This is a genomic window from Acidocella sp., from assembly GCF_050253495.1.
GTDB lineage: Bacteria > Pseudomonadota > Alphaproteobacteria > Acetobacterales > Acetobacteraceae > Acidocella.
Window position 1 is genome coordinate 1 of the sequence record NZ_JBFWIX010000006.1, and the last position, 46272, is coordinate 46272.

At 60.4% G+C, this 46272-nt stretch carries 34 protein-coding genes and 1 pseudogene; 9 read left to right on the top strand and 26 right to left on the bottom strand.

Annotated features, from left to right (window positions below):
• Positions 1-115 precede the first annotated feature (115 nt).
• Positions 116-589 (bottom strand): hypothetical protein, encoded by a 474-nt coding sequence (locus AB7D48_RS06415; protein WP_427976686.1) that lies wholly within the window; start codon positions 587-589, stop codon positions 116-118.
• A 197-nt stretch (positions 590-786) separates the two neighbouring features.
• Here AB7D48_RS06415 and AB7D48_RS06420 point away from each other — a divergent pair, with 197 nt between their 5' ends.
• From AB7D48_RS06420 to AB7D48_RS06435, 4 genes and pseudogenes are all read left to right on the top strand, one after another.
• A complete protein-coding gene (locus AB7D48_RS06420; RefSeq protein ID WP_427976688.1) occupies positions 787-1692 on the top strand; it encodes a DMT family transporter in 906 nt (301 codons plus the stop codon).
• Positions 1693-1799: 107 nt separating this feature from the next.
• Positions 1800-1886, top strand: a pseudogene (locus AB7D48_RS06425) (PAAR domain-containing protein); the annotation flags it as partial.
• 106 nt (positions 1887-1992) lie between these two features.
• On the top strand, positions 1993-2625 hold the full coding sequence (locus tag AB7D48_RS06430) for a hypothetical protein (RefSeq protein ID WP_427977098.1): 633 nt from the start codon (positions 1993-1995) through the stop codon (positions 2623-2625).
• 5 nt (positions 2626-2630) lie between these two features.
• The gene (locus AB7D48_RS06435; RefSeq protein WP_427976691.1) at positions 2631-3614 is read left to right on the top strand and encodes a hypothetical protein; all 984 of its coding nucleotides are present in this window, start codon (positions 2631-2633) and stop codon (positions 3612-3614) included.
• A 223-nt stretch (positions 3615-3837) separates the two neighbouring features.
• Here the strand turns inward: AB7D48_RS06435 and AB7D48_RS06440 are convergent, their stop codons facing one another.
• The 10 genes from AB7D48_RS06440 to tssA all read right to left on the bottom strand — a co-directional run bounded on the left by AB7D48_RS06440 (position 3838) and on the right by tssA (position 14834).
• On the bottom strand, positions 3838-4878 hold the full coding sequence (locus AB7D48_RS06440) for a hypothetical protein (protein WP_427976693.1): 1041 nt from the start codon (positions 4876-4878) through the stop codon (positions 3838-3840).
• 9 nt (positions 4879-4887) lie between these two features.
• Positions 4888-5502: an OmpA family protein gene (locus AB7D48_RS06445; protein WP_427976696.1), complete on the bottom strand. Its 615-nt coding sequence runs from the start codon at positions 5500-5502 to the stop codon at positions 4888-4890.
• A gap of 176 nt (positions 5503-5678) precedes the next feature.
• Positions 5679-6737: a type VI secretion system baseplate subunit TssG gene (tssG, locus tag AB7D48_RS06450; RefSeq protein ID WP_427976698.1), complete on the bottom strand. Its 1059-nt coding sequence runs from the start codon at positions 6735-6737 to the stop codon at positions 5679-5681.
• 3 nt (positions 6738-6740) lie between these two features.
• Entirely contained in the window at positions 6741-8564 is a 1824-nt protein-coding gene (gene tssF, locus AB7D48_RS06455) for a type VI secretion system baseplate subunit TssF (RefSeq protein ID WP_427976701.1), read from the bottom strand.
• Positions 8557-9102 carry a type VI secretion system baseplate subunit TssE gene (gene tssE, locus AB7D48_RS06460; RefSeq protein WP_427976703.1) on the bottom strand — a complete coding sequence of 182 codons (546 nt, stop codon included), beginning with the start codon at positions 9100-9102 and terminating at the stop codon, positions 8557-8559. Before tssE ends, tssF begins: the two co-directional genes overlap by 8 nt.
• Complete coding sequence (locus tag AB7D48_RS06465; RefSeq protein WP_427976706.1) at positions 9099-9905, bottom strand: type VI secretion system accessory protein TagJ; 807 nt, start codon at positions 9903-9905, stop codon at positions 9099-9101. Before AB7D48_RS06465 ends, tssE begins: the two co-directional genes overlap by 4 nt.
• Before the next feature lie 31 nt (positions 9906-9936).
• Positions 9937-11586 (bottom strand): type VI secretion system contractile sheath large subunit, encoded by a 1650-nt coding sequence (tssC, locus tag AB7D48_RS06470; RefSeq protein ID WP_427976709.1) that lies wholly within the window; start codon positions 11584-11586, stop codon positions 9937-9939.
• 52 nt (positions 11587-11638) lie between these two features.
• Positions 11639-13129, bottom strand: a complete 1491-nt coding sequence (gene tssC / locus AB7D48_RS06475; RefSeq protein ID WP_427976712.1) for a type VI secretion system contractile sheath large subunit — start codon at positions 13127-13129, stop codon at positions 11639-11641.
• 3 nt (positions 13130-13132) lie between these two features.
• Positions 13133-13642: a type VI secretion system contractile sheath small subunit gene (gene tssB / locus AB7D48_RS06480; RefSeq protein ID WP_427976715.1), complete on the bottom strand. Its 510-nt coding sequence runs from the start codon at positions 13640-13642 to the stop codon at positions 13133-13135.
• Between the two features lie 97 nt (positions 13643-13739).
• Entirely contained in the window at positions 13740-14834 is a 1095-nt protein-coding gene (gene tssA / locus AB7D48_RS06485; RefSeq protein ID WP_427976718.1) for a type VI secretion system protein TssA, read from the bottom strand.
• Between the two features lie 281 nt (positions 14835-15115).
• Between tssA and tssH the strand changes: the two genes are divergently transcribed.
• The 3 genes from tssH (at position 15116) to AB7D48_RS06500 (ending at position 19218) form a co-directional block, all read left to right on the top strand.
• A complete protein-coding gene (gene tssH, locus AB7D48_RS06490) occupies positions 15116-17752 on the top strand; it encodes a type VI secretion system ATPase TssH (RefSeq protein WP_427976720.1) in 2637 nt (878 codons plus the stop codon).
• A 31-nt stretch (positions 17753-17783) separates the two neighbouring features.
• Entirely contained in the window at positions 17784-18269 is a 486-nt protein-coding gene (locus AB7D48_RS06495) for an Hcp family type VI secretion system effector (protein ID WP_427976723.1), read from the top strand.
• Between the two features lie 85 nt (positions 18270-18354).
• The gene (locus tag AB7D48_RS06500) at positions 18355-19218 is read left to right on the top strand and encodes a hypothetical protein (RefSeq protein ID WP_427976725.1); all 864 of its coding nucleotides are present in this window, start codon (positions 18355-18357) and stop codon (positions 19216-19218) included.
• Between the two features lie 106 nt (positions 19219-19324).
• On the opposite strand, the gene AB7D48_RS06505 is transcribed toward AB7D48_RS06500, so the two are convergent.
• The 9 genes from AB7D48_RS06505 to AB7D48_RS06545 all read right to left on the bottom strand — a co-directional run bounded on the left by AB7D48_RS06505 (position 19325) and on the right by AB7D48_RS06545 (position 31352).
• On the bottom strand, positions 19325-20035 hold the full coding sequence (locus AB7D48_RS06505; RefSeq protein WP_427976728.1) for a PP2C family protein-serine/threonine phosphatase: 711 nt from the start codon (positions 20033-20035) through the stop codon (positions 19325-19327).
• Positions 20035-20607, bottom strand: coding sequence for a type VI secretion system-associated protein TagF (tagF, locus tag AB7D48_RS06510; protein WP_427976731.1), 573 nt, complete (start codon positions 20605-20607; stop codon positions 20035-20037). The genes AB7D48_RS06505 and tagF overlap by 1 nt, the downstream gene beginning before the upstream one ends.
• Complete coding sequence (gene tssM / locus AB7D48_RS06515; protein WP_427976733.1) at positions 20604-24122, bottom strand: type VI secretion system membrane subunit TssM; 3519 nt, start codon at positions 24120-24122, stop codon at positions 20604-20606. Before tssM ends, tagF begins: the two co-directional genes overlap by 4 nt.
• A gap of 7 nt (positions 24123-24129) precedes the next feature.
• On the bottom strand, positions 24130-25503 hold the full coding sequence (tssL, locus tag AB7D48_RS06520) for a type VI secretion system protein TssL, long form (protein ID WP_427976735.1): 1374 nt from the start codon (positions 25501-25503) through the stop codon (positions 24130-24132).
• Between the two features lie 27 nt (positions 25504-25530).
• A complete protein-coding gene (tssK, locus tag AB7D48_RS06525) occupies positions 25531-26862 on the bottom strand; it encodes a type VI secretion system baseplate subunit TssK (RefSeq protein WP_427976737.1) in 1332 nt (443 codons plus the stop codon).
• A 75-nt stretch (positions 26863-26937) separates the two neighbouring features.
• The gene (tssJ, locus tag AB7D48_RS06530; RefSeq protein WP_427976739.1) at positions 26938-27384 is read right to left on the bottom strand and encodes a type VI secretion system lipoprotein TssJ; all 447 of its coding nucleotides are present in this window, start codon (positions 27382-27384) and stop codon (positions 26938-26940) included.
• On the bottom strand, positions 27381-28805 hold the full coding sequence (gene tagH / locus AB7D48_RS06535) for a type VI secretion system-associated FHA domain protein TagH (RefSeq protein ID WP_427976742.1): 1425 nt from the start codon (positions 28803-28805) through the stop codon (positions 27381-27383). Before tagH ends, tssJ begins: the two co-directional genes overlap by 4 nt.
• The gene (locus AB7D48_RS06540; protein WP_427976744.1) at positions 28802-29395 is read right to left on the bottom strand and encodes a DUF6931 family protein; all 594 of its coding nucleotides are present in this window, start codon (positions 29393-29395) and stop codon (positions 28802-28804) included. Before AB7D48_RS06540 ends, tagH begins: the two co-directional genes overlap by 4 nt.
• A 19-nt stretch (positions 29396-29414) precedes the next feature.
• The gene (locus tag AB7D48_RS06545; protein WP_427976746.1) at positions 29415-31352 is read right to left on the bottom strand and encodes a type VI secretion system Vgr family protein; all 1938 of its coding nucleotides are present in this window, start codon (positions 31350-31352) and stop codon (positions 29415-29417) included.
• A gap of 378 nt (positions 31353-31730) precedes the next feature.
• Here AB7D48_RS06545 and hisD point away from each other — a divergent pair, with 378 nt between their 5' ends.
• Together hisD and AB7D48_RS06555 are read left to right on the top strand one after the other, a co-directional pair.
• A complete protein-coding gene (gene hisD / locus AB7D48_RS06550) occupies positions 31731-33041 on the top strand; it encodes a histidinol dehydrogenase (RefSeq protein ID WP_427976749.1) in 1311 nt (436 codons plus the stop codon).
• A 71-nt stretch (positions 33042-33112) separates the two neighbouring features.
• Positions 33113-34399 (top strand): MFS transporter, encoded by a 1287-nt coding sequence (locus AB7D48_RS06555; RefSeq protein WP_427976752.1) that lies wholly within the window; start codon positions 33113-33115, stop codon positions 34397-34399.
• A gap of 57 nt (positions 34400-34456) precedes the next feature.
• Here the strand turns inward: AB7D48_RS06555 and AB7D48_RS06560 are convergent, their stop codons facing one another.
• From AB7D48_RS06560 to AB7D48_RS06585, 6 genes are all read right to left on the bottom strand, one after another.
• Positions 34457-35221 (bottom strand): SDR family NAD(P)-dependent oxidoreductase, encoded by a 765-nt coding sequence (locus tag AB7D48_RS06560; RefSeq protein WP_427976754.1) that lies wholly within the window; start codon positions 35219-35221, stop codon positions 34457-34459.
• A gap of 12 nt (positions 35222-35233) precedes the next feature.
• On the bottom strand, positions 35234-36217 hold the full coding sequence (locus AB7D48_RS06565; RefSeq protein WP_427976756.1) for a 3-hydroxyacyl-CoA dehydrogenase: 984 nt from the start codon (positions 36215-36217) through the stop codon (positions 35234-35236).
• Positions 36218-36325: 108 nt separating this feature from the next.
• A complete protein-coding gene (locus AB7D48_RS06570) occupies positions 36326-37357 on the bottom strand; it encodes a LacI family DNA-binding transcriptional regulator (protein ID WP_427976759.1) in 1032 nt (343 codons plus the stop codon).
• A gap of 146 nt (positions 37358-37503) precedes the next feature.
• Positions 37504-39336 (bottom strand): protein kinase domain-containing protein, encoded by a 1833-nt coding sequence (locus tag AB7D48_RS06575; RefSeq protein WP_427976762.1) that lies wholly within the window; start codon positions 39334-39336, stop codon positions 37504-37506.
• A 16-nt stretch (positions 39337-39352) separates the two neighbouring features.
• Positions 39353-42409, bottom strand: a complete 3057-nt coding sequence (locus tag AB7D48_RS06580; protein WP_427976764.1) for a CHAT domain-containing protein — start codon at positions 42407-42409, stop codon at positions 39353-39355.
• 12 nt (positions 42410-42421) lie between these two features.
• Positions 42422-46272, bottom strand: a 3851-nt coding sequence (locus tag AB7D48_RS06585; protein WP_427976766.1) for a beta strand repeat-containing protein, incomplete at its 5' end; no start/stop codon positions are given.

Genomic DNA, 46272 nt, shown 5'->3' on the forward strand with positions numbered 1-46272 from the left:
AGAGCCGTCAGGGCAGCTTGCTCAGCATCATCCAACATGACAGCAACCGCACGACCCTTCGACATCCTAGCCTCCCCAAGTTTAAGGTTTAGCCAGAATGTAGACTACTTTCCGATCAGAACACTAGTAAGGTTTGCGCGCCGTGGCTTATCACCATGCGTTCGGCGGGTTCGTCCCAATCCAGCGGTAGCATGATCTGGCGCATCACCCCCTCCAACGCTGGGTCCTGGAAATAGGGTGTTTCACGGAGGAAGACATGGGCGGGGTCCGCGCCGGTGATTTCCACGACCGCGCGCTGGAATGCGCCCCGCGAGATGTAAAGATGCAGCATGCGCACGGGACCGCTGACTTCCCATTCGGATGTCGCTCCTTCCGGCATTAGGCAGAGGCTGCCGGTTCCAAAGCTGGACATATAGCCACCCTGGAGGCGGCGGCGAAATGCGACGCCGCCTGAAACGTAGAGACTGAGTGTATGATGGTTCGGGTTTTCATATTGGGCGGCCGCGGTTTCATTCCGGTCCCAGAGGGCGCCCGCCAAACCACCGCCAAACGAAGCGGAAGCACGCAGCGGAACGGCGGCGCTTGCCAAGTGGTCATGAACGGTCAGGCCAGCCAAGTCTTTCATAAGGGCATCTTCCAAGAGAAGCATTGGCTCAGGCCGTAGGCGACGGCAAGCGACGTCAGGAGAATGTAGCAAGTTTCCGTCAAAACGAGGCTGGCCATGACAGACGCCGCCATGGAGGACGGCCTACTCGCCAGGGCGATCATGACGGGACTCCAGGCAGAATGAGAATGTTTTTGTTTATAACCGTTGCCTTGGCATGGGGGTTTACTTGGTATGCCATCCATCTTGAGCTTGGCCCGACGCCGGATATTGTCTCAATTTTCTGGCGTTTCGCGGTGGCGTCGGGGATTCTGTGGCTTGGCTTGGCCGTGACGAGGCGTATCGAACCCGTGCCGTTGCGCCAGCATCCACGGCTCGCGCTTTTGGGGCTCACGCTTTTTTCAGGGAATTTTGTTTGTTTGTATGCGGCTGAGCACAATGTGGCGAGCGGGCTGGTCGCGGTGATTTTCAGCATGGCCGGCGTGTTCAACGCGATCAATCAGTGGTGTTTTCGAGGGGTTAGGCCATCTTTCCGGGATCTGCTTGGGGCTTTTGCCGGCGTTCTGGGGGTGGTTTGCCTGTTTGGGAACCAGATTTCGACTGTTGGCCAGGGGCATTATATGCGCGGCATATTGCTTGCCCTGGCTGGAACGTATTTGTTTTCCGTGGGTAATTTCGTTTCCGGGCGCGAAAGCCGTGCTGCTGTCAATTTACCGAATGCCATCGCACGAGGCATGAGTTGGGGTGTGGTCTTTCTTGCTCTAATCGTCATGATGCGAGGACAAAGTGTCTTTCCTCATCTGACGGGAGCATATTTAGGCGGTTTGCTTTATCTGGCGGTTGTCGGATCGGTTGTTGGGTTTTGGGCTTATCTATCTCTGGTGGCGAGGATCGGCGCGACAAGGGCCGCTTACGTGACTGTGGTATCCCCAGTCATTGCGATTTCAGTGTCGTCTGTTTTAGAACATTATTCCTGGGCACCGCTCGCATCGATAGGTATTACATTGATCATTATCGGAAACATCATCATGTTTTCCCCGGTTGGGCGGTGGTGGGTCGGGGCCACAGGGGAGGGGGCAAGCCGGTGATCGCCGCATGGTACCGGTCAAACCTCTGGTGGTAGCCTTGTCAGTCTAGCTCTGTTCAGTAGTATCGCCTCATGGTTGGAGGCAAACCCGCGGCGCGAATCACCGACATGCACATTTGCCCGGCCAGCGATGGGCCGGTGCCGCATGTCGGCGGGGCGATTGTTTCCGGATCGCCCAATGTTCTGATCGGCGGGCTGCCCGCCGCCAGGATGACGGACACGGCAACTTGCGTCGGGCCGCCCGCGACCATCATCAAGGGGATCGTCCGGGGTTTTCATCAATGGCCTGCCGGCCGCGCGCATGGGCGATCAGACCTCTCATGGCGGCGCGATTATCCTTGGCAATCCCACTGTCCTGATTGGCGAAACCGGTGGTGGTGCTGGGGGTGGTGGGAGCGCGGGGACGCCTGCGGTTACGCTGGTATCGGACACCACCACGCCCCAGAACCCGCCGCTGACCCGGGAACAGGTTTTCCGCCGCTTGCAGGACCACACCACTAATGCGGCCCGGAAAATCGACCAGGGGCCGGATAAGGATGTATACTCCGATGGACAATTGCGCGCGATCGAGAACCGCCCGAGCATGCGGTCGTTGTTCCGGGGCTATCAGACCGATAAAGAAGCGCGGCATGCGGTTGGAAAAGATGATGATTTAAACCAGCGCATTGAAGGTAAGTCCAATAAGGGACCGGACTTCATCGACAATCAAACCGGCGATCAGTACGACATGACCACCCAGGGTCAGCTTCAGGCGCACCGGCTGAAATACGGCGATGATCTGATGCATCTGGACACCAGCGGCAAGACGATTGATCCTCAGCCGCCGATGCCACCGCCCAAAATTGCACCGGCTTCGCCGCAAGGGCCGCCAGAGACTGTCATCACGCCCGAGGAACCCGAAGTACCGCTCATCGACGACATTTTTCTGCCATAGGCACCATGACCGAATTTTCCGCATCCAGACCACCGAAACGCTACACCGCCAAACAGTTCACCGCCTGGCGCGAACGTTGGGCTGGCATCGACCCCGACGAAGCCCTCAAGACTCAGCCCTTTGGCAAAACCGAGGAGGGGTTGTTCGACTTTCGTGGCCTGACGGTACGCAAGCCCGGCCTCGGCCCGTTCAAGGTTTTTCGGCATGCTCAATTCAAATTATGCGACTTTACGGCGGGGACTTTGGCAACCACGCACGTAGAACATTCTGTTTTTCAGGATTGTGTTTTCGATTATGCCAACATGAATAATTTCGGTGATTATGGCAATACCTTTACCAATTGTCGTTTTTATCGTTGCGAATGGCAGGCCGGTGCAATTGGCTATGATTCGAACAAGAGCAAGAGAGGCGAGTACCAGTCCCGCTACGTGAATTGTCATTTTGAAAACATGAAGATGACAAGAACCGTCATCGGTGATCCGTATTTTGTTGGCTGTGCTTTCGTGTTTAAAAAGCTGAGGGGCGTGGATTTCGGATGCAGCGGCTTTGTGAATTGCCGCTTCGAAGGCGCGTTCCAGGACCTCACCTTTCGAGGAAAATATTCCGACACGAGTGATACGGCCCGCAAGGGCGATCCGCAGTATGCTGGTTTTACCAACGTAAGCTTTGAGAAGGCCGTCTTGCAGTGGTTTACGCTGCGTGATGGTTTTCCGTTGCGATCCGTTAAGATGCCCGAGGATGGCAGTGCTTTCATCGCCTACATACCAAGACTATACCAGGATCAACAGGCAATCGTGGAGCGGTTGTCGGACCAGCGGTCAAAGACGGCTGTCGCAGATTACCTGAATATAAAATGTGATCCCACGGGGCGCCGACTCGAAGGTATTGTTTCTCGTTATGACCTCTTCGATTGCTTCGGCAAAGGAGAAGAAGCCCTCATTCCGCCACTCTATGATTTGCTCAAACAAGGTTATGAAATCGCCACATAGGCAAGCAAAAGGGACTCCGGATGTTCTTGGCCTGTTCACGCCTGGCGTGCGGAAATGCACTTTTGTATCTGTACTCTTGTATTGATTCTCGCAAGAAGAGCGAAGGAGCCATTCGGAGGCGATGCGATGCCGTCGACAACATAGATTGGCCCTGACGGATGATCTTTTGCTATTGCAATTCGATCTGCCGGCAAACCCAGTAAGGTTGCCGGTAGGCAAATTTTCAGACGCAATCAAAACCGCTTCGCTGGTAACATAGGCATAGTCGCTTATGCCTGGTTGCCAGCATTGCCTGTGTGGGTTTGCAGGCGGGCATGAATGCAGGAACTGGGGGGAGTGCTTCGGTGGCCAAGGGCGTGAGCCAGAAGTCTGGCATATTAGCTATGAAGCCCTGACGAAGTTGGTTGACCTCTGCCTCGGTTTTGCCAATGGCCGCGGCGTTGAAAAAGCGTGGATCGCGGGTGAAGATGAGATAAGCCTGGGTTTCATTCAGCATCAGCTCGGTCAGGTTGGTATCATAACCTTGGCGGCCAAGAAAATTAGTGAACGCCTCGCGGTCGGAAAGAGTAAGGCCGTACCAGAACTGCTCCGTATAGTGGCGATATTCTGGAACAGTATAGAATGCGCCATGGGAAATTTCATGTCGTAAAATCACCGCACGCATTTCTGGTGTGATTGGTCCGCCCGCCGCGGGCACGGTGATAATGGCGCCATTCGTGTCCGGAGACATCCAGCCTAGTTGTTTGAGTAGCTGCTTCAGCCATAATTCTTGAGAATTTAGCCTGATGTTCTCAGCTTCGGCCAAGGCAAAGAAGCGCGCAAGAGCAACGGCTTGATAATCATGGCCATAATAATAGTCGGAAATTGTATCTCCGCTGGCGGTAATCGCGGCGTTCAGCGCGACATCGTCCAGAACACGATTATGTGGCACATTTGCCTTTTCCACGAAGGCGGCCACGCGATCCAACATTAGCCCCTGGGAGAGCAGGGAAGGAAAATCCAGAACAACAACTTTTTTGTCCAGTGCCAGGTACGTAACAATGATGTCGCATGGTTGGGTATTGTCTATGTTCGCTTCCGTGGCGGTGCCCATGGGAATGGGCTTGGGTCGGCGAAACCAGCGAAAGGTGCTGTAGCCCGCCACTGCCAGCAAAGCCGCGGCACCGCCAACTCCAGCATAAAGAACAGAGCGGCGGTGTGGTTTGGCGGCTGGTGGGGGTGGAAGAATGACCGTGTCATCTTCATTTCCCGGACGCTCCAGCATCACGGGTGGTTATTCACCAATATTGATGATCTCAACGCGCCGGTTCCGGCGGTTGGGGGTGTTGGGTGGGGTTTGCACGGCAAGATCCGATTCGCCCACACCGCTGGCTTGCAAACGGTTGTCCGCCACACCGAACCTGGTTTCGAGGTAAGACGCCACGACATTAGCGCGCTGTTCGGAAAGCGTCTGGTTCAAAGCGGCGGTACCGGTGGTATCGGTATGGCCGACGATTTTGAAATGATAAGCAGCAAGTTGCTGGCTGGTTAGCGCTTTGCCGAGTTGGTCTAGCGTGGCCTTGGCCTGTGGGGTGAGCTTCGCCGAGCCCATGGCGAAATCCACCATCAGGTTGGCGGAAGGTTCGGTGGGCATGGCCTGCGGCTTGACGGAGGTGGGGGCCATCGTTGCCGGCATCGCGGTGGGGCTGGCTTGCATCGTGGGCGCGGACGTATCGCTGGGGGAGATCGGCTTGATGCCACGTGTCGTGTCACTCAACGTACCGCTGGGTTTGAGCTGGTTGATAAGCTGCTGGGCGGACGGATTGCTTTGGGCCAGGGCCGGGGGGGCGGCGAGGGTAGCGGTAAATAGCACACCAGACAGGGCGATTTTGAAACTGACGTTGTGCATGGCTTAAACCTCCTCGAATTTGTCGATACTGTACCTGAAAGCAATATGTTTGGCGAGAGCAACGAGCCGTCGGCCGGTGCCAAGCCCCAGCCACGTTAAACTTCATGACCATTGCGTCAAATCCTCGACCAGAAAAAAGGCAAGGTCTTCCATTCGGAAGAACGGTGGGGTTGCGATTACGGGAACTTCGTTGGCCCTGGCCGGCCAGGGGAAAGCCTCTCCACGATTTCGGCGCTGAACATGGTTTCATCGACCATCACGCGGTTCTTGAGAGAGGAGGTGGAGGAGGGGATCCAGCTTGTCCACCCAAGCCGTGCGGCTCCAGGCTGAGCGCCGAGGCTCAGAGGAGGTATGTCTTGTGAATTCAAAATGAGATTGATGGCGAAATCCGTCTCCCAACCGACATAGGCACGAATAAGGGAGACGAGCGCGGGCAAGCGGGGCTTATCCGGTAGTAAGAGTTCGAATTCCGCCCGTGTGAGTGGGCCAATGCGCACAATGAATCGTGCCTGCTGATCCCAGGCGCGGGTGCCGATGGCGGCATCCGTCCCCAAGGCGCAGAAAGCGCCGGGCATACGGCCACGAGGCAGACGGCTCTGTTGGTCGGGGGGGATGGGCAACCACGCGCCCATGAATTCTCGTATTTCGACAGGGCGGCCGAGATAGTCCGAAACCATACTGGCAAGGCGGCTGGAAGAGCGCGGATGGGCGGAGAAAAACCCGGCATAATGGCGCAGGGCGTCCGCTCCCACAGCAAGGCGGTTTTCCAGATTTGGCGCGTTGAAACCGGCAAAGGCGAGGATACCGGAGCCGATCGGTTCGTCAGCTCCGGTTTGGGCCGCTTGCTCGGCGGAACGTGGCAGGCGGTATTTGCCGCCTGCCTGGGCAAAGGCGGCGACGAGACGTTGAGCCAGGAGATCGAAAAAATCCAGCACCGCCCGGGATTTCTGCCGGTAGGACTGAGCCAGGAGTTCCGTGTACCAGCGTGGCATTTCGGCTGAGGGACCGGTGAGGCCAATCAATGTCGTCACCAGTTTGGCACGTTTCCCGGTCCGGGAAGGGTGAGCTTCCAGCACTTCAGCCGCGGGTTGAGCTAAACTGGGGGGAGCTGCGAACTGGATCGCGTCATCCTTGTGGCGGTCCGTGGCGGAGAGGCGTAGAAGCCGCACCGCCGCGTCGAACTGGAACAAATATGGCTTGGCCGCAAGGCGTTCGAGGGGGGATTTCAATGCCATGGGTTAGAGCAGCACTCGGGCTCCGGCCCGGGGTGGGAAGCGCAGTTCCGGCTCCGGTTTGCCGCGCAGCCGCACGGTGCTGCGAACGAAGGAATTAATGCTGGCATGCAAGGCGAGAAACCGTGCCAGCACCGCCGCCAACAGGTAGAGTCCGGAACCCTGGAAGGCACGTTGGTCGAATTCCAGTTCCACCTCCAGCCCCCGGCAGAAAGTGCCAAGCCGTGCGCCGGGCACACGCGCGGTGCACGGTCGGGCGGTGACGGAGAGTAGAGCCTCCATCGCCGCGCGCGTGTCCGCCGTGTCGCGTAGATCATACAGGCGCAAAATCTCCTTCAGCGCCGTCGCCCCTTCTGCCCCGCCAGTGACGGAAAGATGGCCAAGCGAGAGATGCGAGATCAGCCGCCACGCTTTACGTGCGCGGCGTTCTGGTCGCAGCGTTGGCGTGGGGGGGGTGACGCAGACCATGGCGGCCACGCCCGTATGAGGTTGTAACGCTTTCATGCTGGGGCGTCCGCCCCCGAAGGGCAGATCGGATGGCAGATCGCGGTTGAGGCAAAGCGCTTTCACGGAGAGCACGCTGTCCAGCTTCGCGTCCGGGTCGAAACCTGTGTCGAACAAGGAAATAAAACTGTCCGTCCCGCCAATATTGGTAGGGCCATCTCGTCGGGAGACGAGATAGGAGCCGCTCTCATTCGAGGTCTGAACCGCTGTGTGGCTAAGGCGATAGAAGGGATGGAACGGGCGGGTTGTGCCGTCCTGCCGTATCTCCGTCGCGCTGGAGACGCTCCAGACTTCCATGACGCTGGAGCGCCGCGCATCCGGTAATACGCGATATTCCGTGGTGGTGTGGTCCAAAGCCACCGGTTCGCAACGCTGCGGGAAGAGATTGACGATGGGGGTGCAGCCGAGCGCGAACATGTCCGCATCCACGGTGCGCTCAAGCTCAGATGATGTGCGGTTGAGATACAGGAAGATCTCGAGCTTATTGCTCTCCTGCACCAGGGTTTTCGCATCCAGTCCGGTAAGGTCCAGAAACATGAATTTTTGTGGGAAAGCAAAATATTCACTGAGCAGTCGAAAGCCTTCAAAACTGCGGGCTGGCCAGGGAAGCAGCGCGTCCTCTGGGGCAAAACCCACTTCCTGGATCGCGGTTTTGGGCAGTAGCACGGGGGAGAGATCGCCCGGCGTATCCGCCAGCGCGACCCCTATTGTATGCGCGGCCATCAGCTCATAAAGCTGCAACGAGGCGGCTGGGCCTCCCCGCAGGAACAGTCTCAGTCTGTCCATGCCGAGTTGGCTGAATGTCACATCCGGGTTCAGCGTGGTGAGCACCAGCCGCAACACCGCCACCGCGCCGTTGGCAAGGTTGTTCACTGGCGCCGTGAAGGGCAAACCGGTGAGCCGGGCGGATTCCAGTTTCACCGGCCAAAGGGTGAGATGGTTGGCGGTGCGGTACCGGCAGCTCTGGCCGCGCACGGCTTCTGTCTCCAGTTCGAACCCTGGAGGGATATCCACCTGTGTCGCAAGGTCCGGCTTGGCGGTGAACTGGGTAATGGCGCAGGAGGGAAACGGCGCGAGATAATGCGGGTAAAGAATATCCAGCAGCGTGTCGGTCAGTTCCGGGAACTCATCGTCCAGCCGCGCCTGGGCACGGGCGGAGAGGAACGCCACGCCGTCCAACAGCCGTGCCACATGCGGGTCGTCAACCGTATCTGGGCTCAGACGCAGGCGGCCCGCGATTTTCGGGTGCGCCTGGGCGAACTCCGCCGCGAGATGCCTGATGGCCGTGAGTTCCTGGTTGAAATAAGGCAGCAGGGAATCAGCCAATCTCGCCTCCGGCAACCGCGATATCCGTGGTGGCGGCGTTCACCAATGTCTCGAAACTGATCGGCTCGGGTGCTGGGTCCGCCTGCAACAATGCATCGATGCGGAAATGCAGCGTTGTGGCGGTTTCCTCCTTCGCTGGGATGAGCGTGACCGTCACCTGCACAAGCCGAGGTTCGAACCGGCGGATGCTGCGCTCGATTTCCCGGCGTAAAGTTTCACGGGCATTATCTTCCTGCATGGCGCCCGCAGTGAAGTCCGGTAGGCCGAACGTGAAGCTGGAATTGGCGAGTTCCGAGAATTGCGATGGCACGGAGGTCAAGCGTCGGCGGCCGTTCAGCAACGCTTCCAGATCCCGCCGAACGGCGCGGCGCAGGAGGGTAAGTGCGTCGGTGGCCGAAAGCGGGCGGTCGCGAGCGGTCTCTGGGGCATCGTCTAGCAGGCGGTCCAGTACGGAGAGTTTCACCCGCGCGCCGGAATCGCGCATCCGGTCGATGAACAGATTGGCGTTGGCGCCGCGGCTGAGGGTGTCGTCGCTCATTCTTCGAGCTGGAAGGTCAGTTCATTAAGCTGCATGATGGAAAAATCCTCCTCGCCAGCCAGAAACACGCGCTGGCCGATCCCGCGCACCGGGCCATCCCCTTCGCTCCAGCCGGTGGCGCGGCCCAGGCGATGGGCTTCGTCCAACTCACCCTCGGCGAAATAGATCGCGGGGATATAAACATCGCCATCCGGCCCGGCTTTCACGCTCATCGAACAACGCCGCCAGGCAAGGTCGCGCGGGCGTTTGGGTGGGTGGAAATCCATGCTCTCGATGCGGGACACCGGAATCCAGAAATATTTGCCGGTGGTGGTAAGGGTCTCGATATAGCCGGGTATCAGATCGTCCGCATCGCGGAAATCATCGAAAGAGCTTCCATTGACGGTGCCGGACACACGGGGGCGCAGTTCTTCGGCTTCGGCGGCGGCTTTGGCGGCCTCGGCCAGATCGCCTTCGCGCAGTGCCACCAGTGCCTTCATGGAGGCTTGGCCGGTGGGCTCCAGGTCACCCAGCAATTCCGGCACGCGGCCATCACGATAAAGTTGGCGGCGGGCGGTTTCGGCGCGCAGCAACTGACGGAATTCGGAGATGACCACGGCAACCGTTGGGTCGAGCTGGCTCGCGGCGTCCAGGATGACATCCGCGCGTTCCAGATTACCGGAGAAAAGCAGAAGCTCGGCCAGCAACACGCGGCGTCTGAGATCGGTGGGGGCCTTTTTCACCTCTGCGGTGGCAGCGGCCAGGGCATCGGCCAGATGGCCAGCGCGGAACAGATCGGCGGCCTGCAATTCGGTCTCTACCATGTGCGTAAATCCATTTCAGAGGTTACTTGGGTCATGACTGGCCGGGCGCCGCCAGCTCGGTCATTAGCCGGAAGGAGACAGCGACATCGTCTAGCTGAAAATGCGGCTGCAGATGAATGGCGCAGGTAAACACGCCGGGCTTGCCGGGCACTTCCTTCACCTTCACGGATGCGTCGCGCAGGGGGTAGCGCGCCATGGTTTCCGGCCCGGCGGAGGTATTGGCATTGGTGTAGCGCATCAGCCAGTCATACAGGCGGCGCTCCACGTCCGGCGCGGTTTTGAAGGCGCCGGTCATGTCCCGTCCCATGATCTTCACATAATGAGCGAAGCGGGAAACGCAAATCACACTATTGAACTGCGCCGAAAGCCTGGCATTGGCCGCGGCCACGGCGGCGTTGGAGCCGATATAATCGGTGGTGGGGGTTTGCAGGCTGCGCGCGGCGCCGATGAGGGCCTCCCCACCATAAGGCAAGGCGCAGATGGGCAGCAGCCCGGCGGCGACCAAAGCCCGCTCCTGCCGGTCCGTCAGCATGACATCAGGGGCTGGGCGGCCGAAGCCCTCGGTGGGGTCGGTGGAGAACCAGGGTTCGGGCAGATCCTCGATGATGCCCCCGCCGAGCCGGTCAATATCGTAGCCACGAATATCGGCCGGCCAGGAATAAGCATCGAAGGCCCTGATGACGCAGGCGGCGATGAGATAGCCCGCCGTGCTGGTTACATGGCCGGCAGTGTTTCTTGTTTGTTCCTGGTAACGAAAGCCGCGATGGCGGGAGAGATTTTCCTTCCAGGGTAAACGCATGAGCAAACGGGGCAGCGTTACGGCGAGAAAACGCGAATCATCCAATGTGCCGAGGCGTTTCCAGCGCTGATATTCCGCCGCCGCCATGCTGGAGGTCGGATCCGCGACGCCGCTGAGTTCCGAGAATTCATCCACCCCGAACAAAGCGGGGGACGCGCCAATGGCTAGCGGCGCGAAGGCGGCGGCGGCCACGGAGGCGAGTGAGGAAAGTGCCGTGACATCGTCCGTGATGGCGCCTGGGCCAGGGCGGTGACGCACCTCATAATCCGCGACCAGCAGGCCATAGGGTTCGCCGCCAGAGATGCCAAATTCATCTTCATAAATGCGGCGGAAAAGCTGGCTTTGGTCGAACTCGGCGGCGCGTTCGAGATCACGGCAGATTTCAGCCCAAGTGGCGGTGAGCACACGCAGCTTCACCCGGCCTGAGAGTGGCAGGCGCGAGGCCAGCCAAGCCAGACCGCGCCAGCTGCCCTCCAACCGGCGCAGGCGGGAATGATGCAGGATTTCGTCGAGCTGACGGGCGATCATGGCATCCAGTTGGGCGATATCATGGTCCAGCCGCGCCACGAGCGCGGCGCGATCATGGATCAGAGTTTTGGCTTCAGCGCCAAACCAAGTGGTAAGTATGGGGATTTGGCCCGTCAGCATCTCCGCCAAACTGGTGGCGGCGTCTGTATGGGCACCGCCGAAGAAAGCCCCCGCCAGCACGGCATCCCGCAAAGGCGGGGAGGCTAGGTCAGGTTCCGGCTCTGGCGGGGGGGGAAGCGGTTCGGCTTCAGGTTCAAACGCTTCGGCCTGCGGTTCAGGCGCGTGAACTTGCGGGAGACCCTGTCCAGGTCTCCAGACGATGGTCGCGTCTGGATCTTCCTCGTCTCCCGCCATCAGGCCCCCTCAGCCGCCGCGCCGTATCAAACAGCACGGCGGGCATGAATGATCAGGCCTTCTGCGGAATGCGGGCAACCATGCGCATGCTGGTCGTCAGCTCTTCCATTTGCAGCCAAGGGCGCAGATGAGCCACGGCGTTGTAGGAGCCAGGCTTGCCGGGGATCTCCTTCACTTCGACTTTGGCCTCTCGCAGAGGATATTTCGCCTTGGTCTCCGGTCCGGCATCCGGGTTGTCGGAGACATAATTGGTGATCCAGCGGTTCAGCCAGCGTTCGCACTCATTGGCTTCCATGAAGCTGCCGATCTTGTCGCGTGCCATCACTTTGAGGAAGTGGGCGAACCGGCCGGTGGCCATGATGTAGGGCAGGCGCGCGGAGATGGCGGCGTTGGCCGTGGCGTCCGGGCGGTCGTATTTCTTCGGCTTCTGTACCGTTTGGCCGCCAAAGAACACGGCATAGTCCGTGTTCTTGTAGTGACAGAGGGGCAAGAAGCCGAGGTTGGACAGCTCGAACTCGCGCCGGTCGGTAATGCCAACCTCGGTGGGGCATTTGCCGTCCATGTCCCCATCGTCGGACTGGAAGATATGGGTGGGTAGATTTTCCACCTTGCCGCCGCCCTCGGCGCCACGGATGGCGACGCAGAAACCGGATTCCGCGAAGGAGCTGGTCATCCGCACGCCCATCGCATAGGCGGCGTTCATCCAGCAATATTCCTTATGGTTCAGCGCCTGGGCGGCGCCGGTGGCGTCGTACGGCGCTTCCTCATAAGCAAACTCCTCGATCGGCTTGGTGGCGGCGCCATAAGGCACGCGGGCCAGCACGCGCGGCATCACCAGGGAGACGAATCGGGCATCCTCCGTGTCACGGAAGCCGCGCCATTTGGTGTATTCGGCCGTATCGAAAATCTTCGCCAGATCGCGCGGCTTGGTCAGCTCCGTCCAATCGTCGAAACCAAACATGCTGGCGCCGGCAGCGGAGATAAAGGGGGCGAAGGACGCGGCGGCGACGTTGGAGACGAGGCGGAGTGATTCAATATCATCCGGATGGTTCGTCCACTCATAATCGCCGATCAGCGCGCCATAAGGTTCACCGCCTGGCGTGCCGAACTCGTTTTCGTAGATTTTCTTGAAGAGCTGGCTCTGGTCGAATTCCACCGCCTTGGTGAGATCCTTGTTCAGCTCGCGTTTGGTCATGTTCAGAACACGGATCTTCAGGCTGGTGCCGGTTTCCGAGTTCATCACCAGATGATTCAGGCCGCGCCAGCTACCCTCCAGCTTGGTGAATTTCTCATGATGCATAATGGCATTAAGTTGCCGAGACATTTTTTGGTCGATGGCGGCAATGGCCTTGTCGATCGTGCGAGTTAGGTTCTTGTCGAACGTAACGGTACCGGCCAGAGCCTGCTCGATCAGGTTTTTGACGAGATCCTGCGCGCGATCCGGCTCGGTCTGCTTGGTGGCGGAGACGACCTGATCGAGAAAGCTTCCGCCCTCACTCGTGGCGCCGGTTGCTCCTTGCGGGGTGGACTGGGTCTCGGACATGGATCAACCCTCCTTTTTGTCGAGACCAAGCTGGGCGGAGAGCCCCTGAAGCTCGGCATCGTTCTTCAGCACTTGCTCCAGCAGATTTTCCAGCTCTTCCGAGCGGTCGGCCTTGCTCAACAGGTCGCGCAGCTTGTTGCGGGTTTCCAGCAGGGATTTCAGCGCGGGCACCTGATCGACGATGCGGGCGGGATCGAAATCGTCCATGGAGCTGAATTTCAGGTTCACCGCCATTTCGCTGCCATCGTCGGCCAGCGTGTTGTCGACCTTCATGTTCAGGCCGGGGGACATGCGAGCCATGATGTCGTTGAAATTATCACGGTCGATCTGTGTGAATTTGCGCTCGGCCATTGGCCGGAGCGGCTGGGTTGGGTCGCCCGAGAAATCTCCCATCACGCCGACCACGAAGGGCAGCTCACGCTGGATCTCCGCGCCGTCGGTCTCGACTTCGTAGGTGATGTGAACACGGGGTTTGCGGACCCGGTTCAGTTTGCTATGTACACTGCCACTCATCTTTTAGGTCCCCCGTAGAAGCTTGCCATCCACTTCAGTATGGAATGGTCGGCGGTGGAGTTGCTCCGGATCATCTACTGCCGCGCTGGATATATAATCATGTCCCTGTTTTGAGGCCGAGGCTGTTCAGAATACTGTTGCGAACTTGATCGTCCTGCACCAATTCGGCAATCAGCTCGGGCCATGTAAGTCGTCCGCGGCGGATTGCTTCCTCGATTGTATAGGCCAGGGGCGATTGCGGTTCTGTCCGGCGGAAATATTCGGCGATTTCTGCCAAGGTTGCAAGGGCATCTTCGCGGCTGGCCAGACGCCTGGGCTTGCCCGGCTCGGTCTGCTCCGCTTCTTCCGCCGCGGCGGAAGCTTCCATGGTCCTAGCTCCAGCCGCAGCTACGGCGATGTCCGGCGGAGCATAGCGCGCGACGAATACACCGATCTGATTCAGCGCTTCGGCGACACGGCTTGTGGGGGGGGCGTCGGGTCCAGCCAGACGGTCAAAAACCTCGCCCATGGCGCGCCACGCGGCCCGAGCCTCCTCAAGATCGCGCCGCAACGCGGCATAGGCGCCGGGCGATGCCGCGCGCGCCGCGCTTTGCATCGTCTCATACGGCACCACCCCGGCTCCGAGACGCGCCTCCAGGCGCTTCGCATCGGCGATGGTCTCCAGTTCAGCGGATTGCTGATACTGATAGAACATCACCATCTCCCCATTGGGATCCGTGAACAAGGGCAGTTTTTGAAGGGGTTGGCTCAGCGTGCCGTCTCCGCCTTCGCCATTCAGGCCGGTAACGGGCGCAACGCGGGTTTCCATCCCGTCCTCATCGGGCATTGGGAAGAGGTGATCCCAATAACGTTCAGCAAGCCCACCCAACAGCTTGGCGCCAAAAGTCAACCCGGCCAGCCCGTTGCTGCGGACTAACGCCTCTGTCAGCCAGGCGGCGACCTCAAGGTCCTTGGTTTGCCCACTGAGCATTTCAACAGCCAGGGCGCGCACCTGCCGCCAGCCTTCGGGAGAGGCGATTTCGCCCGGATTCGCATCCGCGGCGCGTTCCGCGGCGCGGGCATCGGCTCGTGCGTCCCGTAGTCGAAAATAAGGTGAAGACGGAGAAAAATCGCTGCGGGCATCCGTGCCTGAGGGAGCCTCCTCGCTGATCGGCGTCAGCAAGGTTTCGACATCAAAACCTTCAATGGCCACGCCCGTGTCTCTCCCTAACCGTTTCGATGTAAAAAATAGCGAGGCAGTTCGTTATGAATAAACAAATATTAAAAACTCGTAAAAAACATCAAAAATACACCTGCTCGCCAGCGCCCTTGAGCTTGTATTAGCTGGACATTACCAGTAATTCAAGCTAACAAACGCATCAAAATTATTGCGTTAGGAGATACGCGTCGTTTCATTTCTCGAGTGTGTCCGGTGGCGGATTTACTCACCAGTAAACACCTTTTCTGATGCGAGATGTTCTTTAGGGGGAAGCCTTGGTCACACTCGACCTCAGGTCGTTAATTGGTCGCCTAGATGAGCATTGTCGCCGGGCGCTGGAATCTGCCGCCGGGTTGGCAATGTCCCGGACGCATTACAATGTTGAAGTCGAACATTGGCTGGTGCGGCTGGCGGAGGGCGCGGATACGGATTTCGCCGCCATTTTCAGGCAATATGACATTGATCATAGCCGTTTCCTGACGGATCTGAACAAAGCGCTGGACAAGCTGAAGGTCGGTAATTCCCGTGCTCCTGGCTTGGCGCCGGACGTGGTGGACGCCGTTAAGCAGGCTTGGCTGCTGGCTTCCATAGAGCAAGGGTTGGCGCGGGTTCGGTCCGGCCATGTGCTGCTGGCGCTGCTCTCGGATGAAACGTTGGCCCGCAGAGCGCGAGAAGCATCCGGCCAATTGCTGAAGATTCAGCCGGATGTGCTGAAGCGCGACCTTGCCGTCATCACCGCGGGCAGTGTGGAATCCAGCACTCCGATGGCGGCCGATGGGGCAATGCCCGTAACGGATGAAAATGGTGTACCCCGTCCGGCAGGCAACGGCGCACTCGATCTGTACACCTACGATTTGACCGCCCGCGCGCGTGACGGCAAGATCGACCCCATTCTCGGCCGTGATTTCGAGATCCGGCAGACGATCGACATCCTCACCCGCCGCCGCCAGAACAACCCGATCCTCACCGGCGAGGCCGGTGTCGGCAAAACCGCCGTGGTTGAGGGGCTTGCGCTGAAGATCGCCGCCGGTGAAGTGCCTGACGCGATGAAGGATGTCACGCTGCGCACGCTGGACCTTGCCTTGTTGCAAGCTGGTGCGGGCATGAAAGGTGAATTCGAGCAGCGTCTTAAATCTGTCATTGACGAGGTCAAGGCGAGTCCGAAACCAATCATCCTGTTCATCGATGAGGCTCACACCTTGATCGGTGCGGGCGGCCAGGCTGGACAAAATGATGCCGCGAATCTGTTGAAACCCGCCTTGGCGCGTGGCGAACTGCGCACCGTGGCCGCCACTACTTGGGCCGAGTATAAGAAGTATTTTGAAAAAGATGCGGCCCTGACGCGGCGTTTCCAAGTGGTGAAGGTGGAGGAACCCTCCGAGCCCATGGCCATCGCGATGATTCGCGGCCTCACCGCTACGCTGGAACGACATCATAAAACCCGCATTCTGGATGAAGCGATTTCCGAAGCCGTGCGTCTGTCCGCCCGCTTTATCCCTAGCCGCCAACTGCCGGATAAAGCCATCAGCCTCATCGACACGGCCTGCGCGCGCGTGGCGATGAGCCAGGCCGCCATTCCCGCACCCATCGAAGACAAACAGCGCCGCATTGAGCTCATTCATACCGAGCGCGATATCCTCGAACGCGAAATGGCCGCGGGCGGTGACCATGAGGCCCGTCTGGCCGAGCTGAAGATCGAGGAAGCCAAGCTGCAAGACGCTCTGGCCGCTTTGGAAACTCGTTTCGCCGAAGAAAAAATTCTCGCTGCCGAGATCGGTGCTGTCCGCGCCAAGATCGAGGACAACGAGAACGGTGAAGACAAAGCCGCGCTCAAGGACCGGCTCAACAATCTGCATGAGGATTTGCGGACCTTGCAAGGTGAGAGCCCGCTGATCTTCCCGGTGGTGGATGGTCAGGCCGTGGCCGAGATCGTGGAAAGCTGGACCGGCATTCCCGCCGGACGCATGCAGTCCGACGAGATCAACACCGTATTGAACCTGAAGGAGGCGATGGAGGAGCGTGTCGTTGGCCAGCCGCACGCGATGGAAGCGGTGGCGCAGGCCATCCGCACCAGCCGTGCGAAGCTGACAGACCCGCGTAAGCCGATCGGCGTGTTCATGATGGTCGGCACCTCGGGTACCGGCAAAACGGAAACAGCATTGACGCTGGCCAATCTGCTCTATGGCGGCGAGCAAAACATGACCACCATCAACATGACCGAGTTCAAGGAAGAGCATAAGGTCTCGCTGCTGATGGGCTCCCCCCCGGGCTATGTCGGCTATGGCGAAGGTGGTATCCTGACCGAGGCCGTGCGCCGCCGTCCTTATTCCGTGATCTTGCTGGATGAGATGGAAAAAGCCCATCCCGGCGTGCAGGATGTGTTTTTCCAGGTGTTCGATAAGGGCAACATGAAAGACGGCGAGGGCCGCGATATCGACTTCAAGAACACCGTCATCATCATGACCTCCAACGCTGGCACGGACCTGATCGAAAAGCTCTTCGCCGACCCCGAAACCGCCCCCGATGCCGCCGGGCTGGCGGAAGCGCTGCGGCCGGAATTGATGAAATATTTCAAGCCCGCCTTTCTGGGACGTGTCACGCTGGTGCCTTACTTCCCGCTTTCGGACGATGTCATCCGTCAGATCGTGCGGTTGCAGCTCAACAAGATCACGAAACGTGTGAAGGAGGCTTACAAGGCCAACTTTACCTATGCGTCGGAACTGGTGGAAACCATTGCCGCGCGCTGCAAGGAATCCTCATCAGGCGCACGCAATGTGGAGAATATCCTCTCGCGTGGCCTGTTGCCGGAACTCTCCACCGAGGTTCTGGCCCGCATGGCAGCGGGCGAGGGAATTTCTGACATATCGGTTGGCATCGGGCCGGAGGGGACGTTTTCCTACGCGCTCAATTAGTGATTTTCGGTTTCCAGAATAGGAGCACGACATGGCGATTTATATTAAATACACGAATCCCACGATCAATGGCGACGTTACAACACAAGGGTTTGACAAGCAGTTCGAGGTTAACAGCTTCCAGTGGGGCGTTGGCCGTGGCATTGGGTCGCCCACCGGTGCATCTGGCAATCGTGAAGCCAGCACGCCGAGTGTGTCCGAAATCACCGTGACCAAGAACCTGGACAATGCCTCCGGCGGTTTGTTGAAGGAAGCGCTTAGCAGCGGCGGCAAGTCCGGTCTGGTAATCTCTTTCGTGCGTACCGATGGCACCGGTGCCGATGTGTATCTGGAAGTCACGCTGACCGACACGATGATCAGCGGCTATAGCCTTTCCAGCAGCGGCGACAAACCGAGCGAGAGCCTCTCCTTTAACTTCACCAAGATCGAAGTGAAGTTCACCCCGATGAATGCTGACGGGTCCAAGGGCTCGCCCTACCCGGTTACTTATGATCTGGGCCTGCAGAAGCTCAGCTGAGCCATCCTGACCCGCCATTAACTTGGCGGGTCAACCCGGCATCTCAGGAAAATTAGCAAATCATTAACCTTCTAAGGGTTCATTTTTGACGAAATTGAATAGGCCCCGTTACGATCAGATTTCTACCGCGATCAAGCAGGTTGGCAATAATTCGCCGAGCACGGAGGAAGCTGTCCTGTTCGTGGCGGATACATTGTCAACGGTTTTTGATTCTGCAACGGGTGGTGTTCTGAGTACGCTGAACACAGCGGCGCAAACCCTCTATAGCATAGCGAAAGCCAACCAAGAGGGTGGGGACGCGGTTATTCCAAACCCCTGGTTTGTCATGAATGGTCATGATGATCGCGCCAACCCGCGTTCCGCCCGTTATTTTCAAGGTCGGGCCTGGAAATCCATTGGCTCTTCGGCATTCAGCCTAGCCGGAACAGCGGCATCAGCGCACACGGTGGGGATCAACTTCGCGGATGTTGTGACAAACGCCAACGCTCTCGGCTCCACGACCGCTCATATTACCAAACTCATTGCCATCGCGGCGGATAAACGCACAAGTCGATCGATCACCGTCCAGGACTGGCTCAAAGTTGTCCTCGCGATGAAAACGGCAAAAGCCGGCATTCGTACTGGTAGCCTTATCGGCGGGCTGGTTCCCGGCGCCTCGTTGCCCGCGGGTATTGCCACGACCGTCACCAAGATGGGGATTCGGCTTTCGATGAATTCCGCCTGCCTGACCACGGCCGCCGCAATTCATTGGCGTGCTTTTCAGGAGCAGCAAATTTCCGGAGGTCTGAGCTTAGGAAAGGGTGGTAAAATTGGCCCTGCCTCGCGGATTTTCTGGGAAATCTTCACGCGGCGCGGTATGACCCGCATGTTTGGAAAATATGATATCGATGCACTTGTGCATGAGCCAGCTGGTTGGTTGGCGCTACACGACAAGCTGATGCTGCTTTAGCGCCTGGCAACTCCTGTTGCGCCACCTCATGGGCGCAGCAAGAGGCCCAATGCCATCCATGTCATCGATAAATCCGGGGCGGTTCACTCGACGTCCGCCTGTCGGATTAAACCTCCACCACCACAGCCGTTACATTGTCGTTTACATGATGTGCCAGTGCCGCGTGGATTAACAGCTCCGTCGGCGGCGTGCCGTCCGGCGCGCTGAGCAGGCCCTGGATTTCCTGTTCGCTGAGGGTTTTGCTGAGGCCATCGCTGCAGAGCAGAAAACGGTCTCCCGGCTGAACTTGGCCAATCACCTTGTCCAGCTCCAATGAATCGTCATCCGCTCCCACGGCGCGGGTGATGACATTGGCGTGCGGGTGGTGTTCCGCCTCCTCTGGGAGAAGGCTGCCAGCATCCACAAGCTCCTGTACCAGGCTATGATCATGGGTGATTTGTTCAAGATGACCGTGGCGTAGCAAATAGGCCCGCGAGTCCCCTGCCCAAAGACAGGCAAAATGCCGGTCTCGGATCATTAATCCCACGAAGGTCGAGGCGATCATGACATTGCCGCCCCGCCGCGTGGCTTCCTCGCGCAGGGCAGTATGAACTTTGGACACTCCTAGGCGGATGCTGGATAATAGCTCCCCGGCGCTGAGATGTGTGGGCAGGAGGGAGAGGGCGTTCACGATCATGCCGGAGGCGACTTCGCCCGAGGCGTGGCCTCCAGCACCGTCCGCCACCACCCATAGGCCGAGGTCCGGCCGGGCGAGCATGTTGTCTTCGTTATGTTTGCGCACGGCGCCGACATCTGTCAGAGCCCAGGAGCGTGGCATCAACATGGTTCCTCCGCTGTCTGATGGTCGCGCAGCATCGCACTGGCATGGGTGGTGGCGGGTAGCAGATTTGGAATGTCGTAACGTTGTGGCAGGACGAGCGGGCTGCCTTCTGTCCACCAGCCGGGCGGAGGTACGGGGGCTGTTGTCACCGGGTTGGTTAAAGCGGCAGCGATGGCCTCGTGTGGTTTGTCCTCCACCACGCCGGCTAAGCCTTCAGCCTCCGCCAAGGCCAGCCAATTGCCGCCTTGGGCAAGGGCGTCGGGGTCAGCCGCCATGGCGGCAAGAATAAAGGGGTAATGCCGCCCGACCTTGTCCATACTTGGCAGCCAGACGCCCAATACAGCCCTCCCGCCGCATGCGCCGGGCGGGAGCAGGAAGCGCCAGATCGGGGCGGTCATCCAGGCTTGTTCCCAATCCATGCCCATGGCCGCGCGTGAGCGGTTCAGGCACTCCCGGCACCAGAGGTCGAGTGGTGTCACCAGATCTTCTGGCAACCGCGCGCGCAGAAAATCTCCGTGTGCGGGCAGCTTACCGAAAAAACCCGTCAGACTGGGCTGGAAGATGCTCATCCTTGCAGGCTGGGACAACGAAAATTGGCTAGTATGCCGGGTGCGAACGGGTTGAGGACCGAATTCGCGCCAATGCTGTAGCTGACATTATGCCCGCCGACGGAGAATGTCAGCGTGTATTGGTCGGACGATCCGGCCTGGGTCAGGGCGCCCTGTGAGAAGAGATGGAACAGGGCCCATGGGCCGGAGGCATTCAACTCCACCGGGTTGCCACCGCTGGTGGGGGTTATGATCAGCCGGGCCGTTTGCATGCCATCCGTGCCAGGCCAGGAGATCATGGTGGGTACTTGCGGGCCATGGGCGTAAGAGACGTTGAGCGCTCCCAATTGCAGGACCGCCTGTGCCGACCCCGCGTCGAGCGAGGTGGGAGTAAGGCTGAACTGTACGCTGGGCGTGGGGCCCGCCGCGAAGAAAAGCTGCTTGATTGTTTCCGCGCGTTGAAACTCGGCCAGGGCGCCTTGGCTGATGGGCGGGGTGACGCCGTTCACAGCCTGCACCCGCCAAGTCCGCCCGGACATATCGACATAAGGCTGCACCTGCTGGGTAAAGAAACCATCGAGTAGCCCATTGGGGGCAAAGAGATGTGCAAAATCCCCCAAGGGAATGTCGGTGGTGGAAGCGGGCACGAACGGGTAGCGCCCGGCCACTGCTTGCTGGCAGAGTTGGCCTGGTCCGGATGCGCCGTTAAATGCCGCCGCCGCCGCCTTGGCTGCGCTGCCACCACGTAAGCCGTTGGCGTTCACCACCAAAGACTGTACCCAGCGGGCAACGGGCTGAGGGTCTGTCGCGGCCTCGCCTTGCAGCAAGGAGGCCGGATCGCCACCGGCGGCCGGCGCGGCCGGCGCGGTGCCGGGGGTGGCGGAGGCCAGGGCGGCAAGCTGTTGCTGCAGGCTGTTGATAAGGTTGAGCGTGAGGCTCAGTGGTGAGCCTGCGCCACCGCCAACATAAGTGATCAGTGGCGCATAATATTGATCCACTTCCGAGCCGAGCGGTGCGGTTTTGCTGTCGGCGTTGGCGGTGCCCATCAGCCCTTGCAGGGCCGCGGCATCGGCGTTGACCGCGGCCGCTCCCGGAATTTTCGACGTGGTCGCGGCCTTGGGCGGCTCCGCTCCCTTGGAGAGTTGAAGCTGCGTGACGATGCTGGTCAGCAGCCGTTGCATCGGCGATTGCGGGGAGCCGATGATATAAAGTGTTTGCACCGCTTGGCTGATATTGGTGGCGGGCTTTAGATTCAGGTCGCCCAGCATCGCGTTCCACTGGGCCTCGTAATCGGCCTCGTAGAGTTTAATGACGTTCTGCTCCAGATTCTTCATATCCGGGCTGGAAGGATCGACTTGCTGGCCCGGCCCGAGCACCCAGCTTTCATCCGCCACATCTTTAGCCGCATGGGTAAGGGCGGGCAGCAGCACCAGTTGAAAGCCCTTGACCGTATAAAACCCGGGAATGCCCTCGGTCAGAGGTTTGCCGGAGGCACGGGAGAAAAGGGGCACGCCCGCCGCGCCCATCGCCTGCGCGGGCACCCAGGCGGGGATGGCGGCGGCCTGCTGGGAGTCGCGGATGCGGGAATAGACGCGCTCCGCCACCGAGACGCGGCTGAACGTGGCGCGGGCTGCCTCGACCAGCGCGCCGTCCAGTTTCACTTGCGGCAATGGTGCATCCAGCATGGCCACCAGATGTTGCATCAGGTCGTTGCGCGTTGTCTGGTTGGTGATGCCGGGGTAGAGGCGCTGCCAGTCCAGTTTCATCCAGGCTTCGACAAGGCTCTTGTCCATCGGTCCCTGCCCGCCGAGCATCAGATAGACGCGCGTGGCCTGATAGAGGAATTCCGGCTTGTCGAACCCGCCGCGCATCTCAGCTTCCAGCTGCAAAATCAACCGGGGCAGGAAGATATTGTCCAGCGCGTTGATGTAGAGCGTGTCGGCTCCAGCTTTGAGTTGCGGCCCCTGGTTCAGCCCCATGCCCATGGCACCGTAGCTGGCGGTTCCGCCCGGGCCGAAGGGTATGGCGCGCGCGGCATTCAGCAGCGGCAGAATGGCGGGCAGGTTGGAATCCTGCACGGGGTCCAGCGTCACCCCCTTGGCGGCCTTTTGATAATCCGCCACCGCTTTATCGCTGGCGGCAATGGCGGTTTCATTGTGCGAACGGCTGGTCAGGAAACCAGCCAGCAGGCCCAGGAACACCAGGGTCACGCCGGCATAGCCCGCCGATTGCAGCAGAATGTGGCGCCGGCGCTGAGCGGGAGGATGCCCGGCTAGCATCGCTTCCCCGAAGATCACGTCTCGGAGCAGCCGGGAGAGGAAATAGCTACGGCCAGAGGTGGGGCGGAGCGATGGGATTCGGCGTTGATCAATACCGAAGGAGCGGGAGAGCGCGCCGGTTAGCCGGTCGATCGGCGTGCCCTCCTGCGTGCCGGAGGTGAAATAAACGCCGCGCAGATAAGAGGCGGGGTCCAAGGCCGAGCCACCGAAAGCCTCTGTCAGGAATTCGTTCAAGGGCGTTTCCAGGCTGGCTACTTGAGTGGGAAACCCGGCGATGAGCGCGCGTCTGTCCGGGCTACGCTCACGTTGCAGCAGATCGATCAGCCTTTCATTCAGCCGCTGCACGAGCAGCTTGAATTCGCCATCGAAGGTTTGGGCCGGGTTGGTCTCCTGCGCCGGGAAGGTGGCGCCCCAGACCTGGGCGCGTTTTTCCTGGTCCAGATCGTCGAAGAATTCCGTGAAGCCAGCTAGCAGATCCGCCTTGGTGAGTAGCGCGTAAACCGGCAGTTTGAGGTCAAGCCGGGTGGTCAGCTCCTTGATGCGTTTACGGATGGCGCGAGCATGGGCCAGCCGCTCCTCCCGTGGGGCGGCGGCGATGTCCGCCAGAGAGATCGCCACCACCACACCGTTCAACGCCTGGCGTTGACGGGTCCGCTTGAGCATGTCCAGGAAGCCTTCCCAGCCGGCCTTGTCGGTTGCGGAGTTGGAATCCTGAGTGGTGTAACGCCCAGCGGTGTCTATCAGTACGGCCTGCTCGGTGAACCACCAATCGCACAGGCGTGTGCCGCCCACGCCCGCCACCGCGCCTTGCCCCATCTCCGCCGCCAGCGGAAACTTCAACCCGGCATTCAGCAATGCCGTGGTCTTGCCCGCCCCTGGCGGACCAATGATCACATACCAAGGCTGCTCGTACAGATAACCGCGTGAGCCGCTGGCCTTGCGGAGCAGGATCAGGGATTTTTTCAGTTTCTCGCCAAGTGCCGCGAGTTCTTCAGCCGCCGCATTGTCCTGTGTCGCGGCTCCCGCATCGGCTGCGCCCGCTGCCAGGGCGGCGTCACGTTTCTTGCGTCGCCAGTCCAGCAGCAGATTGGCGACGAGCCAGACCAGCAGGATGACGAGGATGACGACCAGCCGGATAACCACGCCAGACAGAGCATGAATGAACGGCGCGAAGAACCAGACCAGAGCCGCCGTCACCATGGCGGCGATAAAGCTCAGAAACCAGCGTGAGGCAAAAAAGCCGAGTATCTTCTTCATGACAGGCTCAGGTTCCCGAAGGATGGTTCAACACGATTTCGATGCGGCGATTCTGCGCGCGCCCGGCGGCGGTGGCGTTGCTGGCCACGGGGTCGGCATCGCCCATGCCTTTCGAGGTGATGCGGCTCTCATCTCCGATCGTTTGGTCCAGAATTGCCGCCGCCGCCTGGGCGCGGGACTGAGACAACACGAAATTGGATGGGAACTGCAATGTATGGATGGGCTGGCTGTCAGTATAGCCCGTTACCACGATGTTGCCGGTTTCCTTCGCCAGCGCCTGGCCGATTTTCTGCAGTAACGGTATGTCGGCACTTTCCACGGTGGCGCTGCCAGAGCCGAACAGCCCCTGATTATTGATGCGAATGATGGGTTGGTGTGTGGTGCCGAGCACACTCACCTTGCCCGCCGTGATCTCCGGTTGCAGGAAGCCGGAAAGGCGGTCCAGAATGGTGGGGCCGGCTGGCTGTGGCTCGGCTGGTGCCGCCACGGGTTGGGCACGCACGATCTGCGGCATATTAGCCAGCGGGGCGGTAACCAGCGCCTGAAAGGCGCTGTCCGATTTGCCGGAGAGCGAGAACAGGCATCCGGCATAAACCAGTCCCAGCACGCCAAGTGCCACAATGCCCGTCACCCAGACCGGTACGCCAAAGCGGCGTGGTTTATAAGGGGCATCCACGCCTTGCCAATGCGGGGAGAGCGCCGGGTCGCCGGAGGGGGGCTGGCGCCGCAACACTGCGTAGGTTTCCTCGCGCAACCGGTCCATTTCCGCAGGGCCCTGTGGGGAGAGCCGGTAGCGGCCCATATAGCCGAGCGACAGGCAGAAATACATCAACTCCAAAACCGGCATAAAATTTCCCGGGTTTTGGCGGATTTTCGCCATCACGTCGAAAAAACGCTCACCGGAGCGTACCTCCTGATGGAACGTGGAAACCAGTGAGCGTTGCGCCCAAACCCCCTGGCTGCCCCAGGGCGTGGCCAGCACCACGTCGTCCAGGCTGGCGCAGAGGGCATAATGGGCGGGGCGCAATTGTTCCATGGGGATATTGCGCGCGCGGGCGGTTTCCTCGAAACGGCGAATTTCACGGACCGCGCATTCGCGCAGATCTCCGGAATCAGGTGCTTGTAGTGTGTTGCGCAGGCGGGCCAGCAATTGCAGTAGCGGCCCGGCGGCGGCAATGAGCGGCGAGCCGCCCATGAAGATCGTTTCCGGTGCGTCGGTGGGCAAGGCGGCGCCATGGTTTGCCGGGCCTTGCGGTGGCATATTGCCCGTGGGGCCGTTGAATGGAGAAGGTGGAGGTGCCGCCGGGCGTTTGCCCCCTGGGATCGGCCGGATGACGGTGCGGTCCGAATCGTCCGGTTCGGAGAACGGATTGTCGCTCATAAGCTCTCTCCCTATCGCTGTCCGCGATTACCCCTTGATGGCCCACAACTCCATGCGCAGGCCTGGAAACTCTCCAGAAACATGGATCGCGAAACCGCCTGAGGTCTGCATTTGCTGCCAATGCGGGCTGTTGCGATCCAACTCAAAATAGGATCCGCCCGCATAGAACGGGATTTGCCGTGGCGCCACCGGCAAGGGCCGCACGGCGATGCCGGGCAGTGCCACATTGACCAGTTCGCGAATATGTTCCACCGCGCCAATTTTCACCTGGGCGGGGAAGAGGCGGCGCATCGTTTCCGTCGGCACATCCGCCTGCACGGAAAGCACGAAATTCGTGGCGCGGAGAATATTGCGGTCGTTGATGGGGCCGACATGCACGCCGTGCCGGCGCTCCTGCAACGGGATCGCCACCGCGTTGGTTTCAATGACCGAGGAGAGCGAGCGGCGCAAATCCGCGATGACCGGTGCGAAACTACGTTGCAGATCCTCATGCCGGTAGCCGGGATATTTGTTGGGGCGGCGCTGCTGGTCCGTGAAGGTTGCGAATTCGGCGGCCATCTGCACATAGGCGGTGTAGAGCGTTTCGGGGTGGATATTGGCCGCGTCCGCCCAATGTTGCAGTAAGGCCTGCCACCGGTTGAGAGCCTGGAGCAACATGAAATCCGCCACTTCCGCCACGCCACGCGCGCCGGGTGCGTTCACCCGTGCCGCCAGCGCCTCGCCACGCTGGTTGATCATGCCCGCGAATTCCGTCACCAGCCCGGCCAAGGCGGATACGGCATGGCACATTAGTGCCGGGGGCAGCCAGTTCTCATCCAGCGTCACCCGTTTGTCGGATGAAACTTCCATGATGCGGGCAACGGGAATGCAAAGATAACCCGCGCGGTCGTCGGTATCGAGCAGATAGCGCAGCTTCAGCCTGCCGATCAGCAGTTCGGCGGACTGGGGGGATGCGGAATGCGTGTCGTAGGCCTCGAAGCTCTGCGCCTTGTAACGGCCTTCGGCGCTGCCATCGGCGGCGGCGATTTCCACCGCGCCAGCCTGCTGGACCGGCAAGGCCAGATGGATCAGCACACCGCGCGTATTCTCAGGCACTTCGAACGGGGCGGGGTGTTCTGTTTCACCGGGCAAGGCGAAGGGGGTGCCATCCTCGAATACGCCCGAGGCGGTGGAGACCGCGAAGCGTCCAGTGCCGAGCAAATCACGATCGAGCGTCATCTGCGTGAGACCCCAGCCATGGGAGCGCACCCCCGCCAGACGCCCGCGCAGACAAGCTTCAAGCCAGCGATCCTGTTGCTGAAAATGCTGAGAGCGCAGGAACATGCCTTCCTGCCAGATGACACGGTTGGTCCAGCTCATGGCAAGGCTCGCATAATCTTCAAATCTCCCAAGCTCCGTTCCCGGATGTGCCGGGTCATTATCGCGGTTTGTGTATCAACGGCCAAGAGTTGCGATCAGCCCGTTTATGTGCAGCGTCAGTTTGGTTGGTCCGTGGGCGGCGACGGGTGCCATGAGTTTCCATGTCGAGTGGTTGATGTCACGGAACAACACCGCCACCCCCACGCTGCTGGCACCGGGGGTGAGATTGAGTGTTTCCGTCTGCGTTTGGCTGGGTGAAATGATATATTGCGCGGAGCTACCCAGCTCTTCCGTGCCTAGAGTGGAATTTTCCTTGCCGATGAGCGTGTACACATCCGCCGCCTGGAACTGGCCGGTGGCGGCGAGTTGATAGATCCGCACCGCCACGGAGGTGCCTTGGCCGCCAGGGTTGGGGTTTTGTCCAGCGCTGCCCACGATATTCAGCGTGAGCACGGGCGGGGACGGTGTTGAGGCACACCCGGCCAAGACCAGACAGGCGGCGAACAAAGCAGATCGTTTCATGACATCTCCCCAAAGCCGGTTTCACGGGCGCTGATGTCGCGCAAGGCGGTTTCATAGGCACGGGCAAAGGATTTTCCGAACACGCTGTCGAAATCGTCAGTCAACGCACGGGTAATGGTTGCGTGGAGTTTCTCGTAGGCTTCGAAGGCGCGGGCCTTTTTTTGCGCGGGGAGCAGGGTCATGCCGCCATCCATTTGCAGTTTTGCGGGGGCGAGCTGCGCAAGCAATGTGCGTACCGCATCCTGCATGGCCGCCATGGTGGCCAACTCGTGCAGGCGCATGTCGCGTAGCGCGTCGCTCACCGCCGTGTCCGGTCCCATATCCACCCGTCGGCCCAGGCCGAGCAGCGCGGTCAACGCATCGTCGTCATCGGCGGAGAATTTCAGCGGGTTGTTGCCACGGGCGCGGATCATGGTCTGTTCGATACGGAATTCGCCTTTGATCGTGGCGCGCGCGATAAGTGCCTGGCGGATGCCAGAGACCAGCACGCGGAATGTGCTGCCCAAGGCTGTCATCAAGGCCTCTGGATTGGCGGGCATGGCGGCATCCAACCCGGCACCTTTTAGGAAAGCGGCCAGCAAGACATCGTCCCCTTTCGGTGCGGGCGGCCGGTTGGCGGCTTCGGTAAAAGGGGGGGCTGCTTCTGGCGTGGGGCGCGGCGGCAAAGGGGCCGCGGGCAAAAGGGGAGATGCCGCGGCCGGTTCGTCGAAAGGGGATGACGGGGCCGGCGTGGGCGCCGGCGGTGGGGCGGAAGGTTCGGGTGTGTGCTGGCCAGGCAGCGGCGAAAGATCCCAGGCGTCATCCTCAGGCAAGATTTGCCGGGAGGCGGGGGGGCGGAAGGCGTCGCTGAAGGAAGGGCTGTGGTCTGGCTGGGTCGGCCCGCCCAGGGGGGCGCCTTCCGGTTCGGCGAGCGGGTCGAACAGCTCAGGCAATGTCGGTGAGGGCGGCCGGGCCGGGTCGCCAAAGAGCGGATCGTCAGGTCCAAAGGCGGCGTTGATGAAGCCGCTGGATGAAGGAGGCGGCTTGGGCTTGAACACATCGTCGCCGAACGGGTCGTCGAAGGGCGAAAGGCCCTTATCCAAGCTGGATGTACCGAAATTCCGTCCATCCTCGATCCGTGCCTCAATCTCATAGGCACCGAAGCAGATTCTGTCTCCATCGTGCAATGTGCGGATTTGGCCGTTGCCGACTGGGTCCGGATCGTGGTTCAGATAAGTGCCATTGGTACTGATATCCGCGATGGCCCATCCGCCATTACGGAAAGCGATCACGCAATGACGCTTGGAGAGGAGTCTTTCCGGATCGGGCATGATCCAATCATTGTCCGGTCCGCGCCCAATGCGCAGTTCACCCCCGGACATTCGCCTGGTTTCCGGCGGAACCGCATCCGGGCAGCGCAGGACTGTCAGGGTAAGGGTCATGAGGCCTCCGGTAGCAGGCGCCCAGGGCCGCCGCCGGCAATATCCTGGGCGGATTGCAGGAACATGGCCAAGCGTTGAGGCTGGCGCGACGTATCGGCGCGGACAGAGGCCAGCGCGACGGCACCCGCCACGGCCACGCCGGTGAGATGCGCCGGCGGTGTTATGGCGGGGACGTCCATGGGAGCCAGGGACTCACCGCTCCAGAACGCACCGACGCCCGTCCAGGCCTCGGGACTCTGGAAGCCGGTCCGTTTGGCTTCATCCATTGCGGCGCGGGCGGCCTCCATGCTTTGTTGGCGAACCCATGTTTCGGCCAGTTCACGCACTTTGCGGTCTATGTCCGGCAGATTTGGGGGGGCGGTGTGGGCGGCGCACATGCATGCCCACCACACGGCCTCACGCTTGGGTAAGGCGTGGGCCAGCACGCGCGTTGCCTCGATGCCGAAACCGGCCTGGGCCAGGGCGGCGACCACCGCTTGCACGCTGTCCAGCCCGGCGATCTTCTCCAGCGCGGGCTCCTGCATGGCGGCATGCTTCAAGACCAGGGGCAGGGAGGCACCAGATAATTTGTTCTGAGTCACGGTACTCATCCCGCTTCCCTTCCCTGGTTCACGAATTGATCATGGTCATGGCGCCCTTCAGTTCCAGCATGCCATCGCCGGTGACCTGAACAATAGCGCCCTTCACGGCTGTTTGCGTCTGACCGGTGACATTCACCTGCATGCTGGTCACATCCACCTCCGACGCGGTGAGTTTCACCGTGCTTTCTCCCACCGTGAGGGTGATGGAAGAGGTGTCGATCTTGATCGAATTGCCGCCGACCTTCAGTGTGATGGACTGCCCGGCGGTATGGGTGATGGTGCCTTCCGTGACATCCAGGGATTCATTGCCCTGGCTGACCGTGGTGGTTTTGTTGCCTTCCGATACGGTGGTGGCGTAATCCTGTTTCACCGTGTCGGTTTTTTTGCCGTCTATCTGTACCGTTTCGTCCTTGGTGACGGTGACATTGCGGTTATTCTCGACCTCTATGTTCAGGTCTTTTTCCGCATGTAGATAGACGGCTTCGCTACCCTTGGTGTCGTCTATCGAGAATTCGCTGAAATTCGCGGTGCCGCCTTGCATGGTGGAGCGTGTGCGCAACCCGCTCTTGTTCTTTTCATCGGCGGCGAAAACAGGCTTGTTGTTGCCGTTGAACAGGCAGCCCACCACCACCGGTCGGTTTACGTCCGCTTCCAGGAAGGCAACCACAACCTCCATGCCGATACGCGGAATATATTGCGTGCCCCAATTATTCCCCGACCAGCCCTGCATGACGCGTACCCAGAGTGTTTTGTCCGTGGTGATGTCGCCCTCATGATCGAAGGGGAATTTCACTTGGATGCGGCCGAGATCGTCCGTGTAGATTTCCTCGCCATCCGGTCCGATGACGATAGCGCTGTACATGCCCGCCATCACCGGGGGCAGGAAGAAGGGCTCTTCCTGATAGGTGGTTTTGGAGGGAAAAGCGACGATGCCGGAGGCGATGGCGGCACGGTGCCCATGGCTGCTGCCGGCCCGTGAATTGGTAATATGATAGGATAGGGACTGAATGACATACTCCATGCCCGATCCGGTGGTGGGATCGTTCATCAGCATGAATTTACCGCCCGCGACGAAATCCGCTATCTGGCCGGAGCCGGTATAAAGTTCCGCCGCCACTTCTGCCGCCAACATATGGGTGGTCGCCAGCGTTTTGGCGTTGCCGGTGGCATCGCGCACGGCGGGCCAGGCATAGTGGGTACGCTGGGATGCCGCGGAAGCTTTCAGTACCGTTGTTTCCGTACCGGAAACAGCGCCCGGCTGAAGTTGGTCCGTCGCGGGGTTGTAGTCGTCTGTTCGTACACTGCCTAAGGCGGTCCGGTCCGTCCGGTGCCAGCTATTCAAAACGCCGAAGCCGGAGTTGGTTTCGTCCAGGTAAATTTGTGGCTGCGTGATGTCCTGGAAGGCGGTGTTGGTATTGGCCAACACCATCGTATGCGTACCTTCGGCATGGGTAAAAAAATAGAAAATACCCGCATCCTCCATCAGGCGCTGGATGAAATGCAGATAGGATTCATTGAATTGCACAACATAATCGCGCGCGGGGAAGGAGCCCGAGGTCTTGTCGCTGAAGGTGACATTGAATTTTTCCAGAATCGTCTTGATGATCTGGAGTGCGCTTTGCTTCTGGTAGAATCGGCAATCCTGAGTCTGTTTCAGAAACCAGAGCTTGGGGACCAGGCTGATTTCATAATGCCAAAGCATGGTCGATTGCGACGGCAGTTGCCTAACGGCGTTAACTATGCCCGAGACATAACGCTTGGTCTCCCCTTCCTCGGGCGAACAGATCGTAACGGTAATGGCTTTGTCGAGCAGGCTGTTCGGGTCGAGCAATGCTGTCCCGGAATGAAGCTGGATATTATATTGGAACGGGCGGCTTATCTGCTCCGTGCCGTTCATGGCGGCGATTCCGAAGCTTGTCTCAGGCAGCGGAGTCGTGATCGTTAATATATCCAGCTCGCCACTCATGGCCTATCCATCCGATTCCACGTTTCCTGAAATGGCGTTAACATGTCCCAACCAGAATGACCACGCAAGGTTCGGCGAGACGAAGTTCAACGTTAATGCCGTAACGTGCGGGTGGTACAAACACCGGAACAGAGGTCCGGGCTTAAGGCGCGGCCTATCCGGCGCCCCTATTGCTTTCGCCCACCGGACACTGGCGGTGGGCCAGATCCCATCGCGACTGTAAAGCTTTGCGCTGTCTAGCGCCGGTATTGTCAGGCGCGGGGCTGAGAAGCTTTTTCCTGGGTCGGTCCAACCATATTGGTTGACTTGTGGACATAGGTATGATGAATACGAATGCAACAATGCATTCGTATTCAAAATTTGTCCAAGAGGTAAAAGATGGAAAACTGGTTGAAACGCGGCGTTGACCAGAAGCAGAACGAGGTGGCCGACCAGCAGGTTCGTGACATCGTTGAGGCCATTCTTGCTGATATCGCCGCTCGTGGCGACGCCGCCGTGCGCGAATTGATGGTGAAATTCGACAAGGTGGAGCGGGATGATTTCCGTCTTTCGGAGCAGGAGATCGAGGCCTGCCTATCCCAGCTCACCAAACGCGACCTGGCGGATATTGCCTTCGCGCAGGAGCAGGTTCGCAATTTCGCTACTCACCAGCGCGCCGCGCTCAAGGACATAGAGGTTGAAACATTGCCTGGCGTGGTGCTTGGTCACAAAAATCTGCCGGTGAGTGCCGCTGGTTGCTATGTGCCCGGCGGAAAATACCCGTTACTGGCTTCGGCCCATATGTCGGTTATCACCGCCAAGGTTGCCGGTGTGCCGAGGGTGATCACCTGCGCGCCCCCTTTCAAGGGCAAACCGGCTCCTGCCATCGTCGCCGCGCAGCATTTGGCCGGGGCGGATGAAATCTACTGCCTGGGTGGCGTGCAGGCCGTGGGGGCGATGGCGCTGGGGACGCAGAGCATAGCCCCGGTGGACATGCTGGTTGGTCCTGGCAACGCCTTTGTGGCGGAGGCGAAGCGCCAGCTCTTTGGGCGGGTGGGCATTGACCTCTTTGCCGGCCCGACCGAGACCCTGGTGATCGCCGACGATAGTGTCGATGGCGAACTCTGCGCCACCGATCTGCTGGGGCAGGCCGAGCATGGCCCGGATTCGCCCGCAATCCTGCTCACCACATCCGAGGCGCTGGCGCGCGACACCATGCGTGAGATCGAACGGCTGCTGGAGATCCTGCCGACCGCCGCCATTGCCCGTCAGGCGTGGGAGCGGCATGGCGCGGTGTGCGTGACCGACAGCAATGAGGAGATGGTGAGGATCGCGGATTTCATTGCTTCCGAACATGTGCAGGTCATGACCCGCGACCCTGATTATTTCCTCACGCATATGCAGAATTACGGCGCGCTGTTCCTCGGGCCGCGTACCAATGTCGCCTTTGGCGACAAGGCGATCGGCACCAATCACACTCTGCCGACCAAGAAGGCGGCTCGTTATACTGGCGGCCTCTGGGTTGGAAAATTCCTGAAGACTTGCACCTATCAGCGTGTCCTTACCGACGAGGCTTCGGCGATGATCGGAAGCTATTGCTCCCGGCTCTGCGCGCTGGAAGGGTTTGCCGGGCATGGGGAGCAAGCAAATATCCGTGTGCGCCGCTATGGCGGTCGCAATGTAGCCTACGCGGGTATCGTTGAATCCTGACGATATTTGAGAGGGGCGCCATGCCCCTCTTGCTTATCCTTCGTCCAAGTTAAAAAATAAGGAGAAACGCCATGCAAATGACGAGAGTCCGTTGGAAGGTCATGTTCCTGGTCTTCCTGATCGCGACGGTCAGCTACCTTGATCGTACAAATCTCTCTGTCGCGGCGCCGAATATCCAGGCGGAGTTACACCTTACCCCAACTCAGCTCGGCATCATCTTCAGTGCTTTTTCCTGGGCCTATGCGATCGCGCAGATCCCCGCCGGCCTGTTCGCTGGCCGACTGAAGCCAAGACGGACCTATTTCTTTGGCCTGTGGGTCTGGTGTCTGTTGCTGGTGGGGTCCACCAGTGCCGCTTCTTTCGGGGCTTGGGTGTTGTTTCGCATTCCGTTCGGCCTGGCCGAGGCGATTACCTGGCCGGCTGCGTCCGTGCTGCTTGCCCGCTGGTTTCCGCGTGTTGAATATTCGCAAGCCATGGCCTTGCAGAATCTTGGCCTGGTGGCGGGCGCCGCGGTGGCGCCGCCCATTGTTGCCGCCATCATCGCCTATTCCGGTTGGCGTGTTGCCTTTATCATTACGGGTTTCATCGCAGGGATCCTTGGTACCATCTTCTATATTTATACCAAGGATGATCCAGCCGAGGATAAGCGCGTGTCTGCTGAGGAACTGGCCTGGATCCAGCAGGACAAGTTCGTTGAACCCACCAGTCGCACGCCAAGGGGGTTTGCGTCCGTGCTGCTTGGCCGCTCTTCCATATGGGCTGTCAGCATCGCCAATTTTGGGCTCGACTTCATTAATTTCATGTTCCTGACTTGGTATCCAACCTACTTGACCGAGCGCTATCATATGTCGCTTAAGCAAATGGGCGGGTGGGCCATGGAGCCTTATATTTTCGGTATCATCGCGGTGCTTGGTTCCGGACGGCTGGTGCGGGCAATGACGGATTCAGGCTTGGATTCGACCATGGCGCGGCGGATCGTGATTTTCGGTGGATTGTTGCTCGGCACTCTTTCTCTGTTCATCGCGGCCTACACCGCCAATCTTTATGCTTCAGTCACGGCAATGTCTTTCGGATATGCCTTTGTGATGTCCATCCTGGGGCCGTTATGGTCCACGCCGGCGGAAATCGCCGGGCCGAGAGGTGCTGGTTTTGCCAGCGGTTTCGTGAATTTCATCGGCAATATCGGCGGTATTCTCTCGCCCCTGCTCATGGGCATCATCCTGCAGAAATTCGACTCCTTCACGCCGGCGATTATTGTTTCCGCCGTGATCACCTTGGTCTGCGGTCTGCTTTTCCTGGTGCTCTACCGGGTGCGGAAGGATCGGGTGGTGCTCGAGAATTTTATGAAGACCGTTTGAACTGATAAAGGGGAGCCCAAAGGCTCCCCTTTTTTTCATGTCGTGGCATGTGGCAGCTCAGTCCGCTGTCCATCCGCCATCGATGACCATCGACGAGCCGGTCATCAGAGCCGCCGCCTCGCCGGCGAGTAGCACAACCGCGCCCATTAGATCCTCCACCTGGCCGACCCGGCCAAGTTTGATCTTGCCAAGAACATTTTGCAGAAACTCAGGCGATTCGAAAAACGGTTTGGTCATTGGCGTTTCGATGAAGGTGGGACAGATACTGTTGACACGAATCTTGTATGGCGCAAGGTCGATCGCCATCGCCTTGGTCAATCCTTCGATCGCGTGTTTGGACGCGCAATAGACCGAACGTTGCGCCCCGCCGACATGACCCATTTGCGATGACATGTGAATAATCGAGCCTGGCCTTCCCTGGGCGATGAGTTGTTTGGCCATCTGCTGGGCCACGAAAAAGGCCGCCCGGACATTCAGCCCCATCACCGCGTCAAAATCTTTCTCCTGCACTTCATGGAAGGGCGCTGGCCGGTTGGTGCCGGCATTATTCACCAGGATGTCGAACGCTTCGGTGGTCGCCAGCATATCGCGCGTGGAGTCAATATCCGCGATGTCCATCTGTAACGTTTCCGCGCTGCCGCCCTCGGCTCGAATCATGGTGGCGGCTTCAGTGATTTCATTCAGGCTGCGCGCGGCCAGCACCACATGCGCGCCTTGCTGTGCCAGCGCCGCCGCCGCCGCCAAGCCAATGCCCCGTCCGGCACCTGTTATCAGAGCCCGTTTGCCGTCCAGCCGGAACGAGGGGGTGCGCGGTAATGCCATCGTCTATGTATCCTATTTAATATTGGAATTGGAGCATTCTTTTTCGGCGAGATCCATGTCGCGTTTGTGCTTGGCCAGCGCCATCAGCCTACGGTCTCGCCAAGCGGCTCGCGCGGCGAGTTGATCGGCGGGCAGCACGGTGCGCCTTTGCGCCTCCACCTTAGCGATCAGTGTTTCGTCCCAAGGCCGGTGTTCCTTGGTGGCGCTGGCGATGTTGTGATATAATCCCCCCAGCCTTCTGGCATAATCCGCAACGCCGCCGGAGGCGTTGAGGTCTATGGTCTCGAATGGCCCCATGAAAGCCCACCGCAACCCCAGCCCTTCCGAGATGGTCTTGTCGACATCCTGGGCCGTGGCCAATCCAGCCTCGACCAGACGCCAGGCTTCCATCAGCAATACGCCCTGTAACCGGTTGAGAATAAATCCCTCGATCTCGCGCGTCATTTCAACGGGGCTCTGACCGACACGCAGCATCAATGCGCGCACCGCCTGCATTGTTTCCTGTGTTGTCCAAGGCGCGGGGACCAGTTCGACGATCGGGGCCAGATAAGGCGGGTTGAGTGGATGCGCCACTAAACAGCGCTCCCGGCAGGTGACATGTTCGGTATAAAGCGAAGCGCCGAGCCCGGAGGAAGAACTGCCGACCAATGTCCGCGGACCGATTACCTTGTCGATCTCACTCATGAGCGTGGTTTTCACCTCAACACGCTCCAGCACGCTTTCCTGTACATAAAGAGCGTCGTTTAAGGCGTCACTCAAGCTGGGGGCAATGGAAAGCCTGGCTTGAATGGCATCAGGCGCCTCGATCAACCCAGCCGCTTCCAGATCCCGCAAACGTTCGGCAATCCAGGCTAAGGATTTGTCCGCGTTGCCCGGTGCCGTATCGTACAATGCGACCTTATACCCGGCGCGTGCGAACACAATTGCCCAGCCGCTGCCTACAAGCCCTGTTCCAACAATGGCGACCTTGTCGTCGCCCGTGGCTGATGCGTTCATCCCATTCCCTTGGTGGTTATCAATGGCTCAGCCATTTTATCTGCCCGGCTGGCCTTCACGGGGAAATGCTAAGCTTTGTTGAATACGAATGCAATAAGCTGGCAAAGATTACGCGGCCGGTGGTTTCCAATCGTTTCCTGGGCGGCGGGCGGAGCGGCGGATCATGAGTTCCCCCGCCACAATGTCATGGACCGGTGTGGTCAAGCGCCCTTCCACGAATGCCTGAACGAGTTGAACAGTGCGCTGGCTCATTGTTTGAACGGGTTGAGAATAGGTGGTCAGTTGAAAGCTCGGCCAAGCGGCCAGGGCCACATCGTCAAACCCGACAATCGAAACCTCCTCGCCAACCCGGAGCCCGAATTCGGATTGCGCAACCCCCATGACCGCGATGGCGGTATGGTCATTGGCGCAGAATACGGCATCTGGGCGTTCCCGGCTGGAAAACAGCCTGCGCGCGGCGGTTTGCGCCGCGCTGAAATCGTAATATCCCACTTCACGCCGATAAGTCTTTTTCCCGGCCGCTTGCAGCGCCGCGCCAAATCCTTCTTCGCGTTCCTGGCTTGTCGAAGAATCCTCCAGTCCGGCGACAAAGGCAAAGCGCTCATGTCCACCCGCGAGCAGGAACGAACCAATAGTCCGCCCACCTACGATATTTTGCCCTGTCACGCTGGAGACGGCCTGATTGCTGGTGCGCCGGTTAAACAACAATACCGGCACATTCACCTGTGCGCATTCCTCCGCGAAATGGGAGGTCATGCGGACGGAGGCCAGTACCACGGCGGCAACTTGAAAACGCAGGATTTCATCGAGCAGAGGGTCAGGATTGCCATCCGCGCCGGGTGTGAACAGCAGAACCCGATAGCCATGGACGGCGAACTCCCGGGAAAGTTCTTCCAGCACAGTCGGATAAAACTGGTTTTCCATATATGACATCGCCACCCCGATCAGCCGTGAACGCTGCGTGATCAATGAGCGCGCGATCATGTTCGGCCGGTAGCTAAGGCTTTTGGCGACGGCCAGCACCCGCTCCTTGGCTTGCGCAGAGATGCTGGCGCCGTCGGTAAAGGCGCGCGAGACCATGGACTGCGACACACCGGCAAGTCTGGCGACATCGTAGGCCGTGGGGCGTTTACGCTCCATTGCTGGGGCCGGTGGTTTGGGGGGCTTTCGCATCACAGGGTATTATAGCTTTGACGACCAGTGGCTGTCGATCTGTTGTCCAGACATGCGCTCTTTATTTTATGGCCGCGGCGGAGCAAGGACGGTCCTTCGGTCGCTTCTTCAGCCTAGCTTCCATTCTTTGGCAGCGTTATCACCGGAATTGCCGCCACGGCGATCTTTGCCCCGTTGGAGGCCGCGTTTTGCAGTGCCTGGCGTAATGCGGATAAATAGGCGCTCGCGGTTTCGTCCTGCGGGCGCAGCGTGGTGAATAGCGGTACAGAAGAGGCGATGGAGATGATCATATCCGTCCCGAATGGCGCGCTCACCTGCCAACTGGCGCCGCCATTCGCCGGGTTGCCAAGGGTTTTGGTGGCTTTGGCGGCAAAACTCTGCATCGCATCGGTGGCGGTGGGATAGAGATGCAGCACAGAGCCGTCGCTGGAGAAATAATCCGTTTCCAGGTAACCGCTGAATTTTGGCATGGTTTGATCAATGGTGATCAAATCGCCATTGTATAGCTTGGTTTTTCCACCCGCCAAGGATAGTTTCAACCCGGCATTGATCGCCCCGGCGAACAGGGAATGATACGGGCGGATGGTGTCCAGAACCGCGCAATAAGGGCCATCCACGGTCTGGATCTGGTTGGAAAGCGTTTGCCCATTGGGCAGGGTTTCTATCGCCGCCGTCAGCGCGGCTTGCGGTGCGCCCGCCCCGGCTAGGCCGGTCAGGGTGGGGATTCCGTTCTGGAAATTGGCGCCCAGCAATGTGCAGGGCAGAGAGTCGAGCGTCGCCACGAATGCGGCTTGGCGCTGGGCGGGCGTCATGGGCTGTGGCGCGGGTTGGGTTGCGGGCGTTTGCGTTTTTGTGGGTTGGGTTGGCGCCGCGTTGACCTGGGCCACCTGTTTGTGCGCGCCATGGAGCAGGAAATACGCCCCCCCTCCCAGCACCGCCAGCAGCAGGATCGCGCCTCCGCCCAGCAGCGCTGTCTTGGAGCCTGTCTTCGTTGCGGGCGCGGGGATGGGGGGCGGTGTTGGCGTGGGCGGCGCGGCGGCAGCTTTGGCCGGATGGCGCGGCGCCACCATCGTAGCCTCTCCATCCTCGAAATCGTCCGCGCCCAGACTAAAGTTTTGCTCAGGAGCAGGCTTTGCCTCATAGGCCTCGCGCAGCGCCTTGGCAAATGCCGTGGCGGAAGAAAAACGATCGTCTGGCCGCTTGGCCATTGCCTTTTTCACCACGGCATCCAAGGCCGGCGTCACGGTGACGGACAGGGCGGAAGGCGCTGGCGGCTCTGTATGCAGCACCTTGTGCATGATCGCCGTCAGTCCGCCATCGAAGGGTTTTTCCCCGGTCAGCAATTGATACAGCAGCACCCCAGCGGAATAGAGATCCGTGCGCGCATCCACCGTCTGCCCCATGAATTGTTCGGGAGACATGTAGGAAGGCGTGCCCAGCATCGTGCCCGCCTGGGTCATTGAACTGCTTTCGATCCGCGCGATGCCGAAATCGGCGATCTTCACTTCGCCCGCCTTGGTGAGCATGACGTTGGCGGGCTTGATGTCCCGGTGCACCACCCCGCGTCCGTGGCTGAATTGCAGGCCGGTCATCAGCCCTTCCATGATCCAGACAATCTCGGGGATCTTGAAGCGTTCGCCCTTATCCAGCACATGCTTCAGCGTCATGCCGTCGACGAACTCCATGACGATATAAGCTAGTTCGGGCGTTTCGCCATAATCGAACACGCCGACAATATTAGGATGGCTGAGCCGCCCCGCCGCCTGCGCCTCACGCTTGAAGCGGGCCAGCTCCTCCTGCGCCTCTTCATCCTCCTGGTTAGGCAGCTTCACGGTTTTGATCGCCACCCGCCGGGCGATGATGGGGTCGTAGCCTTCATATACGGTGCCCATGGCGCCTTTGCCCAGCACCTGGCGCAGTTCGTATTTGCCCAACATTTCGGTCATGGTTGGTTTATAGACGTCACTTACCCTCGCCGGAAAGAGCTTCCACCCCGCCATCGCCGATCACGGTGAACGCCGCCCAGTAAAATGGATCCGCTATCTGTGCCGGAAAGCCCTTGCCCGCCCCGTCGATCAGCGCCAGCTGTGTCGCCCGCAGGCTACCCGCCGGCCCGCCGGAATGGCCCGCATGCAGACGCGACAGCGTATCCGCCACCAGATAGGCCGAAACCTGATCATTCACCGACCATTGCGTCACCATCATGGCCCGTGCCCCGGCATAGAAGAAGCTGCGCGCTAGTCCGGAGAGCGCCTCGCCCCCTTCCTCGCCGCCGCCCGTGTTGCAAGCCGAGAGCACCACCAGATTCGCATCCAGCTTCAGCCCCATCACGTCGCTGGTGCTCAGCAGCGCGTTATTGGCGGATTTTGCCCCCGTCGGGGCGGAGGTTACAATTGCAGGTTCCGTTTGGCATGGCAGGTCGGTGGGCAGCAGCGCATGGGTGGCGAAATGCAGGATCTGAAAATTCTTCAGATCGGCTTTTTCCACATCCGGCACGGTGAAAGCCGCTCCCAGCAGCTCGTCCTGGGGCCCGGCATGGAATGTCGCGGCGGCGGCCTGCAATTCCAGCCGCGCGTATGGCAGTTGCGGCAGCCCGGCGAACTCGGCGGCACTGTCATGGCAGGTCGCGGTGTTATAGGTTGCCTGCGCCTGGGCCAGGGTGACCGGCTGGAAATCGCCAAAACCGAACCAAGGCTGTTTTGCCGCCGAGGTGCCTTGCGCCCGCCGTAGGGAAACGAAATTCGCCGCCGCCGGAACATAGGCCAGAGCCGCCTGTCGGATCAACCAAGGCACGTGGGCCAGCTTGTCCGCGTTGGCCGGGCCGGTGGGCAGCAGCGCGAAGGGCAATGCGAGCAGCGCGCCGGAGGGAGCGATGACCAAGCTGTGCACATGACCCATCTGCGCCGCGAAGGGCCCCAGCGTATCGGCATAGATTGTCGCGGCCCCTGTCATGTCGAACTTTGGCAGGCCGTTGGCGTTGGGTTCTATGCTGGCACGGACCTGCCGCACCAGTTTTGCCATCCCGGCCTCGCTCACATCCGCTTGTGCCACATCCACCCGCTTATTGTGCAGAAAGAACAGCCAGCTGTGGGTAGGCGTCAGTGTAATTCCCAAAAAGGCTTCATCAGGGTGCAGCAATTTCAGCACTGTGGCGGCTGGCACCACCTGTTGCACCAGCTGCCCATAATTTGGGGCGGCGGCCTGCTCGGCCAGCCCGGCCTGTTGCAGGGTGTCGTTGGCGGCGGCAATTTGCCGGTCCAGCCTGCTCAGCGCGGCATTGTTGTTGGCCCCGCGCGCCACCTGGTCGCGTTGCTGGTACAAACGCTCCAGCTGACGCTGCGCATCCTGTTGCGCGCGGATCGCCGCCGCCACTTGCGGGTCCGTGGTGCTGGAGGACAGCCGGGCCGCAGCCTGGGCAATTTCCCGCGCCGTGACGCTGCCTTGGGTTAACTCGGCGGCCTCGAACATTTCGGCATGCAAGGCTTCCGCCTTGGCTGGGTTCGCCATGGCCATGTTCGCATACACATCCAGGCACGGGCCGATCAATGAAGCCGTGCTGCCCAGTCGCAACGTGCGCAGCAACGCCATGCCCTTGCGGCAGGCTGCAAGCGCCTTCTGGTTGTCCCCGCCCTGGGCTAGCGCCGCCCCGCGCAGCAGATAGGTCTGCGCCACGGGGCGCGTGCCCGGCAGGGCGTCATTGAAGGCCGCCGTGGCGTTGGCCAGCTCCGCCGCCGCCGCCAGAGGTTGCCCATTGGCGGTGGCCAGCACCGCGCGGGTGCGGTCCAGCCGTGCATCCAGCGAGGGTGGTTCCAGTCCATTGGCGCTGGCGATGCGCTTGGCATTGGCAATGGCAATATCGCTGCCGGGTTTTTCACCCAGTTCACTCAGCACGAGAGCTTGGTAGCGCCAAGTCTCGATCACGCCGAGCAGGGCCGCCTGTGTCACCGGGCTGTTCAGCGTTACCTGCGCGGCAAGCAATGTGTCCGCCCCAGTGGGGGTGCTGATCGAGAATAACGCGTTATTCTGCGCGGCCAGCGGTTGCGCGCGCAGCAATTCCGGTGGCACCAGCGCGGTGTAAAGCTGCCGGGATTGCCGCAATAGCGTCAGGGCTTGTTGGTTTTGCCCCTGATTCAGCGCGTTTAGTGCCTCATCATAGAGCAATGTGGCCGGGATGGTGGGGTTGCTGGCATGAGGCGCCAGCTTGGCGGCCGCCGAGAATTGCGCCTGGGCCTGCGTATAGAGCCCCTGGTTGGAAAGATTGAGTCCCAGCGCCAGCATCGGCCCCACCGTGCCAGGATTGTCCGCCCCCAGTTTTTTTTGCTGCAAGGCCAGTGCGGCGCGGTAGGCGATGACCGCCGCCGGAAAATTCTCGGCTTGGTTGGCTTGTGCGCCCAACGCCATCAGCGCGTCATATTGTCCCACATCGCCGGAGCTGAATGCATGAGCGGCTAAACGTTGGGCGAGCAACTGGTCGGAGGCGGCCACATCCGCCTGTCCGGCCGCGGCGGCGGGAATTTCGCCGCTGATCACACCGATCGCGCGCTGCATCACCGGCAAGGCTGGCTGCACGCCATCGGCATAATAGATATGGCCGTTGACCTCCGCTACCAGCGCCACATAGGGCCATCCGCCAAAGCGCTGGGTGCAGGGCAGAATCTCTGCGGGCATGTCGTCCAAAATCTTGGCCGGGTGCGGCGCCTCGCAGACATTGCCGGAATCCAGCCCCGCGCGCCACGGGCTGCTGGTGGCCAGCGTTGCCAATGCCGCTTCGTCGCCCGTCCCGCCTTTCTGCACATGGGCGCTCGGCTGGTTCCAACCGCCGCAATAAATATCCGCCCGTCCATCGCCGATCTGTTGCAACGTGCAGGTCTCTGCGGCGCTGTTCTGCCCCACCGGTAGGCCGGCGCCGTTAAGGGGCCCGGTTTGGTCATAGGCGCTGGCGGGCGGTTTGGCGCAACCGGCCATGGTCAGCAGCAATGCCAAGACGGCAGGCGCGTGGATGAAACGTGTACTCCTCATAACCTGCCTCTTTTAAAAATCCCGAGCCGCCACGCCGGGTTGAATCACATTCTTGTTCAGCTTCTTTCGTTTGCTGGGCGAGAGGTCGAAACTCTCCAGCGGACTGCCTTGTGGCAGATTGGCGATTGGCAGGATGATGCAGTTTACCGAACCGATGGGGCAGGTATTGAAGCGGTAATCCGGCTGCGGAAACGGAAAAGCCGAGCCGTTTCCCGCCGCCGTGGGACCGGTGGTGTTGGCGATGGAGCCGGTCATGTTCACGCTATAGGCATTGAGCACTTCCAGATGCAGGACATTCACATTGCCGGTGATCTTCCCCGCCGTGCCGCTGGCCAGCACCAGATCGGTACTGGGTGCCTCCAGAATTCCTGGCGCGGTCGCCAGGTCGATTGTGCCGCTATTGGCTAGGCTCAGGAACAGCGTTGCGAGCGGGCTGGCCGTGCCGAGGTAAGAGGCCAGTTGCGGTCCAGAATCAATATTGAACGTGCCGGTTTGCACGATCGAGGGATTGTCGCCGGTCACCTCCAGGATGGAATCCACGCCGGCGCGCGGCTTGGTGGCGGTGCTGCTGACGGTGTCGCCGCTTAGGAAGAGTCCGCCATTTGTGTTGCCATCCAGATAGAGCGCGCCCGTGGCGGTGATGCTCACCACATTCGCCACCAGCGGGCCGATCAGCGTCAGCGCCTCGCCGTCATTCAGCAGAAAGCTGCTATCCTGCATCAGAAAGCTGCCCAGCGTGGCAATATCGCTCGTCCCGGTGAAATCCGCGAGCTGTCCGGCTGTGCCGGTCAGCGTGCCTGCGGACAAGTTGCCGGATTCATGGGTGATATTCCCACTCGCTCGGAGCGCCAGCACTCCGCTTATATCCGTGGCGCCTGAAAGGGTGATGGAAGGCGCGGTGATCGTCGCCGTGGCGGCGCTAATGCGTCCGCCGGTCTGCGTCATGGGGCCGCCTGAGGTCAGGGTTAGCCCGTCGCTCAGGCGCGCGGTGCCACTGGAAGTGAAATCGCCGTTTGCCCCCAGCGTCGCGTCGCGCGCGGCCAGCGTCCCCGCCAGCCCGCCGGCATTGGCGATGTTCACATCCCCGCTTGTCGTCACATCGCCCAGTAATCCGATCTCGGTGCTGGTCAGATCGATGGCATTGGCGCTGGCATTGAAACGTTGAGCTGTCACCAGCCCGTTGCTGTTTTGTGCGATTGTCCCGCCGCTATACAGGCTGAGCGTGCTGCCGGAGAAGAGGTCGCCATTCAGGCTCAGCCCACCACCGGTGCGCAATAGCACATCGCCGGTGGCGGCAAAGGCGCCGAGTACCGGAATGTTGTTGCCGGTTTGTCCGAGTGAAACATTGCCGCTGATGGTGCCGCCATCGCTGGTCAAGGCAGCCGCGTTGATACGCCCGCCCGTCTGGTCGATGCCGCCGGCATCCCAGAGGGCCAGCGTGCCCCCCAGGGAGACCGGTCCATTGATGGAGAGCGCTTCGCCATCCGCCAGGGTCAACCCGCCGCCAGCGGTGAATGACCCGAGGTTATCGATGCGGTTGGCGCCGTTATTCAGCACGGCGTTGCCGGACAGGCTGCCGGTTCCTGTTGTCAGCAGAGACGTGTCGATCGCGGCATTGCCTCCTTCACGGATATTGCCGCCATCCAGTTGCAGCATGTCCGTGGTGGTGAGCGTGCCATCCAGCGCCAGGCTTGGGGCCGTCAATGTTGCCATGTTGGCCGAGAGGGTACCGGTTTGTTCCAGCATGGCCCCGCTTGTCAGCGCGATCTCCCCCGTCGCCGACAAGTCATGCACGGAGGACAGTAGGTTCCCCGCCTGAGTCATGAGGAGATCGCCCTGCACGGTGCCGGTGCTTGTCAGCATTCCGGCACTCACGCTGCCGCCATTTTGCGTGACATTGCGGGTGCTCGCCAGTGCCAGCGTGCCAGGTATGGTCACGTTGCCGGTGAATGCCAGCCCGTTTGTGTTCAACGTGGCATTGGTGGCGGAGAGGCTGCCCGCCTGGGTCAGATACGACATGTCCGTCAGCCGCAACATGTACCCAGCGGTGAAATTTGACAACGTGCCGATCTGGTTGTCGGCCCCATCCAGAATCGCATTGTCGGCCACGCTGCCGGTCAGCACATCGGCATTCAGTTCGCCAGTCTCGTTCACGCCCTGGCTGGCGGTCAGCGCCAATGTTCCCGTCGTGATAGTCCCCGCCAGGGTCAGGCTGGTACCGGAAATGTCCACGCTTTGCCGTCCATCCGCGTCGCCGGTTGAAACCGGCCCGGTGAGCGTTAGCGCTTCGGCATCCACGAGGCTGAAGTTGCCGGTCTCCAACGCGAAGCTGCCCAGCGTGGCGATATTGTTTTGTCCTTGGCTGAGATTGACGTCGCCGCTGATCGCTCCTCCCGCCCGTAACAGGCCGGCGCTGAGATGGGCGGCCGAGGTCGAGGTTACCCCCTTGCTGCTGGTCAATGCCAATGTGTCCGGCGCGGCCAGCGTGCCCGCGAAAGTGATGCCTGCGCCGGCAAGAGAGAGAAGTTGTGCCGAGACGCTCGCGGATCCATCGGCGATAATGCTGCCGGCGGTCGAAACATCCAGCGTTCCCGCGGTGATCGTTTTCAGCAATGTGCCGGAAAGATCCAGCCCGGTCGCGTTGCCGCCCAGATCCACCGTGAGGGTCGCGGTGCGTGGCGCAATGCGTACGGTTCCCGTCCCCGCGTCGATTGCTCCACCGGCGTCGACGATGCTGTCCGCCGTCAGGTCCATTAGCGGGCTGGTCAGCGTACTGGCCAGAGTCAGGCTGGGGGCGGTCAGATCCAGGCTGCTTGCGGCGCTGATCGTGCCTGCCACGCGCAGGGCTGTCCCGTCTTGCACGTCGATCGCGCCGTTCGCCGTCAGCCCGTCAAGCGTGGCGATGCTGTTGGTGTTGCCCGTAAGCAGGATGCTGTCGCCGGAACCGGTGAGGGTGGAAACATCCATTATTCCGGTATTGGCCTGGGTGATGGTCCCGCTGGCGTTCAAATGCAGAGTGTTGGCGCTCAGCTGACCATCCAGCGCGATGCTGCGACCTTCAATGTTTAAGATGGTCCCCGTGAGCGTGCCGTTCTGGGTAATGCCGCCCGTGCTGTACAGATATGTCAGTTGATTCGCGAAAGAGACGTTGCCTTCCGAGAGGATGGAATGAGCCGAGACGTTAGCCGCCGTGCCCAGGATCACCGTCGCCGTGCTGTCCAGTGCATTGAGTAAGGCTTGCGACAGTTGCAGCCCGGTCACGGAGCTGCCGCCCAAATCGATGACACCGCCGCTATAGGGAGCCAGCGCGATGGTGTCTGCTGTCAGGCTGCCATGGCCTTCCACCAGCCCGTCCGTTATCAGCGCCAGGCTGGTGCCGGCACTCACCGCCCCGTCCAGCGTCATCGTTCCACGATTCGAGATTAATAAATCCTGAGAGGCATCCAGATCGCCGAGCGTTGCGATGGTGTTGGCGGTGCCGTTCAGGGTCACCTCGCCGCCGTTGGCGGTCAGGGTGGAGGCGTTGATCGCGCCGCTGGCGCCTTGCGTGAGGGCTCCGCTCCCGGCGTCCAGGCTTAGCCAGGCGGCGTCGACGACACCGTCCAGCGCCAGGCCGGTGCCGGAGAGGTTGACGGTGCCGCCGCCGAGGGTCCCGGCCTGGGTGAGGGCGGCGGTGCTGGCGAGGTCGAGCTGGTTGCTGGCGGTGACGACCCCGTCCAGGTCCAGGCCGTCGGCGCTCAGCGTGACGCCGGTGCCGCCGAGGGTCCCGGTCTGGGTGAGGGCGGTTGCGTCTGTCAGGGCGAACACGCCCTCGGCGCCGCTGGCATCCAGCGTTGCGATGGTGTTGGCGGTGCCGTTCAGGG

What these genes read in the sequence shown, in the direction of transcription:
- AB7D48_RS06560 (WP_427976754.1), bottom strand. Translation starts at nt 35,221, where the DNA reads ATGGCATTACCGCGCACCCCCTCGTTCCGGCTGGACGGCAAACGGGCT.
- hisD (WP_427976749.1), top strand. Translation starts at nt 31,731, where the DNA reads ATGGAAAACTGGTTGAAACGCGGCGTTGACCAGAAGCAGAACGAGGTG.
- AB7D48_RS06435 (WP_427976691.1), top strand. Translation starts at nt 2,631, where the DNA reads ATGACCGAATTTTCCGCATCCAGACCACCGAAACGCTACACCGCCAAA.
- AB7D48_RS06465 (WP_427976706.1), bottom strand. Translation starts at nt 9,905, where the DNA reads ATGGTAGAGACCGAATTGCAGGCCGCCGATCTGTTCCGCGCTGGCCAT.
- AB7D48_RS06555 (WP_427976752.1), top strand. Translation starts at nt 33,113, where the DNA reads ATGCAAATGACGAGAGTCCGTTGGAAGGTCATGTTCCTGGTCTTCCTG.
- AB7D48_RS06545 (WP_427976746.1), bottom strand. Translation starts at nt 31,352, where the DNA reads ATGAGTGGCGAGCTGGATATATTAACGATCACGACTCCGCTGCCTGAG.
- tssL (WP_427976735.1), bottom strand. Translation starts at nt 25,503, where the DNA reads ATGAGCGACAATCCGTTCTCCGAACCGGACGATTCGGACCGCACCGTC.
- AB7D48_RS06580 (WP_427976764.1), bottom strand. Translation starts at nt 42,409, where the DNA reads ATGAGGAGTACACGTTTCATCCACGCGCCTGCCGTCTTGGCATTGCTG.
- tssG (WP_427976698.1), bottom strand. Translation starts at nt 6,737, where the DNA reads ATGGCATTGAAATCCCCCCTCGAACGCCTTGCGGCCAAGCCATATTTG.
- tssC (WP_427976709.1), bottom strand. Translation starts at nt 11,586, where the DNA reads ATGGCGGGAGACGAGGAAGATCCAGACGCGACCATCGTCTGGAGACCT.
- tssM (WP_427976733.1), bottom strand. Translation starts at nt 24,122, where the DNA reads ATGAAGAAGATACTCGGCTTTTTTGCCTCACGCTGGTTTCTGAGCTTT.
- AB7D48_RS06575 (WP_427976762.1), bottom strand. Translation starts at nt 39,336, where the DNA reads ATGACCGAAATGTTGGGCAAATACGAACTGCGCCAGGTGCTGGGCAAA.
- AB7D48_RS06505 (WP_427976728.1), bottom strand. Translation starts at nt 20,035, where the DNA reads ATGCCACGCTCCTGGGCTCTGACAGATGTCGGCGCCGTGCGCAAACAT.
- AB7D48_RS06565 (WP_427976756.1), bottom strand. Translation starts at nt 36,217, where the DNA reads ATGAACGCATCAGCCACGGGCGACGACAAGGTCGCCATTGTTGGAACA.
- tssE (WP_427976703.1), bottom strand. Translation starts at nt 9,102, where the DNA reads ATGAGCGACGACACCCTCAGCCGCGGCGCCAACGCCAATCTGTTCATC.
- AB7D48_RS06430 (WP_427977098.1), top strand. Translation starts at nt 1,993, where the DNA reads ATGGGCGATCAGACCTCTCATGGCGGCGCGATTATCCTTGGCAATCCC.
- tssB (WP_427976715.1), bottom strand. Translation starts at nt 13,642, where the DNA reads ATGAGTGGCAGTGTACATAGCAAACTGAACCGGGTCCGCAAACCCCGT.
- AB7D48_RS06540 (WP_427976744.1), bottom strand. Translation starts at nt 29,395, where the DNA reads ATGAGTACCGTGACTCAGAACAAATTATCTGGTGCCTCCCTGCCCCTG.
- tagF (WP_427976731.1), bottom strand. Translation starts at nt 20,607, where the DNA reads ATGAGCATCTTCCAGCCCAGTCTGACGGGTTTTTTCGGTAAGCTGCCC.
- AB7D48_RS06440 (WP_427976693.1), bottom strand. Translation starts at nt 4,878, where the DNA reads ATGCTGGAGCGTCCGGGAAATGAAGATGACACGGTCATTCTTCCACCC.
- tagH (WP_427976742.1), bottom strand. Translation starts at nt 28,805, where the DNA reads ATGACCCTTACCCTGACAGTCCTGCGCTGCCCGGATGCGGTTCCGCCG.
- tssK (WP_427976737.1), bottom strand. Translation starts at nt 26,862, where the DNA reads ATGAGCTGGACCAACCGTGTCATCTGGCAGGAAGGCATGTTCCTGCGC.
- AB7D48_RS06570 (WP_427976759.1), bottom strand. Translation starts at nt 37,357, where the DNA reads ATGGAGCGTAAACGCCCCACGGCCTACGATGTCGCCAGACTTGCCGGT.
- AB7D48_RS06495 (WP_427976723.1), top strand. Translation starts at nt 17,784, where the DNA reads ATGGCGATTTATATTAAATACACGAATCCCACGATCAATGGCGACGTT.
- AB7D48_RS06445 (WP_427976696.1), bottom strand. Translation starts at nt 5,502, where the DNA reads ATGCACAACGTCAGTTTCAAAATCGCCCTGTCTGGTGTGCTATTTACC.
- tssC (WP_427976712.1), bottom strand. Translation starts at nt 13,129, where the DNA reads ATGTCCGAGACCCAGTCCACCCCGCAAGGAGCAACCGGCGCCACGAGT.
- AB7D48_RS06420 (WP_427976688.1), top strand. Translation starts at nt 787, where the DNA reads ATGAGAATGTTTTTGTTTATAACCGTTGCCTTGGCATGGGGGTTTACT.
- tssJ (WP_427976739.1), bottom strand. Translation starts at nt 27,384, where the DNA reads ATGAAACGATCTGCTTTGTTCGCCGCCTGTCTGGTCTTGGCCGGGTGT.